This window comes from Bacteroides sp. 1001136B_160425_E2 (assembly GCF_015559655.1).
GTDB classification, from domain to species: domain Bacteria; phylum Bacteroidota; class Bacteroidia; order Bacteroidales; family Bacteroidaceae; genus Bacteroides; species Bacteroides luhongzhouii.
The window spans coordinates 372,190-421,663 of record NZ_JADMQH010000002.1 but is presented as its reverse complement, the minus strand read 5'-3'; the positions used below and the strand labels follow the sequence as shown (position 1 = coordinate 421,663).

The following is a 49,474-nucleotide window of genomic DNA, read 5'->3' as shown; positions in this document are numbered from 1 at the left end:
AAGTTCATGCAATATTGCACAGGCAAAGGTGCTATGAAAATATGACAGAGAAAACGGGTACTTTATCGGATGCTTACATATCATTAGATTCTTTCTTTTTCATTTTATAAGTTTTTGATACTACAAAAATAGTAAGTAAATCTGAGACTATATAGTCTAATTACAATTATTTTTAATCAATAAGCATACTATTAAAAAACAATATATCAACGATCTTCACAGACAGTTGATATATTTAGAATACATATCAGCATTTTGCTAATATGAGGGGGACAGATCAGGAATATACCGCTGTATTTTTCCCAACCTGCAAAATGTAGGGGGTTCATGTGTGTAGCATGAAGTTAGGGACCTACATATATCGTTATTATTATATGCTATTTATATAAATCCTCTCCATACAGAAATGGAGATTCAAAATCTTTCAATAGTGGATGCTTAGTATCTTTCTCGCTTAAGATAGCCTTACCTGTAGGAATTCTCCAACAAATGCCAAGTGATTCATCTAATATACTGATACCTCCATCATGTTGTGGAGCATAAAAGTTATCACATTTATATTGAAACACTGCCGTTTCACTCAATACAGCAAAACCATGAGCAAAACCACGAGGAATAAAGAATTGACGATGATTCTCCTCCGTCAATTCTACCGCTACATGCTGACCATAGGTAGGCGAACCTTTGCGGATATCAACAGCCACATCCAGCACTGCACCCTTTACGCAACGTACTAACTTACTTTGGCTGTAAGGCATAGTTTGAAAATGTAGTCCCCTCATCACTCCATACGAGGACACACTTTCATTATCTTGTACAAACTTAATGGGACGTACCTTTTCGTCAAACTCCCTTTGCGAGAACGATTCGAAGAAATATCCCCTGTCATCCTTAAAAAGACGCGGTTCAATGATTACCACCCCTTCAATATTTGTCTTAACAACTTCCATACAGATTATCTATTCTTATACATATCCTCGTAATAGCTCTCGTAAGCACCACTGGTGATATTATCCATCCACTCTTGATTATCCAGATACCACTGCACCGTCTTCTCAATACCCTCTTCAAACTGTAGACTAGGCTCCCACCCCAATTCATTCTTCAGTTTCGTAGAGTCAATAGCATAGCGTAAGTCATGTCCCATGCGGTCCATTACATAAGTAATCAGTTCCTCGCTGTGTCCTTCCGGATTACCCAGTAATCGGTCCACAGTCTTAATAATCACATGGATAATGTCTATGTTCTTCCACTCGTTAAAGCCACCGATGTTATACGTATCCGCTACCTTACCTTTATGGAAAATCACGTCTATGGCCCTTGCATGATCTACCACATAGAGCCAGTCGCGCACATTCTCTCCCTTACCATATACAGGTAACGGTTTGCGGTGGCGAATGTTGTTAATAAACAGCGGAATCAACTTTTCGGGAAACTGATAAGGTCCATAGTTGTTCGAACAGTTTGTCACAATAGTCGGCATACCATAAGTATCATGAAAAGCGCGTACAAAGTGATCACTACCCGCTTTCGAAGCCGAATAGGGGGAGTGTGGATTATACTTTGTTGTCTCTTTGAAGAACTCATCGCCATATACTTCGTGTGCAGATATATCCGAAGACTTGCCTTCCGGGTGCGTCAATTCCAATGCTCCATACACCTCATCAGTTGAAATATGATAGAAACGCTTACCCTCATAGCCTTCCGGAAGATACTCCCAAGTTAACCTGGCAGCTTGTAATAAAGAGAGAGTTCCAAGAACATTAGTACGAGCAAAAGTAAACGGATCTCTGATACTACGATCCACGTGACTTTCGGCAGCTAAATGAATAACCCCATCTATATGATACTGTTTAAAAATCTTCAGCATCATCTCAAAGTCACAAATATCCGCTTTTACAAAAGTGTAGTTTGGTTTATTCTCTACATCTTTTAAGTTAGCCAGATTTCCCGCATAAGTCAACTTGTCCAGATTGATAATATGGTAATCGGGATACTTGTTCACAAACAAACGTACCACATGGCTGCCTATAAATCCGGCTCCACCGGTAATGATAATATTTCTTTTATTCATAAATTACTCTTTCCTGTGCGTTCCACTTCCTCTACCACCTGCAACAAATACTGCCCATATTGATTCTTCAGCATCGGTTGGGCCAACTCACACATCTTGTCGGCATCAATCCAACCTTGTCTAAACGCTATACCTTCCAGACAAGCAACTTTCAGTCCTTGTCGTTTTTCAATCACCTCAATAAAGGTCGATGCTTCACTCAACGAGTCGTGTGTACCCGTATCCAACCAAGCAAAGCCACGTCCCAGTGTCTGTACTTTCAACTCACTATCCTCCAGAAATCGCTGGTTCACAGTGGTAATCTCCAATTCCCCACGAGCTGACGGTTTGATGTGCTTCGCTACATCTACCACCCTATTAGGATAGAAATAAAGCCCCACTACCGCATAGTTCGATTTTGGCAGTACAGGTTTTTCCTCAATGCTTAGGCAATTACCCTCGTCATCAAACTCCGCCACACCATAGCGTTCCGGATCACTTACCCAATAGCCAAACACAGTAGCTTTTTGCTCCTTTTCTGCCATGTACACCGCCTCTTTCAACATGGTACTGAAGCCATTCCCATGAAAGATATTATCACCTAATACCAAACAGACCGAATCACTGCCAATAAAATCCTCACCAATAATAAAAGCTTGCGCCAATCCATCAGGTGACGGCTGTTCTGCATATTCAAACCTCACGCCATAATCACTTCCATCACCCAGCAAGCGCTTAAATCCCGGCAAGTCATGTGGAGTAGAGATAATCAATATCTCACGAATACCCGCCAACATCAAAACCGAAATTGGATAATAAATCATCGGTTTATCAAAAATAGGAATCAGCTGTTTGCTAATGCCTTTGGTAATAGGATACAAACGTGTACCGCTACCACCAGCTAAAACAATACCTTTCATATCATTGTATAATCTATATCTCTTTACAAATATTCCATAAGAACAACACATTACCAATCAAGTACCTACGCCACATTCGCTTAGGTTCTTTTATCAATCGGTAGAGCCATTCCAACGAATGTTGTTGCCACCATAATGGAGCCCGTTCAGTAGTACCTGCGTAAAAGTCAAACACCGCCCCTACGGTACCCACATGACAATGAATATTCAATTTTTGCCAATTACTGTAAATCCATTTCTCCTGCTTGGGAGCCGTCATACCAATCCATAACAGATCTGGATTTGCCTCATTAATAGCCGCCACAATAGCCGCATTATCTTCCTGTGAAAATTCCGGTTTATAAGGAGGTGAATAAGTCACCACTTCCAAGTTCGGATAATCCACTGCTGCCCGTTGTTTAATCAATGCCAAAACATTCTCCGAGCTACCCATAAACATACATCGCCCTCCTTTCTCATTAAGGCGATTCATCTCAAGAACAAAAAGATCCCAACCTGCTATTCGTTCCCGCGGTTGGCTTTGCATCTTTAACCATTTACAAACTTTTACAATACTTGCTCCGTCAGGGATAAGTGCATCTCCCTTCATCAGTGCATTGGCAAAAAGTGGATCCTTTAGAGCAGTATTGTAAGAATGTGCATTAATTGTGTTTATTAGCAACTTTCCTTGAGGTAATAATTTTAGTTGCTCTGTGCTCTCCATGATAGAGAGTTCTTTTAGCTTAATCATATAACTACAATTACTTTATTATATATTTCTCATAAAGTTCTACTGTTCATCTTGCTATGTTACTCCACGGCAGTTCTTCCTGACATAGCCTTACATTTCAGTGAAAGCGGCTTCATCAATTCCCTTTTTATATCTAAGTTATTCAAGACTTATGCAATTTTGTGTACAGATTCTATTAAGGCTATATTTTTCGTACAATAGACATCCAATATGCTACTCCAAAGCATCATTACTTCTTTAGCAGTTGTTCATACAAACCTGCAATTTCATTATTTATAGTCTCAAGATTAAATGTAGTAGACGCTAGCAACTTGGACTCCTTTGCGATATCCTCTCTCAACAGTTTATTACTTATCAGCTTTTCCAGCTGATCTGCTAGACTTTTTATATCTCCAGGCTTAAATAACAATAAATTTTTCCCATCTTTTGCTATATCCGGTATTCCCCCTACAGGAGTTGTTATAACAGGCAGTCCATAAGCCCATGCATCTAAAACAGCCATAGGAAATCCTTCCGCATAGCTAGGGAGACAGAAGATTGTAGCTTCCTTGAAGACTTTATCCTTCTCATACCCATTTACCCATCCTAAAAATTCCGTTTGCTTATTTATACCAAGTTTTTCAGATAGCTTTCTTCCTTGCTCTATTTCACCATTACCAGCAAATACAATTAACCAGTCTGGATAAGTTTTGGCTACCAAAGCGAATGCCTTAATCATATCTGCATAACCTTTACGAATATTCAGTGTTCCTGCATAAAGTATTATATTTTTCTTTTCATACTTTTCTTTAAGAATTTCTGTAGTACATGGATTATAGATCACTTGTAATTTATCATTCAGCTGAAGTGCATTGTTTACATATTCTTTCCACATTTCCGATAAAACAATCACTCTATCAGCCCGATTAAACAAATAGTGATAAATCCATCTATACTTACTATTTACAGTTGTATCTGGTGAAAAAGCATGAAAATGAACAATTACTTTCTTTCTACAAATTTTAGCAAACGAAATAAATAAACATTTACGCAAAGCAGATGGTGGTTCACTAGTATGAATATGTACTAAATCATAGCTTGGAAGTACCCATAGGAATTGAACAAAGCTTTTTATAAAATACCACAATTTATATTTTCCATTTTTATCTATATGGGTTTCAATCCATTTACAATGATAATTATTCCACTGTTCTCCCTTTTCATGGGCCTTTACCACAGACGTAATGCCACCACGTGTCTTACGAGACGTAGCAACAACTAATACTTTTGCCATATAATTAACAATATTTTATATCAGGCTCTGCTCACCATAGCCTGATAATAAGGAAATGATAAAAAAGTATCTTTTGTATTAGAACTAAACTTTAGAAAAGGAGAAACTTTGGTACTATCATTCAGGAATAACCTGAAACCTAAAATTTATCTATTAAATAACACAGGTTTCATATTTGCATAACATTCTTTCATATTACACAACGAATGAGATACCGCTATAGAAGAGAATTGTACTTCATGGATTGCTTTCACCCATTCATCCACCGTTTCAACAACACAAAAAGGTTCTAACCTTTTTCTTGAATGATATGGATTACGAGTGATGATAAGTGGCTTTCGTAATCCTTCTGCATCGACAATAGTAGAAAGTCCAACACAATAATTCAGCTTATTCTGAAGAAGCGGACAAACTAATGCTTTGGCATTAGCCATTGCATTTATCATTTGTGGATAAACATCCCCTGAATTCTCCGTAATAACTACTTCTATATTAGGAATCTCTTTACATATCTCTGGTAACTTCTCAAAATTATTACCTGCATGACTTTTACAAGTAATAATTTTAAGCGGGGCACCTGTTCTTCTAAAAGCTTCAATCAGTATGTCAAAATCACGTTGTTCCTTTCCTGTTGAAACAAAAAAGCCATTGTCACTTTTAGTAACTCTATTGTAAAATTCCTCATCAGCCCCCCACCCTGGCATAGAACACCTATCACCTTTCACTAAATTCCGTTCAATGGTCTCTTTCATAGAAAGTTCAGAGAGGAAAAACAGATGCTTCACACCACTTAGCAAAAAACGATAAAAAAATGCCTTAAAACCTTTTGTCACCTTAGGAGTATGATGCAGATAAGCAAAAATTGGGGTACGGATAAACCCTAATACAGAAAAGCTTAACAGCAATGCATGCGCCTTCAAATTCAGATTAGGAATAAATACCAACTCCGGACGATACTTACACAATAGCTTCACATCGTTCCATAATTCAACCGCTTCCTTGGCCCAAATAACTTCATGACCTTCTTCTTCCATTTCGCAAGCCCCATAAAGCCAATGCGATGGATTCTTACCTTCCTTCCATAGCTGATAATTAACAGGAGCTCCAATATATAAGATTTTCATAATTAACGATTAAATAATTTACAGCTAATCAATGACCAGCACTTTTTGCGTAACTGATCCACAGAGATGGTTAAAACGAATAATGCTATAATAAATCCTGCAGTATAAAGTAGAAAAGTTGGAATACTTAATGTGGTCCACCATTCTTCAATAGTAGCATAATACCATTTAGAAACATTCCCTCCTTCATGAATAAGATATACGGGAAACATAGAGGCTGCAACAAAATTAATAAAAGGATGATGAGCAATATTAGTGCGTACAAAAGTTAGAAATAAAAATATAGCTCCTAGTACAATAAAAGGAGAAGCATACGAATTACTTAACTTTGCTATCCAATAATCATCAGGGAACAAAAAGTTTACCAACAGCAAACAACTTACCACAAGAATATATACTTTCCAAGGAGCTTTTACACTAACATTTTGATACGATTTTAATCCATAGCCAATAATATATAGGCAGACAAAATGAATCAAGCTATATCCGTATGGATCAAAATGTTTATTCAATATGAATCCATAACCCATATCTAGCAAAAGCACTATTCCAGAATACTTTAAGAGATCGCCTTTAGAACAACCATTCAAGAGTTTATTAAGCATAGGTGATACTAACATTAGCAGAATATAAATATCAACGAACCATCCACCACCAGATACCGGAGCGCTCAATGGTTTAACTATCCATTCCCACCAAACATGATGAATACCTAAACAAGTAGTATCTACTATCAAATGAAATAGTTTATAAAAAACAATTATCCACATTAAAGAGAGGAATGATTTCCATGATAAGCGGATACCATAATAACCAGATATAAGAATAAAAAGATTCACCCCAAAAATAAACGGTACATACCAGACGGTGGAGTGACTTCCCACATAGACAGGCGATATGCCATGAACGAAAACATGATAAATCACTATCATACTCATAGCAACAATACGAAGCAATTCAAGGTTTGAATCACGCTGTTTAACAATAGCCATTATTATTAATTAATTCTTATTTGCTAATTTCAATGCCTTCTCAAAAAAATCCAACGATTTTTTTCTGTATTTAGCCATAATTTCATCCACTTTCGAATAATCTATCTCTCGCTCAATCGCTAAGACATCTCCATTAAACTTTCTCTCTGAAAGCCCAAACATATTCAATAAACTATCTATGCGACTATGAGTAGAGTTACCCGCCTTAGGATTAACACGATAAAATGTCACAAATTTGCGATGAGTCAAAATAGAAAATACCGTACCATGAAAAGAGTCAGTACAAACATAAGCGGCATTACTCAACAGGTGTACAAAGTCCCAAGCGTTAATATCATAAGGCGCATAATCCCCTAACGTTTCATCTGCAGGGACATATTCATCCATATGACGCATTATTACAGTTTTTAAGCCGGTTTGCTTAGCTAATCTATATGCTTCTTTACGAATATCAGTACGCGGGCCCAAAAAATAACAAAAGATATATGGTTCTGGTGGAGTTTGTTTAGTAGAGTTCTTTGCAAAATCTAGCCATTGAGCACTTGTCAATAACATGGTCGGATCTGCAACAACCTCTGCTTTTTTACAAGAAATGGAATCTACTATCTCTTTTGCTTTTACTTCACGCACTGAAATCATATCCAAGCGCTCTAAATAATGTTTTGTCCCTGTACGTTGAATCGCAGGAATTTTAGATACACCATAACTGGCAGCATAAGAAAACTTGGGCACATTATCATCCACAAAATTCAAATTCCAATAGTTGCTATAGAAGCCAAATGGTCGCCACACCTGATCACTTCCTACAAATATTGCATCAAACTCTTTTGAACCTTCACACAAGGTCTTGTATCCTTTATATTCTCGGAAATAAGGTAGAAACTCTTTTTGCTTAAAAAAATTAGTTGCATTCCGACGAACTTGTTGATTGGGCAAATAATCTGGATATTTCCAACAATCACTCTTAAATCGTCTTTTATTCTCCAGTAATTCAAATCCTCCACTAAGCATTAATCCTGGTGCTATTTTGATCCAATCCCATATTGAACGTTGTTTTTTATACTTAATAAAAGTCAAATCATACCCAAACCCTTTCACGATTTGCAATGTAGCATAAGCTTGCAAACACGAACCATAATTGGTGTGATTAAGATCACTTACTATAACTCCACCTATTTTTCTCTTCCCCATAATAATTTATCTTTTTTATTCAATATCAAATTTTAGGAGCTTTCCCTTTTATTAATGGAATCAAAAACCACAAAAACTTATAGCATCCTATAAATTGCTGAATATTAGTATGTAAATAAGATATTAACCATTTTAATTGATTACCTCCATGAAGTTGCAAATCATATATAGGCACTTTCTTTCCTAACATTCTATTAAAACCAATAAAAGCAGAATTACGATATTTTTTTATTCTAGCCATCACTTGACTATCATTCACTGTTTTTGCTAGAATTTCGTCAAGCGCAATCACCCCCTCATCCTTAGCTTCCATTAACCAGTCGAGCATTCTATGATTACGTACTATTAACGAATTTATTCCTACCTTATCCTGTATATATGGTTCTACATGGATATCCCCAAAGCTTACATCCGCCAATTCTCCATAATGATCTATACACATTGTACACCGATGAGGTACAAAAATGCTCCTAAGTGGATGATAATAATTCTGAAATCTTTCCTCGTACTCTATACCCTCTCCTTTTACAACCATATTGCCCAAACAACCATTATCTCGGTAGGCAAAATACGTTAGTTTTTCTTTTTGTATTCCTCTTTTACGAAAAACATACTCTGTCAAATGAAAATTTCGACCAGATGAACAATAAATGGCAAAATATCCTGCAACTTTTTCACGGAATCGTTTGTCCACCTTCTCATATTTCCGGAATCCTTCTATATGGCAAGGTAAGCCAACAATTATATACCGAGTACCTTCTGCTTTTTTTATGTCACGAATAGCATGATTAAGAGAAACAGGTGCATATTTACTACTTTTTCCCATTAAAACTTCTTCACGAGTTCGGGCTATATATGAATTGACCAACAATGGAGTTTGTGCATTAAATGCTGTCACCACTGCTCCATCAATATATTCCTTCTCAAGAAGAAATATAAGGAATTGACTTACCATACCACCAGATGCACAATGATAACGTATTTCAAAATCACTACTATGACCTACAAAACATTTTAGATAATGTCCCATCAATTCGTCCGTAACTCCTTCAGTAAAACATTCTCGTGTCAATTGTTGCAGATTTACCCCTATGCCAGGACATACATCATAACAACGATGACATCCTTTATTATTCAGACACATTTTATTATCTACTATAGGACGGAAACATCCTTTCTTCACATCTATGTGAATAGCATGAGACGGACAAGCATCTTCACATACACCGCAGCCAGTACATAGATCATGTTTTACAGTATATCCAATATTAGGTTTATAAATCATCTCACTTAAATTTATATAATAGAATAAAGAATAAGCTTATATGATGTTTCATACAAAATATATAAAGGCTATTTCCTAATCCATATTTACGACTTACTGGATCTCTATAAAATTCTGATAATATTGGGTTACGTGTTTCCTTACTTAGATGCTTAACTTTCTGTAAAAATGGCTCCTTACTGTATGATATATATTTAAGAATTATTTTAAAAACCCGTAGCATTTGTGAGAAATAATGATTTTTATAATCGGAATATTCAAAATTTATTTCACAATATTCTCTTAATAATGTTAGCATTTTAAGTAACCGTTCATGTTTCTGTTCCGAATAATTTTGAGAGATAGACACTGGATTTATTAGATAATTATAGAATACATTAGGAATAATCCCTACACTCTGTACATAAGGTAAGAAATAAAGTAAAAAAACAAAATCTTCCGAAGCAACCATTCGTTCACTTGGATATCGTATTCCACTTTCCATGAAAAGACTTCGACGAAACAAAGCCATACAAGAACTCATTTCATAATTATAACTCTTTGGATTTTCATAGTCTTTTCCTATAATCCCCATTAAAAATCGATGTACTTCTTCACGTCCCCGAAAATACTCTTCGTGCACTTTGCTTTTAGATTCTAATTTTATCCCATCAATTGTTATTCGGCGATGCTGAAAACAGCACATGTCTAAATTCTTTTTTTTACATATTTGATATACAGTTTCGTATGTTTCTAAATCTACATAATCATCAGAATCACAAAAAGTAATATACTCTCCTGTAGCAAATTCGATTCCACTATTACGTGCCATACCGAGCCCCTCATTAGTCTTATGTATAACCTTTACACGAGTATCCTTTTGCGCATACAAATCACATATAGTAGGACACTTATCCGGACTACCATCATCTACTAGAATAATTTCAATATCCTTCAATGTCTGATTCAAAAGAGAATGTACACAACTGTCCAGATACTGTTCAACCTTATAAACTGGAACTATAATAGAAACTTTAGGATTCATAAAAAATTACACTATTATTAACAAGTTTTTGCCTACGCAATTTAATGCCTACAAAGCACACTGCAAATACAACGAAAGGGAAATAATAATTTGAATATACAGTTGCATTATACCACATAAAAACAAAACTTACCCCTCCCATAAAAAGCCCTAAAGCCGACCAATATTTTACCACTCCATCCTTCGCATTGTGATAAAAAGAATAGAAGCGTATGATAATAAGGACATAGAGCAAAAGAAAAAACACAAAACCCATCCATCCCAATTCCAACAGCACGTATGAGAAAGTAAAATAGAAATAATAGGTAGGAGAATATTTCTCTGCTAACGGTGTTTTAAATACTTGCGACTGCGTCAACGAACCAATACCATTACCCACCAAAACAGTTTTCATATCACTGGAAAGCAAATACGTACTCCGCTCAATACACGTATTACGATTAAAACTCAAGATACCCGATTTGCCCGATTGCAATCCATAGTCATTTTCCAAATAACCGCTCACTTTCTCACTGTCGAACGTAGCATTTACATAATCTTCATTATAATAGAAAGACAAAGTAAATTTCACCATTGGTATCAGCAAAAAGTAAGCTGCCGCCAATATAACAATCTGTTTGATGTCGAATCTCTTAAACAAAATATACCCCCCATACAAGCACATGGGAAGAAGCATATACAGCAATTTGATTTCAGCAAGTATTCCAGCTATGAAACAGAAAACAAAGATGAAAACAAAACGTTTTAAAGTTATCCTTTTCTGAAAGTAATCAGCTGTAGAAACAAAAGTAATAACAGCTAGATAGATGGAAAAATCGCCATTTCCACCAAATGTACCTCCCATGGAATCACCCGTTTGCCCCAAAGTAAACTCTACAACTACAAACAATACATTCCATTGAACAGACTTATCAAGCACTTTTTTAAACCAATCAACATCTGCTTGCTTGAAGAATATGATAATCATATAGGCAATCAAACCGTAGCGAGCAAACTGCCTCGCTCCCCATATTGTCGCCATGAGCGGTGTAAAGCTAATGATAGATGAAACAATACCCAAAAGCAAAATAATCCCGAAAACAGGTCCGATCCACGCCCCGATGCTAGATTTAATATTGGGCCAACCTCTTTGGGGTGCATGGAAAGCAAGTAACACACACAATAGAATATCTGGCACAAGAGCCACTAGTTGACTGTTCCAGACAAAACGAGAAATCAACGAACTATAGATGATCCACAGAATAGTAAAATGCAATATTTTTCTTCTATTCATGCTTAAGGAAACGTTTAATTTTAGTTATCCAATACCCTTTCTTCATTTTCATTTTATCCGCAAAACTCATCCAAGTAGCCGCATAGTGATGAATGGTTCGTGTATTATAGGTAAGCTCGCATTTATTAGAAAGATACTCAATGGGACAAAAATATTCCCAAGGGTAGATAGTAATGTTATTAAGTTGTAATGGAATGTCCGACAGCTGCAGGCCATGTTTTTTCAGCACATTGGTAGTAATAGGAACAATAGGGATTTGCTGTAAAGTGCCATCAGACAATACATAATGGTTGTTCTCATAATACTTCATAATTTCCCGAATAATAGGATTACCTGCCTCACAAGCAAATCCTAATCCTGGATTCACATTAATAGCAGCTTCCGGTGCATTAACATTCTTCTCAAAAGCCATCCACGCCCCTCTTTCAAGAATATCATAGATTGGCTTCACCATTTCTACATCAGTATCAAAATATACACCGCCATTTTCATAAAGGATCTTCAGCCGCGCATAATCACTCACATAGGCATATTTCTTCTTTTCGTAAGCTTCCTCAGTGAAAGGAATACCTTTTACATCGAATTTTTTTTCGTCCCATTGAATGATTTGATAATCGGGCATTAGCCTACGCCAACTATCTATATAACACTGGTAGTTAACAGGAATAGGATTACCACCAAACCAGCAATAATGTATTATCTTAGGAATCATGTTAGTTATTTTTTAGATGTCGAATCCAAGGATTTCCTTTATCCGATATTTTTTTTGCTGGTATACCTGCTATGGTTGTACCACGCTCTAAAAAGTCTTTATTCACTACAGCATTAGCACCAATAGCACATTCATCTGCGATATGGATTCTCCCAAAGAGTTTAGCACCGGGACCTATCCATACATTATCACCAATCGTTGGCACATCATCTGCCAAATCACCTTGCCGACCAATGTTTACACCTTGATGAATATCACAAAAAGCCCCTACTCTAACATTATCATTTACCACAATAAGACCAAAATGATTTATTTTAAGCCCAGGCCCAAAAACATTAATGGGAATATCCCAACCCATCTTTACACCATAATGACGATGGATCATATACCAGACTTTCTTCAGAATTTTATGATAAATACCTTTTTGATTAGCGTGATATTCTTCATATCTTAACGCTATGAGAAATTTCCAATGTTCTTCTCCCCAAAATGACGGGCAGCACTTTGTAATGCCGTATACTTGCCTATCCAAGTCTAAATAATGTTTGAGATCTTTTTTTGTCCTAATCACGTCACAACTCTCCTATTATACGTTTTTAATAATTACCTTCAATTTATCTTCCAGTTGCTCATAATACTCCCAGATTACGTTTTCAGCACCTGGTAACAAACAAGGTTGTGTAGCAAACTCCATATAAGAATCCTTGCTACTATTCAATTCGGAAATTAACTTCAATTGATTTTCTGGAATTTCCGCTTGCTTAATAAATACAATTGCTTTAGAATTAATCACATCTGGCTCCGGGTTGTTATTACACCCAAAGTAAATAGGCACAGTACCTGCCTGAAACGCCTCCATCAATTTCTCCGTACAATAATAAGGATCATTGCTATTTTCAGGAGTCAGGTTAAAACGATAATCACGAAGATAAGAAAGTTTATCATCCTTATGTATCATACGCAAAGTGTCATTGTTATGCATACCACGACCATCACAATCCACTCGGTCGATAGAACTTAGACGATCATATAAATGCTGACGCCCAGGGTCAGAATGACTACATAAAAAACAAGCAAACTTACGATTGTCATACGAATGATTCAAAGGGTTATTCATGTGCAATACCCTTTCTTTTATCTCTTTGTAAGTATCGGTTGGTTGAAAAGTATTCCATGTCATCCAAAAAGGAATACGTAAATATTGGTCATGTTCAAGATTATCAAATCCAATAGACAATTGGAAACGGTTGTCATTTAAAAATTGGTGTTCCCACCTCTTCATTTCCGGTTTATGCAAGTTTTCACGTGCTACAAAAATACGTAAATCACAATCATCAAAAACAGTCAACCAGTCAGGAGCAAAAATAGAATATAGCCCTATTTTAAGTTTTGGTTTACCAATGAGTAATCCCCTCTTCTCGATAAAGTTAACCAACCACAGGTCTGGACTATAGACCCTACTCCAATTATAAATTCTCACTTGGTGCCCCTTAGTAGCTTGCAATCCAACATGGCGGCGTTCAAGAATATTTTTCCAATAAATGTATTTTCTTTTTACACGATTCATTATTTTCCTATTTTTGTTACATCCCACCATCTATTTACAAATAAAACGATAGAAAGATATGATAATACAAAAGTTATTATAAGTATAAGACACCACTCATAGAACGAGTTTGAGTTATACTTTTGTTGAATACAAAGTAATATAGGCCAATGTGTACACATAGGGATAATGCTATACTTTCCAAAAGGCAGCATCCATTTCACTCTTATGCATTTACAAAACTCCACTACTACAATGCTACCGCTTATTGCTGCGAGATAAAATGTAATAGGATTTTGAGTTATCATATTTAAAGCTATATTTTGTGGTCTGAAAAACAAATAAAAACAAATGAACCATATAATAAATGCAGAAAAGCATCGGTAAAAATTGAATTTATCATCAATAAGCCATTTTTTCATATAATGTCCCATAGCATAAAAAGGTAAACTTGTTGCAGCTGCACCCAAATAAAAATAATTATGACCATGATAACCTACATACCATCCCCATAATCCAATGAATATTACAGCAACTATAGTTTGATAACGAGGGCGAACAAGCAAGAAATAAAAGATTACTTTGTCCATAATTAATACAAGTAAGAACCATAATGGTCCATTTACCTTAAAAGCTATAAGCCATTGCCCTTTTACTATATAATAGGTCGTAATACCCAAAATAAAAAAGATAAAAAACTGAAAGATAAGATTAAGGATCCCTCTCCCCAACTTAATTAATGAAGGCTTATTTAATAAATCACCCAAACCTAGGGGGGGGGGGTAAATATTCCAGACAACAAAAAGAAAAAAGGGACATAAAAAGAGCCTAAGACATTCCAATAAGTCGTCAACAACAAATCCTTGCTAAAATTAGTTGTACAAATGATATGAGAACTAATAATCAACACAATACCTATTGCCTTAGCAATATCAATGTGATCAATTCTATTCTTTGCCATATAATATCGTATTTACCCAATTTTGTATATATAGTCTTTCCATTCCTATTTTAGAAGAAAACGACAATTTTTTATTCATAAACTCCACATCAAGAATGGGTTTATTCACATCAATGCATTTTACTTGTTGAGTAATAACATCTTTAGATACAATAGATTCCAATAATCTTATATAGTTTTGATTAGAAGTAATTATCTTCTTTCCTGCAGCTAATGCCCATACAAATCGAGGTGTCAAAGCAGTCTGCATTGGTCGATCAATATCAAGAACACACTCACTCTCCGCCATAATCGTATTATAATCGTCTGCATTTATGGGGGTACTCATAAACAAATTATCATTATTATCCTCCAACTGTTCTTTAAAGAATGGTATCAATCTGAAGTAATAAGACCATCCTCTTTGTTTACACAGAGGAATTATAAAATTTCTTATAATGTACGCCCGTCCGTCGTGGTCAGTTCCAATACAACTTATTTTATATTTAAATTCTGGTTGGCATTGTGATTTTTGCATTTCACGAGGTATAAAAAATGGTAAGTATTCTGCTTTCTCATATTTATCAGCATCACTCATATCAAATGTATGAATAGAGTCATACAGATCTTGATGTCGATAATAATCAAACCAATTACTTGAATCCCAAACATACAAATGAATCTTAATATTCATATTTTGTTTCCGAAGATGCTTTAGTAAGTATGAGGAACAATCTTCACCATTAATAATGAAGCACTCATCATAACTATGACTTAGAGTTCCTTGCTTTATTTGCTCTTTCCAATATTTATCAATAGGTTTACTTATATACTCAAACCATATCTTACGAATAGTTTTGTGTCCTACCCAATGATAATACGGACTATCAAAATGCTTAGCAGGAATAAAATCCACTTCATTTCCTGCCAATACTTGCAACTCTTTTAAAATCAACTTATAAAGGTCCAAATAGGAAGGAGCTATAAATAATATTCTTTTCATATTATAACCAACGTTTATTTACATTTTCTCTTTCATCACGATGCCATCCACACTAACATATACATTTTTTTCCCTCTGTTGTTGCCAATCAACAGGTAAATGACAGAATCCCGGATTCCAATAATACTTAGAATCACTATAAATGTTTTTTTTGAAAAATAAAAAATGTAAATAAGGAAGCTCTAATCCATCATAACGATATACTTTGTTTTTATCAAAATCATATTCCCAACATTGACCTAAAGTCGGATTAGGGCTTGTGTAATATTCAACAAAAGATCTACGAGTAAAACGATTACAAAACAATCGGTTAATTAAAGCTAGATATTTGAAGTAATGTAAGCGAAATATCGGCTTAAAGATATAACGATACAGCCTACGTACCAGTCTCATCTCCGGATAAACCATATCACTCCATATACCTTCATCTATTGCATAATTCTTTGTATCTAATAGCAAAGACTGCCAATCTGGAATTTTCAAACATAACTTAGTAAATTTAGATTCCTTACGGATTACTGTAAAGTGACCGGCAATATGATAACTATGCGTAGTGAGCAAATCATATTTTTTAAGATTTCGGATATTTGTTATTATATTTAGATTACCAAAAATAAGATCATTATCACCAAAAGCCCAATAATCATATTCTCTTAAATCTTCAGCATGAATCAATCCATAGAAAACCTTCAAATCACATAACTTATAGGCTTGTGTCGGTCGAAAATTAACATGTAGCACTCGAGAGACATGCTTACAATATGCTTCAAAAGAGAGTGTTGTAAAAAGAGTGTTAGGATATACAGTCGCAGGCACTAAACAATCTGTAAAAAACAAAAAGTCTACTTGAGGATTCTTGCTACAGGAGTACAAATACAAATCCATCCATTCCGGCCATTTACCGAAATAAGGCACTATCATTGCTATTTTTGCTTGCATATAAATAAAACCAATTAAAATCGGAGTAATTTCCTAGCTATAGGAAAGCATCCTAAAGCAAGGGCTATATATCCCACTTTCCAACGAATGCTTTTTGAATTGAAAAATGCAGCTTTTTTATTGTACATCCACAATAGTTTCCACGCTTCAATATTACTAAGAGCCCTATGCATATAACCTTCAACAAACACACTAAGACGAGCATTTTCCAACTCCTTTTCAAAACCCATTGAAGGCAAATAGTTACAAAGTTGATTATAAAAGGCACAGCGTACTTGATAAGTTTTACGAGTATAATTATGAGTAATAGAAGTCTCATTCATCACATAGTGATAATAAGCCTTATTTACATAGGTTATCTTTATCTTTGGGTGCTGCAATAGCTGTACCCAAAAAAGAAGATCTTCACAATAGTCTATCCCTTTTGGAAAATGACATCCATACTGACTGTAACATGATCGTCGCACAAGTTTGTTCCAACAACTACCATGTAGCCGCTGAAACATAGCACGAAGTACCACTTCAGGACTAAAAGAAGGAGGTTCTTGCTTTCTATATACACTATTACCATTACGTTCCACGTAGTAATCACAAAATACCACATCTGCATTAGTTAATACAGCTTTTGCATAAAGATCCTGTAGCATCTCTGATTCCATCCAATCATCGGCATCTGCGTGGATTACATATATGCCACTTGCTGCTTCTATACCAGTTTGACGAGCAGCACTAACCCCTTCATTTTTTTTATGAATCACCTTAAAACGATGATCCTTATCCGCATATTCTTCACAAATAATACCTGATTCATCCGTGCTACCATCATTTATCAGCAAAACTTCAAAATGGCTCCACGTTTGTAATAACAAGCTATCTAAAAGGCAACGTATTTGGTGTTCTGCATTGTAAACAGGGACAACAACCGATATTATAGATTCGTTCACAGTCTTTTTATTTATTATAAGTTACAGTTACATAATAATAGCTCGTATTATTTTAAAAGGCTTAGTTTTTTCATTTGTCGTTTTACAATAACTCTAGTCTCATTATCTAAACCAATAGAATATAAAATAGTTAATGTACATATAACAGATAGTGAACAAACAACAAGGAAACGCAACCATCCGACTTGCATTTGCTGCTGAACTAGCCAAGGAATAATAGTTGCTAAGAAAATAAGCATCAAGTTTTTCAAAAACACCATCACTATATATCTCATAGCAGGAAAATCGTAGTATTTGTGTATAATATAAAGGTTTAATCCCATCGCTATGATTAAAGGAACAGCCGATACCCAATATACAGTTATTGGTCCAAACCCCATCTTTAAGAAAAAATAAGCTAACGGAAGAGTTAATAGATAAAGGGGGGCAACAAACAGATTTAATTCTTTAACACGTCCTATTGCCACAACACCTTGATCTACAAACTTATTAGAATAAGAAATAAAAGAGACAATCAATGAAATTCTTATAAATGAAGAGGTATAATCCGGTACTTCTGTCAACCATAGCGCAAGAACAAAATCAATCTCAAGTAATACAGGCGTAATAAAGACAGCAAGAAGAAACAAAGTATACTTACTCACATTGAAGATTAAACGATGAAATTTCTCCTTCTCACCAGCACCATACAGCTTTACCAATTGAGGTTCAGCAGCCATAACAAAACTGCTAACCAACTGATTTATAGTAAAAATGACAGTACTAGCTAACCCACGCGCAGCATTCATTATTGTATTAAAAAAAAGATTAATTAAAATAGACATACCTTGTCCATTGAGCACTGCAGACAAGTGACCTATTGTAGACCAACCGGAAAATTGTATCATCTCTCTAAAACTCGATTTATCTATGCGCAAAGAAAACGCACATTCTTGAAAATGCATAAAACAATACCACCGATAAACCACCATAACAATCAACCCAATAAGCATCTGTATTAATGCATAGATGATAAGTTTATCACCTGGTATAAATGTGAGTAATAACAACATAATGATACGACCAACAATATCGAAAATACTCATAAAAGCATAAATATTAAAATGTTCATGAGCAGTAACCGCAGCTGTAAAAGGAGTTTGCGTAATAGCCATCACTACACTAACAATAGAGCATTGAAAGACCCAATTTGCAGCCGATAGTCGTTCTTGATCAATATTAAGTTTATGATTAACAAAATAAAGTCCAATAGTTTCAAGAAGAATAAAGACGATTAAAGCTATGCCTAAATGAATCACAAAAGCAGTAGAAAATGTATCTTTCAGTTTTGAACAATCTCCTTCACCAATACGTAAAGCTAAAAATCGACGTGTTCCTCCTTGCAAGATACTATTCAGCACAGTAAAGAGTGACACAAATCCCCCCACTACATTATATACACCATAATCTGATGCACCTAACTTTTCAAGTACAATACGAGTGACAACGAATCCTAAAACCATTGTCACCATCATACGTATATACAAATACGCTGAATTTTTTACGATTTTTCTATTATTTTCGTCCATAAAATAATAAATACAACAGTGTTATACTATTGATTTCTTATTAAAAAGCTTATTTAGTAGTACATTAAATAAAGCCTTGACTTTAAAAAGAAAAGTTATTTCTTTTTTATAATAGGGTAATAACTCTATAAGCATATCATCATGCTTAAAAGTACCATTTAGCCACATTCTGCGCAAGTATACCTTTTTATTATGCTTATAAAATTCTATATCAAAAACCGCATTATACTCATCGATTACACCAAGTGCGTCTAAAGTCAACAAAGTTCTTATACATTTAAAACACGTGTTATCATTTCCATCCCGAGGAGGTTTATTAACACAAACATTCAAGTATTTCTTAGAAGGTTGATATAAACTTACTACTTTTGTCTTTTCAAATCGACTTTTCTCACCACCTGTAGAATAGAAACGAAGAGTATCGGTAGAAGCCATAGAAAGTAACAATAAATCATATTTGGCCACAGTAAAATCATGTCCCGCTATTTTTTTTAATGAGAACTCTTCATAAGAGTAACCAGACGAATAATAATAAGTTGATATAGCACCTTGAAGATGAAGCATACAAAAAAGAGCCATATAAGTATGATTCTCGATGTGAGAATAAGGCAAATACTTATTCATCACCAAATGCAAATTAGTCTCTATATCAATAAAGTCAAATCCATACTCCTGGGCAAAACTCTTTGCATGAAGATAACGTCCTTTAGTGAGATCTGAATGTTGCTTATTACCAGGAGAACTACCCGCATTAAAGTATGCTAACGTATTTATTTTTCGACACTGTGGGATATACGAACCAGTATGAGTAGCGACAGTATATAACGAATCGACTCCACATGAGATACCAGTAGCTATACGATTACCCCTATTTTGTATCACCTTAACTAAAGGTGCTTTTATACGTATACGATGCAAGAAATTATTAGCAGAAACAATCGCATCAATAAAATGATATTCCAAATTATAATACAACTGATCAGATATTGGTAATTCAGAAACAATATCATAACCACCTTTCATTGCAAAGTACAATAAACCACAAACAAAAGCATCGATCCTATCAGCAACCACATCCACTCCAAATGAACAATTTATTGTTGTTTCTATTGTTTCATTGTATCCACCAATATTAATTAAAGAAGTGACTCCCCTCCCAGAAAATTGAATACTATTTATATATATTTCTCTCATTACTACTAATTGTTTTTTAAATAAATGTTAAATGGAGCAGAATTAATAAGAGGATTCAAATCAATCGATCCTTTTTTATAACTTGATAGAGCAGCCATTATTTCATTCAAACTCATTCCCTCCTTAACAACATATGGCTGAGGACGATCTTGATCCATAGAAAGAAAAAAATCATGAAATTTAAAATGTCCTCCCATTAATTTACCTGAAAGTTCAATCCATAAATTGGGGATATCATAAGCTTCAGACATAATTAGCCCATGTAATGACGAAGAAGCTATATATTCACAACTACAAATTTGATCTAGTACTTCTAGCCAGTTTTTGTATCCTTCCATCTTTATCATAAGTACTTTAGGATCATTTTTAAATCCAACGAGAGCTGGATGATCGAAGTCGTCAAAATGAGGAATAATGCCTAATCTATACTTTTTTATAACATTAGGTCTATACCAATACTTCAATAAAAGAGCTGGATCGCCATAAACAGGTGCAACATCTACTCCATTATTTAGCAAATACTGGCGTGTCAGCGGCCCCCTTACAGCCAAAACTTTCAAAGGTTTAGCTGGTAATTCACTGTTACCATCAATAACACCAGCTCCCCATATAATAGTTTGTGAGTTGCACAGTTGGTCAATGGTTGATCCAATCATTAAATAATTTATAGAATTCCTTCTCATTGAAAGAGAAGAATTATAAAGATAAGAGATTTTACGCCTAAATATGCATTCTATAAAGAAATGATTAATATCATCACCCCAATTACGATGAACTAACCTACCATAGGAATAAAATAAACAAGCATTGACTAATATAGGATTATGAAATAGATCAATCCACAATGTTTTTAGTTTGGTTATTATCCGATTAAAAAAGGAATAGTTATATTTTTGCATACATTTTAGAATTCACTTAATCTCAATGGATTAAGCTTCTCTGATAATCTATTAATAACAATAGCTTATTTCAATTATTATTTAATATTATATCCAGCATCATTCATCACCCCTACACAATTGAGAAAGTTACGCACAATACGTTTTGTTCTCCCCCACGCTGTCATTTGTTCAAAAATGGGGAATTTATACTCTTTCCAATCAGTCATAAGAAGATATCTTTTGTATAATATTTTATAAGGATGTTGACAATCGCGAAACCAAGGTTTAATAGGACAAGCAAAATGAATAATACCTGGAGCTTTTCGGGCATCAATTAATTGAGGTAGATATTTATTAAAAATCTTGGGTTGTCGCCTAAAATAAAAAGTGGTCATATTCCACTTGATAGGTAAACTAGTTATCTTTCCTTTAAAATACATTGCTATCACGTCTTGCTCATTGTTTATCTTATCAGCAACAGTACGAACAAAATCAAAGATAGGACGTTGTAATTCCATAGTCCTCCACTGTAAAAGGTCACAAACCATAACCCCTGAATTTATATAAAGATCTTCTACCTGTAAATGTAGCCTAGGCTTATAAGTGACACAATCGGGAATATCCTCTGCTGCGGCCAAAACTTTGTTATGTAACTCTATCTCGTAAAGAGGTTTAATATCGTCATTAATTATCATATCCACATCTAAGAAAAGACATCGTTCAACTTCGAGAGGTAGCACATGAGGTATAAAAAGTTTAAGATACATAATAATATTCCACTGCCCTACAGGTAAGTCACTAATATCATTAGCTGCACAGTTCCTGATTATAAATGTATTACCATAATTACTACACAAAACAGAAAGTTTGCAAGCAGACTCTTTTAATATTCCTGTAGTCAATAAATATACTTGAAACGATTTGTCGCGATTAGTTTCAAAAAGTGAGCACAACATTACAGCTGTATGCTGTACATAATCTTCATCGCTAACGCAAACGATATAATATGGATTTACCATTATGAATTACTAATTTGTTATCGTACGATGTTTTGGTAAAAGACTTAATCATTTTCACTATATAAACTCAAAAAACAATTCATAGCTATAAACAGAAATGTTAGGTTAAAAAGATTTAGATATATTGAAACACGAGATCCCAAATATCTGTATAAGCGTTAAAAACTCCAGCAAAGAGTTTACTTAGGAGTTTAAGGAGATCTACTCTACAATTTAGCAGTACTTATCGTATGATTATATGTACCCATCATTATATATTTCTACTAAGATAGAATAAATCCTCACCTTTTTAGACGTTTATTCTTCCTTCACTCTATGTTCTCCATAACCGTAACCATAGCCATAACGCTTACCATAACCATAGTATTTGCCATACTTGCCATAGCCGTAATAATAGCCATACTTCTTCTTCTGAAGATCCAAACCATTAATTACTGTACAAAGATTAGGAAGTTTATTATTATCTGCCAGTTCATTAATCAAGGTAAACTCTGCTTTTCGAGTATAATCAGCACGACATACATAGACAGATAAGTCAGCAATACGACCTATAAGCAAAGTATCAGTCACCATACCAATTGGAGCTGTATCTAAAATCACATAATCAAATTCTTTTCTCAATATAGCAATAGCCTTATCCAAGCCATCTCGAGCCAATAATTCCGTAGGATTAGGTGGTACTGTTCCCCCCGGAACAATATATAAATTCTTACTTACATCTGAAGACTGAACAAAATCCATCAAATTCTTTTCTGGATTTGACAGATATTGAGTAATTCCCATCTCTTTTCTGGGAATATTAAAGATTTTATTCAAACCTGGCTTACGAATATCAAGCCCCACAATCACGACTTTTTTCCCCAACAAAGAAAGACTGATAGCTAGATTTGCTGATATAAACGATTTACCCTCACCACTAACTGTTGAAGTCACCAAAATTACTTTCTGACTATTTTCAAGCATAAACTGTAAATTAGTACGAATATTACGGAAAGTTTCGCTCATTAAAGTATTCTGATTCTCAAACACAGTAATAGAACCTGTCTTTTCATCAGTCAATGGTACATCACCCACAATAGGTAACCTTGTTAATTTCTCGACATCACCACGCCCCTCTATTTTAAACTTAGTCAAACCGAGCAAAAAAATAAAAACAACAGGTCCCCCCAATCCTACTGCTAAAGCAACCATATAAATCATTTTAGGTTTTGGAGAAATGGGGCCACCTTCAGCTGCAGGCTCATCAATAATCTTAGCATTATTTGCAGTAGCTGCTAAAGTTATAGCATTCTCTTCACGTTTCTGCAAAAGCATCAGATAAAGCCCAGCCTTAATTTCCTGCTGACGTGCAATACTTACATATTGACGTTCCTGTCCCGGAGCATCACTGATGCGACGAGAGAAACGCCCGGCTTCACGATCCAAATCAGCCTTCACGATAAGCAAACCTTGCAAAGTACCATCAATAGCTGCTTGTACATTCGCTTTCATGGCACGAATACTCGTATCCAGATTCACAATCATAGGATTATTCTCTGTAGAAGTACGGAGTAAACGCTTGCGTTCAAAAATCAATTCATTATAACGATCTATCTGAGTAGTCAAACCATTATCAGACAAACCAATATTAGCTGGTAATACCTCATACTCATTCGACGGATTACTAATGTATTTGGTAAGATCACGAATCAAATTGATTTGAGTTCCATTCTCTACACGCTTTCTTTCATATTCTGCATTCCCTTCAACAGCTAATTGGGCATCACTGCCAATATTAGTTAATCCAGCATTTCTTTTAAAAGCTTCCAATTTATCTTCTGTACTTCCGAGTTCTTCATTAATAATTTTAATACGTTCATTAATAAATTCTTTAGTTTTCTCTGCAACCTCATTTTTGTCATTATTCGTATTACGATTATACATTTCTATCAACTTATTGATAAAATCTTGGCCACGCTGTATATTCGTATTCATCAATGAAACAACAGCAACAGAAGTCGTCTTAGAAGTCGGCTCTATATTTATTGCCCACTGATACCCTTTTGCTACTCCAAATGGCCGGCTAACCATAGCACTGATATTTCGTACTATATTTTGTCCTTCCATCCTCCCGTTTGATAAAGAATCTTTCAATGCAAACCCAAATGTACCGACATCTGTAGGTAACACTGCTGGGAGTTTTTCAAAATGTTTATTATACTCATTTAAACCCACTTTCAAATTTACATCCAATCCACCTTCCTGCGTAAGCTTCATATCAATTATAGCCACATCCGGCAAATTATCCGCCTCCTGTGCTGTCAAATTTACAATTATTGGAGAGGTTTTATACAACTCTTTTTTAGGAAATTCGTCCTCATCATAATAAGTAATATATAGTTCCAGATTATTGACAACCTCTTTCAATATTGTTTTTGAGCGTAGCACTTCTATCTCATTATCAATACTCTGCGTAGAAGTAATCATTCCTCCCAACCCTAGGTTTTCTAAATCAGCCGAACCTGCACTTCCTCCTTTTTTATCATCTTTTATCATAATAGAAGCAGAAACCTGATACACAGGAGTCTGAAAATGCAAATACATCCAAGCACCAATAAAACAAGCTAAAACCGAAGCAACAAACCAAGGCCAATGAATTATATACTTAAAGAGAAGTTCCTGATAATTAACTTTCTCTTCGTCTAATTCACTCATATTATTGTCATACGAATTCTCTTTCATTACTAATTACTTATTTAATAAAATTACCAATATGTTTGCAAGTGAAACCAAGATAGAAGTAGCAGAAAGCCATAATCCCGTATTAGTTCCTATATCAGAATTCTTAGCCTTAGTCTTATTAGGTGTCACATAAATAATATCATTCTGCTGCAACTGATAATAAGGAGACAATACCGTTTCAGCCTTATTCAAGTCCATAGTAATAATTTCCTGCTTATTATCCTGTCCGGTTCGGATTAATTTCACATTATCGCGCATACCATAAATAGTCAAATCACCTGCCATCGCGAGAGCTTCCAGCAAATTAATCTTCTCGTTGGAGACTACAAAGCTACCTGGTTTGGCAACTTCCCCCAGCACTGAAATCCGATAATTAACAATACGTACAGTTACAAGCGGCGCTTCTTTCAAATAAACCTTCAACTTATCTATAATCAGGTTTTCTATTTCCAGTTTAGTCAATCCACCTACATGAATCTCGCCCAATACCGGAAAGTTTATATTCCCTTGATTATCTACCAAATATTGCTGTAGAGCAGATGATGCAGCTCCTTGTCCTACCGTCTTTCCCTCCGTTCCACTAGCAGTACCCGAATTTACCAGATTGAAAGGTGCAGCCAGTTCCGGAGTAGAACAAGATACGGCAATCGTCAACAAATCCTTGGGCATAACCTTCACACCTGTCTGACGAACAGTCTGTTCTGTATCATTCACAAAAGCCGTATCCTGCAAATAAGGCACTTTCTTATATGATTGGCAGGATACCAGCAAAAAAGCAAGTAACGCACCCAAAGTCAATCGTTTCAATTTTCTCATAACCACCTACTCATGTAAATTACAACTATTGATTTAATCTTTATTCAATTTCCAATTCCTCACCTAATAAGCCTCTTTATCCCCGCGGATTACATTATACACAGTTTTATACATGATATATAAATCCAAAAGAAACGTCCAATGCTCGATATACCAGATATCACGTTGCACACGTCCTTCCATCTGCCAAAGCTCCTTCGTTTCTCCACGGAAACCTGTCACTTGTGCCCAACCTGTAATACCAGGCTTTACAAAATGACGGACCATATATTTATTTATTAAATGAGAATATTCTTCTGTGTGCTTCAACATGTGCGGACGGGGACCCACTAAAGACATATCCCCTTTCAGGACATTAATAAATTGAGGAAGTTCATCCACATTCGTCTTACGAATCAGATCACCAATTCGGGTTTTACGAGGATCATGTTCTGTAGCCTGTAATGTATCACATTGAGCATTCACCCGCATCGAACGAAACTTATAGCACCAGAATTCACGACCATCCTCCCCGCTCCGTTTCTGTTTGAAAAAGACAGGTCCAGGCGAACTTATCTTTATAGCCAGTCCCACAATGATGTATATAATCGGAAAAAAAGTACAAAGGAACAGTAGCGAGCAAATAATATCAAAACCACGTTTCATCATACGATTTTCCAATAACTCAAGTGGCTCACGACGGATAGAAAGTACCGGGACATTACCTAACATTTCAAAATACATTCTCCGTTTCAGATAGTTCCGGACATTGGGAACGCTGAAAAAACGAATCAGATGATTCTCACAATAGTTGATAATCGGCACTATTTCAGCACTACGGGCGGAAGGAAGGCTGCAATAAAGCTGGTCCACCTTTCCCGCATTACGAGCCAAATAATCAACAGCTTCACACGGCTGCCCCAAATAAGCTATATTCATAGGATAGCGGTCTGACGGAAAATCTTCAAAATATCCCAATACACGATACCCGGATGTCGGATCATCCGTCATGGAATGGTAAAGTTCCTGCATATTTTCATGGCTACCCACCAACACTACCTTTCGAACATTTTTCCCACTTTTACGATAAAGCTCCAGAATAGATCGGAACGTCAGACGATAGGAAATGATCACGATAATGAGAACTACATAAAATATCCCCAACTGACGCAGATTGACACATTCAAAATGAAATATGTATGAAAGCCCAAAGACTATCAATACAAAAGGAATCATATTCCGTGCCACCCGAAGCATTATTTGTTCCGGGCGAACCACCGGACGATGAAGGATCACTCCTGAACGGATGTTGCAAACCAGATAACATAAAGTCATCAGAGCCATGTTCTGGAGAAGAGGCATTGAATACTCAAATGGAGACCGGTTTTCCCAAATCGAAGTAAACATCCATAACAGCAAGTTCAATAAGATGATGTCCCCTAGAAGGACAAAAGATTTTAGGACTTTATTGAAACGTTGGACTTCCTGCATTATTTTATTATCAACTGATTAAAATTCTTTCCCATCACCCGTGTTTCTCACGATAATCGATATACCGGTCGATCCATTCAATTACTTTGGCTCGAAATTCCTCTTTGGTATGACAGTCATAGAAGTAAGCCAAAAGACGGGTGAAATGACTTAAACGAACGTCTCTCCTTTTATAACCTTTGCATAGTAGACAGCTTTGCCCAAGCCTATTTCAGCGCACATGGGAGCTATCTTCACACCTGCTTTCTTAAACTGCTCGGCGATGAAAAGGCCGAGTGCTGCATGAGAGTACTTTTTCATTTTTGTAATTCTGTTAATTGTTAAAGTTATTAAATAATACATGATTCTATCTATAACTGTTCTGATATGTCAGAACAGTTGATTTAAAAGCTATTCCTACCTTCGCCCCGCGTTTTGAAAATTCAAGGCGATAATCAAATAATTAGATACGTTATGACAAACGATTTTAGAATGTCTTATTTCATGCCTCCCATTGCGCCCATTAAAGACGAACACGGACAATTAGTTACTCCTCCTACGCTTATTCCCAGCTGCGAAGTCTCCGTAGAGCAAGTTTTTCAAATGATTACCTGCAACGAGAATCTCAAAGTTCTGACCGAACAAGTACGCAACTCCGCAGATATACGGACGGCAAAAGCATCACTATTACCATACGTGACTCCCTGTGGTACGTTCTCGCGTCGCAGCAGCAAATGCCTCATAGATCCTTCCCTCCTAACAGTAGTAGATATAGACTATCTCACCTCCTATCAGGAAGCAGTGGAGATGCGTAAGACGTTGTTCAATGACCCTCTTCTCCACCCTGTGCTCACGTTTATCAGTCCTAGCGGACGGGGCGTAAAAGCCTTTATACCCTACAATCATTTACCCATGGCCGATAACGCAAACTGTATCACGGAAAAAATGAAGTTAGCAATGCTATACACTGTGATGATCTATGGTACAGGAACACCTCCTCCTTTCGGAGAAAAGAAAAAAGGCGTGGACTTTTCCGGTAAAGACATTGTGAGATCCTGTTTCCTTTGCCATGATCCGGGTGCATTATTTAGAACCACCAACGAATAACCATAAAACATAATTATAAATCATAAATCAAAATAATGACTGATATTGAATCTTTACGCCGCCTCACTGAAGCGGTTGAAACTGCAGGAGCGGATATTGCTCCTACCTATGCTGAATATGTACAACTGGCATTCGCCATCGCAACAGATTGCGGCGAAGCGGGACGTGAGTTTTTTCATCGTTTGTGCCGGGTGTCCGCCAAGTATCAACGTGAACATGCCGAACGGATATTCTCCAATACTCTCACTACCCAACATGGAGAAGTGCACCTGGGCACGGCTTTCCATCTTGCTGAGATGGCAGGTGTAATCCTCTGCAAAGAAGAAGTTATGAACAACCGTAAAAATACAGAAAATACGGAAAATACACCGTCCAAAGTTCTCACACACGCACACGTATATAATAAGGTGGAGAATGACGAACCGGACGAATCCGAAGAACTGCTGAACGGCAGTGACCCGAACCAGCCATTGCCCACTTTCCCCGAAGCGGACTGGCCGAAAATCCTCTTGCTCATCATGAGCTATGCCACCAGCCCTACCCAGCGTGATGTCATGCTGCTCGGAGCATTGACTGCCATAGGTGCCAGCATGGAACGATATGTGAGATGTCCATACGCCGGCAAACTCCAGTCTCCTTGCCTGCAAAGTTTCATCGTGGCTCCTTCTGCCTCGGGTAAGGGAATTCTTTCGCTTATCCGTCTGCTCGTCGAACCTATCCATGACGAGATCCGCCAGCAAGTAGCGGAAGAGGTAAAGGCTTACAAAAAAGAGAAAGCCGCCTACGACGTCATGGGAAAAGAGCGTAGCAAAGTGGAAGCTCCCCAAATGCCCAAAAACAGAATGTTTCTCATCTCGGGCAATAACACCGGAACAGGTATTTTGCAAAATATCATGGATGCCAACGGCACGGGACTTATCTGCGAAACGGAAGCAGATACTATTTCTGCTGCCATCGGCTCGGAATACGGACACTGGAGCGACACGCTCCGCAAAGCGTTCGACCATGACCGTTTGTCGTACAACCGGCGTACCGACCAGGAATACCGGGAAGTAAAGAAAAGCTATCTGTCCGTCTTGCTTTCCGGTACGCCCGCACAAGTGAAACCACTTATTCCCTCGACAGAGAACGGCTTGTTCTCGCGCCAACTGTTTTATTACATGCATGGTATATGGGCATGGATCAATCAGTTTGAAAGTGGCGAAGCCGATCTGGAAGCTATCTTCACAGACATAGGCCTGGAATGGAAAAAGCAACTCGACCTGATGAAAACACATGGAGTCCATACGCTCCGGCTCACCGATGAGCAAAAGCAAGAGTTCAACACTCTCTTTTCCGATTTGTTCTTCCGTTCGGGGCTTGCCAACGACAACGAAATGAGCAGTTCCATAGCCCGACTGGCTGTCAACACGTGCCGCATCATGGCGGAAGTAGCTATGATACGTGCACTGGAATGTGATCAACCTTACCAATTCAAGAATTCTTCTATCCATCTGCTTACTCCTGATAAGGAGATTACCACTGATAATATCAAAGACGGCATTATCACCCGTTGGGATGTAACGATCACCACTGAAGATTTTAAAGCGGTCCTGGAGCTTGTAACTCCGCTTTATCGTCATGCCACGCATATCTTGTCTTTTCTTCCTTCCACAGAAGTCAAACATAGAGCCAATGCCGACCGGGATGCACTTTTCGAAGCGATGGGCAACCAATTCACCCGTGCACAGTTGTCGGAGCAGGCTACAGTCATGAAAATCAAACCTAACACTGCTTTCGGCTGGTTGAACCGTCTGATAAAGAAAGGGTTGTTTACCAACGCAGACGATAAAGGCATTTATACGCGCACGCACGTGTGCGTGTGTTAGGGAAACGGGAGTAAAAGTGTATTTCTTGTATTTTAATAAAGCATCGCTTTAGCGTTCGTAAAGCATAGGTTTAGCAACCATAAAGCACCGCTTTATCCCACACAAACCGCTTCTATTCCTCTCGCCATTTCCCACTTTCATTTTTCAACTCTCAACTTCTTCAAGGTTCTCCCAAAGCGTCCACAATCACTCTCACCTCCAACGGTGTGAATGAGCGACGCTTTGATTCGTACCCTAAGTCGTACAGACGTTGCAGAAGTCCGGGACATAAAGAGATCCATTTCTTCATTTTTCGATAAGCAGCAATGTCGGTAAGTGTCGGAGAATAAAGTTGCGCCAGTTCCATGCGCCCATAGGCACGTATTTTGAATTCGGTCATAATGGATAAAATTTTGATTTACAGTTACAAAAATAACAAAATAGTACCACATAACCAACGCTTTTCCATTGAATAAACGACCATTACGACATATAATTGACAACAATCGTGCGCAATCGCAAACAATTGATTTATCGATGTTTCTGGGTAGTATCTTTGTATTGTCGGAAGGGAAAAGAATCCCCGGACAATATGTTTAACCCTTTAATTTATTGTTTTATGATTCGTTACAAAATTTATCAAAACCAACAGCAGAAAGGCCTGAATGCAGGCAAGTGGTTCGCCCGTGCGGTAAGCGACGAGACGTTTGATTTGGCCAAGCTTGCCGAACACATGTCGAAACACAATTCACCGTATTCCGGTGGTGTCATCAAAGGTGTACTTTCTGACATGGTAGACTGCATCAAAGAATTGCTGCTCGACGGCAAATGCGTGAAAATCGACGACCTTGCCATCTTTGGGGTAGGCATCCGAAGTAAGGCGGCTGAAACACTGGAAGATTTTTCGTTAGAGAAAAACATCACAGGTATGCGCCTGAAAGCTCGTGCCACCGGTAATTTGTCGACTACCAACCTGAAACTCGACAGTCAACTGAAGCAGCAAGCGGAGTATCAGAAACCAACTACCCCTGGTGGAGATTCCGATTCAGGCAATACTCCTGATCCGAATCCGGGCGGAAGCGGTGAAGCACCTGACCCGGCTGCCTAATCCTAGTTTCTTATCTTCTGTAAGTCCTTCATTTAGTGAAGGACTTATCTTATCTAAATCCAATTTTTAATCTTTAAAAAAACAATGTCATGAGTAATTCATCTTCTCCCCGCTCCGTATGGAGCTTCATTATCAAAGTGATTATCACCGTTGCCACCGCTATCGGAGGCTTGATCGGAGTACAAAGTTGTATGTAGCTCCATGCGCACCATCACGCTGATTATCATTCATTGCAGTGCCACGCCGGAAGGAAAATTCTTTTCGGCGGAGGCTTGCCGACAAGATCATATCCAACACCGTGGGTTCCGTGACATCGGTTACCATTTCTACATCACCCGCAATGGAGAAATTTGCCAAGGCCGTCCTCTGGAAAAGGTCGGGGCACACTGCCGTAACCATAACACCCATTCGATAGGTATTTGTTACGAAGGAGGGCTGGATATTGCCGGACGTCCCCAAGACACACGTACATTGGCGCAACGAGGTTCTTTGCTCGCTTTGCTCCGCGAATTGAGAAAAAGATTCCCCAAAGCATTGATTGTAGGCCATCATGATTTAAATCCGATGAAGGAATGTCCGTGTTTTAACTGTATCAAAGAATATGGAGAGTTGTAAGGATCATCTAAGTATATTGACCAGCAGACTGGCAATAGACACTAAGATAGAAAATCCCGAAACCCACATCGTAGTACTTGTGCCGATGTCCGCGCTCTGTGCTTTGGTTTTATTGGGAGTGACATACAGGATGTCATTCTGTTGCAACTGATAGTAAGGAGATAATAACAAATCCGCGTCGTTCAGATTGAGTGTAACAAACTGTTTATGCCCGTTCTTGTCTTCGCGGATTAGTTTCACATTATCACGAACACCATAAATGGTCAAATCTCCTGCCATGGCAAGGGCTTCGAGTACATTGATCTGCTCATTCACCACCGGATAAACACCCGGAGACGCCACTTCTCCCAAAACCGAAACTTTAAAGCCAGACATACGGACTACTACCGTAGGTCTTTCTTTCACGTAAGATTTCAGTCTCTCCGTTATCAGGTTTTCAGCTTCGCGGCTCGTTAATCCGTTTAAAGGAAGTTTACCCAAAACCGGATAATTGATATTTCCCTGGTCATCCAACAGAAAGGTACTGCCTTGCGCATTGAATGGCTGCGAAACAACCGGATCGGAAGTAGAAACAAGAATGGAAACCTCATCTCCCGGTATCAACCTGGCGTCCTGAACAGGGGCTACTTGCGTATTCGCCTGTTTCAAAATCTCCGCATCCTGCAAATAAGGTACTTTCTTATAGGATTGACAAGCCGAAAAGAAGAAGAAGAAAGAGAATATCAGTGCAAAAGCACAAGAAAACTTCATATTCATGTAAATTGTGGATAAATGATGAACGAGTACTAGTTTTTCTCGCAGATAGCCTCGACATAGCCAATAGGCATATTAACGCAAGCGCATCCCAGCATATTCAACCGGACGGCAATCTTGCTTTTACCATCTACATTGACCAGTTCACCAACCAGCCCGGTCAGAGGTCCTTTCACAACACGAACCTTCTCACCACGTGCCAAAGGGGAGCTGTTCATACAAATAGCTTCCTCTGAATAGTCGAGCATGAAACGAAAACGAGCCATCTGCTCATCTGGAATTACCGCTGGAGAACTCTCACCTCGCATCACCATATAACGGCTGACTGTAGAAAAACCCAGAACTTCTTTGCGTTCTTTCGGATTAACGTGAACAAACACCATCATTGGAAGAAGGACAGACTCCACCATCTTACGACGGTCACTCCACTGATGAATTTCTTGTTGGACAGGAACGAAATTCTCGATCCCCATTTTGTCTAAACGTTCGGCTACCTTCTTCTCGTGGTGCATTCGAACCAGAGCAACATACCAGCGTTTAGAGTGTGCTACGCCTTCCCCTGTCCCATCGCTAGGCCCAGCACTAAGTGATTTTGGTTTTGTTAAAATCATGTTTTTTTACCCCATGTTATTCCGTTACTTCTTAGGTAACGGACAATACATACACAAGGCACACATCTCAATAAAAAATGGAAATCACATATAGAAATAGGGCGTAAGAAGGAAACTGCCTAATACTCAACAGGAAAAATCCAGAGATTAGGCAATAAAAAGTATAGAGCATGAAAATAAAGTTATTTCATGTTCAGATAGTTTTTTCCCTATATTTTAGATAAAATGAAAAAAAATGGAAGAATATTTGCTTACTATCTATGTTTTTGTCTATCTTTGCGTCAAATTTAAGTTCCGTTACCTAAGAAGTAACACACATACACCAGTTCTGATTATCAGAACTTTACGCTCTTACCCCTGCCTACACAGCAGTTTCTAACGTAAGATAAATTCCCTTTATTTACCTCCGTACGTTCTTTAAGCCCAAAGCCTTTTAAATAGATTTGTGTGGTTTTAATAGATTTATGGCCCAATGATTCACTAATCATTTCAATTGGTACTCCCCGATACTTCGCTGTCGTTGCCCAGGAATGGCGAAGCGTGTAGGAAGTGACAGGAGATTGCAGACGTAAGGCTCTTGCCAAATCTTTCAAACGATTGTTGAATCGGCGGAGAGCTGACTGATACTCCCGGTAACCTCTTTCATCCTGACGTTTCCGATCGCCGCTAAGAATGTCAAACAGATAATCCGGACAATCGGGATGAGAATCTCCCCTGTTACGGAGCTGATTAATCATTTCCTTTGCAGTATCAAGTACTTCCACGCTCATCGGAGTTTTGGTTTTAATACGATTGTATCGCAACACATTCTGATTCAAGGCCGACTTCTCCAGATGGGCTAAATCGGCAAATGACATTCCACAAAACTGGAACATCAGGGCAGCAATAGCCTGCGTACGGCGTAAACGCTCCGACTTGGGATCTTCATACAAAAGCTTATGCAATTCGACAGCAGGCAAAGCCTTTTTCTGACGAACATCCACCCCGGTATAAACATCATGAAATAATCGTGGCACATAAGGCGCGCCACCCGCCTCCACTCCCCGATTGTAGATACTACGAAGCATACGCATATACGTAGAAATCGTGTTGGGCTTCAAGCCACACTCGTAAAGATACTGACTATAACGCCGTAAACTCTCACGGGTGATTTGTCTGAACGACACATTGAACGTGCCACAAAACTTACCGAAAGAAAAGAGAGCATTCTTGTAGACATGCGCCGTAGAATGGCGTCCCTCCTTTCGTAAACGGCCGATGTAGAATTCCGCACACCGGCTAAATCCTTTTTTGTTTCTCATTACATCATTAGTTATTTTATATATTATGCCATTTGGCAAACGGCAAAAGAACGAATCATTCTATAAAAAACATCCGGCTTTGCCCATCCTTACAATGGATCAAAGCCGGATGACTTAAACGATATGCGGGATACCACTATACGTATGTTTCCAGCAATTTCACATTTCCTCCTTCGGGAGTAATAGTGACATCTTGCGTGGTAGCAGGCAACAAGATAGATTCTCCTGCACTAACAGTCAGTTCATTACCTTCATTGTCTCTCATCTTGCAGGATCCTTCCATACAGATAAAGATCACGAATGAATCGAGTTCTGAATAGTCGCAACTGATTTCTTCAGTCATGTCATACAGAGAAGTCGTGAAGTAGGTGCAGGCAACCAGTTCTACCGGTTCGTCCTTCAGCGGTTCGTATTTAGTGCGATAGTCATCCAACACTTCGTAGTTGATGGCTTCACGGGCTAAATCGGTGTGAAGTTCGCGGGTTTTACCATTCGCATCTTTACGGTTGAAATCGTAGATACGATAAGTTATATCAGAGGTTTGCTGAATCTCGGCGATGAAAGAGCCTGCCCCGATGCTGTGTACACGTCCGGCAGGAAGGAAGAACACATCACCCGGATGGATCTCATATTCCTGCAATACGTCGGTAATCGTATTGTTCAACACGCGTTCTTTATATTCTTTCGGGGTAATCTGTTCAGAGAATCCTGAACGCAACTTAGCTCCTTTGTCGGCATCTACCACATACCACATCTCGGTTTTTCCCATCGAATTATGGCGTTTCTTCGCCAATTCATCTGTTGGGTGTACCTGGATTGACAAATCCTGTTTGGCGTCGATGAACTTAATGAGCAGCGGAAATTTGTTGCCGAAACGGGCATAATTCGCTTCACCAACCAGTTCCTCACGATACTTTCTTACCATATCGGCCAAAGTTAAACCTTTATCCGGACCATTAGCCACTACGGATTCATTGTCCTCAACGCCGGAAATCTCCCAGCTTTCTCCTACTCCTTTCAAGTCTGAGTTCAAATGCTTGAACGGAATAATTTTGTCGCCCCCCCAAAGCGTCTGCTTCAGAATAGGTTCGAATTTTAATGGATACATTTTTGTTTTTCTTGTTATAAACTTAGATTAAATTCGCTCGGATTGTTACAATCCGGGAACAAACATACAAAAAATAGTTCAGTTTTTAAGAAAAGGAGGATGAAAATTCATTTAAGAAATAATCTTTTGCTTTTATATCCGAAGAAGATGAAGTAATAAAGCTAAACTTTCCTAAAGCATCTACTATATTTAGTCGGAATAATTTGTGAGAAAGAAAGAATTTCCCTTTATTTGCAGGAAATTTTAATAATACCAGACATGAATAACACATTCCCAACAGAAGGGAATCTATCAGGGCTCAGCCGGAAAGATTTCCAAAAGGATATAAATGATAAGAAAACCGATTTATTTATCCTCAAAAACGCAAAGGGAATGGAAGTAGCTGTAACAAATTACGGATGCGCCATTCTTTCTATTATGGTACCGGACAAAAACGGTAAGTATGCCAATGTAATCCTCGGACACGACAGCATCGACCACGTCATCAACAGCCCGGAACCTTTCCTAAGCACTACTATCGGACGCTACGGCAACCGCATCGCCAAAGGAAAATTCACTCTGTTCGGCGAAGAACATGAACTCACTATCAACAACGGGCCTAACTCCCTGCATGGAGGACCTACCGGTTTCCACGCTCGTGTATGGGACGCTATACAACTTGACGAGAGCACAGTGCAATTCAACTATATTTCTGCTGATGGAGAAGAAGGATTCCCCGGCAACCTGGAAGTAGAAATGACCTACCGCCTGGAAAACGAAGTAAATGCACTGACTATCGAATACCGCGCAACAACCGACAAAGCCACAGTCGTTAATCTGACTAACCACGGTTTCTTCAATCTCGCCGGTATCTCCACTCCTACTCCTACCGTCAACGACCACATCGTTACTATCAACGCTGATTTCTATACGCCTATCGATGAAGTTTCTATCCCAACGGGCGAAATTGCCAAAGTAGAGGGGACTCCGATGGATTTCCGCACTCCGCATACCGTAGGCGAACGTATCAATGACAAATTCCAACAACTGATTTTCGGTGCCGGCTACGACCATTGCTATGTACTGAACAAGATAGAAAACGGCTCACTCGACCTGGCTGCTACTTGCAAAGACCCGAAAAGCGGTCGTATCATGGAAGTGTATACTACCGAAGCCGGCGTGCAACTCTATACGGGCAACTGGCTGAACGGATTTGAAGGCGCACACGGAGCTACATTCCCAGCAAGAAGCGCTATCTGCTTTGAAGCGCAGTGTTTCCCGGATACTCCGAACAAACCGCATTTCCCATCGGCTACTTTGCTGCCGGGTGATGAATATCAACAGATCACTGTCTACAAGTTTACTGTGGAAGAATAATAATCTCAAAAATAACTAACCTAATTTTATAAACTAACATTTTTTTTGAACCATGACACAAGAAAAAAAGAACGGTAAAATCATTGCAATCATTACGATGATTTTCCTTTTCGGTATGATTTCATTTGTTACCAACCTCGCTGCTCCTATGGGTATCGTGTTGAAAAACCAGTTCGACGTATCAAACGCATTAGGTATGCTGGGAAACTTCGGAAACTTTATTGCTTATGCAGTAATGGGTATTCCGAGCGGTATCCTGTTACAACGCGTAGGCTATAAGAAAACAGCACTTATCGCAGTAGCTATCGGTTTCATTGGCGTAGGTATCCAATTCTTATCCGGTCATTCAAGCCCGGAAATGGCATTTGCCGTTTATTTGATTGGTGCGTTCGTAGCTGGTTTCTCTATGTGTTTGCTTAACACTGTTGTAAACCCGATGTTGAACAAACTGGGTGGCGAAGGTAACAAAGGTAACCAACTTATCCAGGTAGGTGGATCTTTCAACTCTGTAATGGCTACCATTACTCCGATGTTTGTAGGTATCCTGATCGCCGGATCTATCGAAAAAGCGACTATTTCTCAAATATTCCCTGTGATGTACACTGCTATGGCTGTGTTCGCTTTCGCATTCTTCGTTCTTTTGTTTGTACAAATCCCCGAACCCAATGCCAATGCTGCAACAGAACCTATCGGTAAATTGATGAAGGGTGCTTTAAAGTTCCGTCATTTCATCTTGGGAGCTATTGCAATCTTTGTATATGTAGGTATTGAAGTAGGTGTACCGGGTACGTTGAATCTATTCCTGACAGACCCAATAGAAAAAGGAGGAGCAGGTATCGCTTCTACGATTTCAGGTTTCGTGGCAGGAACTTATTGGTTCTTAATGTTGATCGGTCGTCTGGCCGGCGCATCACTCGGTGCTAAAATCTCCAGTAAAGCGATGCTTACGTTTACATCTGCGCTGGGTTTGATTTTAGTATTCCTCGCTATCTTCTCTTCTACAGGAACATTGGTTAACCTGCCTGTACTTCAACAGAGTGCTACCGGAGGTTTGTCATTCGGTTTTGCAGAAGTACCTATCAACGCTATGTATTTGGTATTAGTAGGTCTTTGTACTTCTATCATGTGGGGTGGTATCTTCAACCTTGCAGTAGAGGGATTAGGAAAATATTTGGCTGCTGCTTCCGGTCTGTTTATGGTATTGGTTTGTGGTGGAGGTATCCTACCTGTTATTCAAGGTTGGGTGGCTGACATCGCTGGTTTCATGCCTAGCTACTGGGTTATCATTGCCGCACTTGCTTACCTGCTGTTCTACGGCCTGGTAGGTTGCAAAAATGTGAACAAGGATATTCCTGTGGAATAATTTAATAGAATAGAATTCAATTTATTCACCTTTAAAATATAAATATCATGGATACAGAATACGTAAGAAGTCGCTTCATTAAACACTTTGACGGAACTACTGGATTTTTATATGCTTCTCCGGGCCGTATCAATCTGATCGGTGAACACACTGACTACAATGGTGGATTCGTATTTCCGGGAGCCGTAGACAAAGGCATGATTGCTGAAATCAAACCGAACGGTACTGACAAGGTGAGAGCTTACTCTATCGACTTGAAAGACTATGTAGAATTTGGTCTGAACGAAGAGGACGCTCCACGTGCCAGCTGGGCAAGATATATTTTCGGTGTATGCCGTGAAATGATTAAACGCGGTGTTAACGTGAAGGGATTCAATACTGCTTTTGCAGGTGATGTGCCTCTGGGTGCAGGTATGTCTTCTTCTGCAGCTTTGGAAAGTACTTATGCTTTCGCATTGAATGAACTGTTCGGTGAAAACAAAATAGATAAATTCGAATTGGCTAAAGTGGGCCAGGCAACAGAACATAACTACTGCGGTGTTAACTGTGGTATCATGGACCAGTTTGCTTCCGTATTCGGTAAAGCCGGCAGCTTGATCCGTTTGGATTGCCGTTCACTGGAATATCAGTATTTCCCATTCCATCCGGAAGGCTATCGTCTGGTTCTGATGGATTCAGTGGTTAAACATGAATTGGCTTCTTCGGCTTACAACAAGCGTCGACAAAGCTGTGAAGCTGCTGTTGCCGCTATCCAGAAAAAACATCCGCACGTAGAATTCTTGCGTGACTGTACAATGGCTATGCTGGAAGAAGCGAAAGCTGATATCAGCGCTGAAGACTATATGCGTGCAGAATATGTAATCGAAGAAATCCAACGTGTACTCGATGTTTGCGAGGCATTGGAAAAGGATGATTACGAAACTGTTGGCCAAAAGATGTACGAAACTCACCATGGCATGAGCAAGCTGTACGAAGTAAGCTGCGAAGAACTCGACTTCCTGAATGACTGCGCTAAGGAATACGGTGTAACCGGTTCACGCGTAATGGGTGGTGGCTTCGGTGGTTGTACTATCAACCTTGTTAAGGATGAGTTGTATGATAACTTCGTTGAAAAAACAAAAGCTGCTTTCAAAGCTAAATTCGGCAGAAGCCCGAAAGTGTATGACGTAGTAATCGGTGACGGTTCTCGTAGACTGGAATAAGAATTTATTCGTTATTAAATAAGTAAGAAGGGCGGCTTCCGTGATGGGAGCCGTCCTTTCTTTTTACAATTAACTAAAATCTATTGATCTGATAATATCTAATTAATTCTACTTATTTCCCCGTACCCGAATTCATTTGCACAATTTTCCATCCGCATCTGATATTTAGAATACGAAACCAGATCAAAAAGCACTTATTAACCCACTCTATTATATGGAAAATAATAAAACACACCATTTATGCTGCACAACATATAAGAGTGTATTTGATACACCAAACAAAAGTGTTACTTTTACACCCAAAATAAGATAAATATCTCATTTTCATTAAAAATAAAACCATGAAAAAACATTTTCTACTTGCAGGATTTGCCGCGCTGATGCTGGTTGCATGCAATAACAAGCCGGTTTCCGAGCTGACTTTGTCCGGTCTTGATCCGGTAAAATTTCAAACAGAAGTGAACAATGCCAAAACTGCTCTTTACACCTTAAAGAACAAGGCAGGCATGGAAGTATGCGTCACTAACTTCGGAGGACGTATCGTGTCTGTCATGGTACCCGACAAGAACGGTAAGATGCAGGATGTAGTTTTAGGTTTTGACAGCATTGCTGACTATATTAATGTACCCAGCGACTTTGGTGCTTCTATCGGACGCTATGCGAACCGTATCAACCAGGGACGTTTCGCATTGGACGGTGACACGATCCAACTGCCGCAAAACAATTTCGGCCACTGCCTGCACGGAGGTCCGAAAGGTTGGCAATACAAAGTTTATGAAGCTAATCTGATTGATCCGACAACGCTGGAACTGACACTTGTCTCACCGGACGGAGACGAAAATTTCCCCGGTAATGTAACAGCTAAAGTGACTTACAAACTGACTGAAGACAACGCTATCGATATCAAATATAGCGCAACTACCGATAAAAAGACGATCATCAATATGACCAACCACTCTTACTTCAACCTGGCTGGTGATCCGTCAAAAGCTTCAACCGACAATATATTGTATGTGAACGCAGACTATTATACTCCGGTAGACAGTACCTTTATGACGACAGGCGAAATCGCTCCGGTAAAAGACACTCCGATGGACTTTACGACTCCAAAAGCTGTAGGCAAAGAGATCGACAACTACGATTTCGTTCAGCTGAAGAACGGAAAAGGATATGACCACAACTGGGTACTCAACACAAAGGGAGATCTTTCTCAAGTTGCCGCAAAACTCACCTCACCTGAAAGTGGTATCACTCTGGAAGTATATACCAATGAACCGGGGGTACAGGTTTACACAGGAAACTTCCTCGATGGAACCGTAACCGGAAAGAAAGGCATCGTTTACAACCAACGTGCTTCTGTCTGCCTGGAAACACAACACTATCCTGACAGCCCTAACAAGGCAGACTGGCCTTCTGTTGTACTGGAACCGGGACAAACTTATAATAGCGAATGTATTTTCAAATTCTCTGTAGAGAAATAATATTAACTTATAAATCATTTTTATTGTGGAAACATTAGATTGGCTGGTAATCGGAGTCTTTTTCCTGGCTCTGATCGGTATTATTGTTTGGGTAGTCAGACAAAAACAAAATGACTCGGCAGACTATTTCTTAGGCGGACGCGACGCAACATGGCTCGCGATCGGTGCCTCTATTTTTGCATCAAACATCGGTTCGGAACACTTGATCGGACTGGCAGGAGCCGGCGCATCCAGTGGTATGGCTATGGCACACTGGGAAATTCAGGGATGGATGATCTTGATTCTGGGATGGGTATTTGTACCCTTCTACACACGAAGCATGGTATATACAATGCCGGAATTTCTGGAACGCCGCTATAATCCTCAATCACGTACAATCCTGTCGGTCATCTCTTTGGTTAGTTATGTCTTGACCAAAGTAGCCGTAACCGTATATGCCGGTGGCCTCGTATTCCAACAGGTATTCGGTATCAAAGAACTTTGGGGAATTGATTTCTTCTGGATTGCAGCCATCGGTCTGGTAGTGTTAACGGCACTTTATACTATCTTCGGTGGTATGAAATCAGTTCTTTACACTTCTGTTCTTCAAACCCCTATCCTACTGCTAGGATCATTAATAATTCTGGTACTCGGCTTCAAAGAATTAGGCGGATGGGACGAAATGATGAGAGTCTGTGGGGCTGTTACCGTAAATGATTACGGTGATACAATGACTAACCTGATCCGTAGCAATGATGACGCAAACTTCCCTTGGCTGGGTGCTTTGATCGGTTCGGCTATTATCGGTTTCTGGTACTGGTGTACCGACCAATTCATCGTTCAACGTGTACTTTCAGGTAAAAATGAAATGGAAGCTCGTCGTGGTACTATTTTCGGTGCTTATCTGAAACTGTTACCCGTATTCCTTTTCTTGATTCCTGGTATGATCGCATTTGCATTACACCAGAAATATATCGGTACTGGTGGCGAAGGTTTCTTGCCGTTGCTGGCTAACGGAACAGCAAATGCCGATGCCGCTTTCCCGACATTAGTAGCCAAATTACTTCCTGCCGGTGTGAAAGGTCTGGTAGTATGTGGCATTCTTGCTGCTTTAATGAGTTCTCTCGCATCCCTGTTTAACTCGTCAGCGATGTTGTTTACTATTGACTTTTACAAACGTTTCAGACCGGAAACCCCGGAGAAGAAACTGGTGGGGATCGGTCAGGTTGCCACAGTTGTAATCGTTATTTTAGGTATTTTATGGATTCCTATCATGCGAAGTGTAGGTGATGTACTTTACACTTACTTGCAGGATGTTCAGTCTGTATTGGCGCCTGGTATCGCGGCAGCCTTTTTACTGGGTATTTGTTGGAAACGTACTTCCGCACAAGGTGGTATGTGGGGATTAATCTCCGGTATGGTCATTGGTTTAACTCGTCTGGGGGCTAAGGTGTATTATAGCAATGCAGGTGAAGTAGCGGATTCTACCTTTAAATATCTGTTCTATGACATGAACTGGTTGTTCTTCTGCGGATGGATGTTCCTGTTCTGTATTATTGTAGTAATTGTAGTCAGTCTGGCAACAAAAGCACCTACTGCAGAAAAGATTCAGGGACTAGTATTCGGAACAGCTACCAAAGAGCAAAAAGCTGCTACACGTACAAGCTGGAATCACTGGGATATTATTCATACTGTAATTATCCTGGCTATTACAGCTGCTTTCTACTGGTATTTCTGGTAAAAAGGAACTTCACCCTCTCTCCTAAGGAGAGGGAGCCTGAAGGCTTGCTTACGAAGGCTGTTTATTACAAAAAAATACAATCTAATGGATAAAGATAATTCACAAGAGTCAATGATAAGCTCGAACTCCCTTTCCTTTGGAAAGGACCGGGGAGAGGCTTATTACAGCTCGAATCCCACCTTCTATGTCGGTATCGACTGCATCATCTTTGGTTTCTACGAAGGGGAAATCAGCCTATTATTATTGAAGAGAAACTTCGAGCCGGCAATGGGTGAATGGTCACTGATGGGAGGATTTGTGCAAAACAATGAAAGTGTGGACGATGCCGCCAAACGTGTATTGCATGAGCTTACCGGACTGGAAAACGTTTATATGGAACAGGTAGGAGCTTTTGGAGCTATCGACCGCGATCCGGGCGAACGGGTTATCTCTGTGGCTTACTATGCATTGATTAACATCAATGAGTATGACCGGAAACTGGTTCAGAAGCACAATGCTTACTGGGTGAATATGAACGAACTTCCCCCGCTTATCTTCGACCACCCTGAAATGGTAGAAAAAGCACGGGAACTGATGAAACAGAAAGCATCCGTAGAACCTATCGGATTCAATCTGCTTCCGAAACTCTTTACGTTGTCTCAACTGCAAAGTCTATATGAAGCGATTTACGACGAACCGATGGATAAACGGAACTTCCGTAAAAGAGTGGCTGAAATGGATTATATAGAAAAGACTGATAAAATTGATAAACTGGGTTCCAAACGGGGGGCTGCCTTGTATAAGTTCAACGGCAAGGCTTACCGCAAAGACCCGAAATTTAAAATCTAATCATTATGCTGGAAGAACTAAAAGAAAAAGTATTTCATGCCAATCTCGAATTGGTAAAGCATGGATTAGTCATCTTTACCTGGGGTAATGTTTCTGCTATCGACCGTGAAAGCGGACTGGTAGTAATCAAACCCAGTGGCGTAAGTTATGATGACATGAAAGCAGAAGATATGGTAGTAGTGGATCTGGATGGCAAGGTCGTTGAAGGACGGCTGAAGCCATCCTCGGATACTCCTACTCACGTAGTGCTTTACAAAGCATTTCCGGAGATTGGCGGAGTGGTACACACTCACTCTACTTATGCGACTGCCTGGGCACAGGCGGGATGCGACATTCCGAACATCGGAACGACTCACGCGGATTATTTCCATGATGCCATTCCCTGCACGGCAGATATGACGGAAGCCGAAGTGAAAGGCGCTTACGAACTGGAAACCGGTAATGTGATAGTGAAACGTTTTGAAGGATTGAATCCTGTACACACACCGGGAGTGTTGGTGAAGAATCACGGTCCTTTCTCTTGGGGGAAAGACGCGCACGATGCTGTACACAACGCTGTGGTAATGGAACAGGTAGCCAAAATGGCAAGTATCGCTTATGCGGTAAACCCGAATTTAACAATGAACCCATTGCTGGTAGAAAAACATTTCAGTCGCAAGCATGGTCCGAATGCTTATTATGGACAGTAACAACTAAAAAAATAGATATTAAAAATTAAAGCAATAACATTATGAATAACGTATTTGATCAATATGAAGTATGGTTCGTAACAGGAGCTCAGCTTCTGTACGGAGGTGACGCAGTAATCGCAGTAGACGCACACTCTAATGAAATGGTAAACGGACTGAATGAATCCGGTAAACTCCCTGTTAAGGTGGTATATAAGGGTACTGCCAACTCTTCTAAAGAAGTGGAAACTGTTTTCAAAGCAGCCAATAACGATGAAAAATGTGTCGGCGTAATCACTTGGATGCATACTTTCTCTCCTGCTAAGATGTGGATTCATGGCTTGCAACAGTTGAAGAAGCCGTTGTTGCACCTGCACACACAGTTCAACAAGGAAATTCCTTGGGATACAATGGACATGGACTTCATGAACCTGAACCAGTCAGCTCACGGTGACCGCGAATTCGGACACATCTGTACTCGTATGCGTATCCGTCGTAAAGTAGTGGTAGGTTACTGGAAAGAGGAAGACACTTTGCACAAGATCGCTGTCTGGATGCGTGTTTGTGCCGGTTGGGCAGATTCACAGGATATGCTGATTATCCGTTTCGGTGACCAGATGAACAACGTAGCTGTAACCGACGGTGATAAGGTAGAAGCAGAACAACGTATGGGCTACCACGTAGATTATTGCCCGGTAAGCGAATTGATGGAATACCACAAAGAAATCAAGAATGAAGATGTAGATGCACTGGTAGCTACTTACTTCAAAGAATACGACCACGATGCTTCTTTGGAAGACAAATCGACCGAAGCTTATCAAAAAGTATGGAATGCCGCTAAAGCTGAACTTGCCATGCGTGCTATCCTGAAAGCTAAAGGCGCTAAAGGATTTACGACCAACTTCGACGATTTGGGCGACATCGAATACAATGGTTTCGATCAGATCCCGGGGCTTGCTTCACAACGTCTGATGGCGGAAGGTTATGGATTCGGTGCTGAAGGTGACTGGAAATCGGCTGCTCTTTACCGTACGGTATGGGTAATGAATCAGGGACTCCCCAAAGGTTGTTCATTCCTGGAAGACTATACACTGAACTTCGACGGCGCCAACAGCTCTATCCTGCAATCACACATGTTGGAAATCTGTCCGCTTATCGCTGCCAACAAACCTCGCCTGGAAGTACACTTCCTTGGTATAGGTATCCGCAAGAGCCAAACAGCAAGATTGGTATTTACTTCAAAAACAGGCGCAGGATGCACTGCTACAATAGTAGATATGGGTAACCGCTTCCGTCTGATTGTGAACGATGTGGAATGCATCGAACCGAAACCGCTGCCCAAGTTGCCGGTTGCCTCTGCTCTCTGGATTCCGATGCCTAACCTCGAAGTGGGTGCAGGTGCATGGATTCTGGCTGGTGGAACTCACCACTCTTGCTTCTCTTACGACCTGACAGCAGAATATTGGGAAGATTATGCTGAAATCGCAGGTATCGAAATGGTACATATCAACAAGGATACTACGATCAGCTGCTTCAAGAAAGAACTGCGTATGAACGAAGTTTATTACATGTTGAATAAAGCGCTTTGCTAAACCTTAAAGATTGATTTCAACATGAAATTAGACGCAAAATCAACCATCGAAGCTGGCAAAGCCATTCTTGGTATAGAACTGGGGTCAACACGGATAAAAGCTGTGTTGATTGACCAGGAAAACAAGCCCATTGCTCAAGGCAGCCACACTTGGGAAAACCAGTTAGTTGACGGACTCTGGACTTATAGCATTGAAGCTATCTGGTCGGGACTGCAAGACTGCTACGCTGACCTTCGCACGAACGTAAAGAACTTATACGGCATAGAGATTGAAACGCTGGCTGCTATCGGTGTCAGCGCCATGATGCATGGTTATATGCCGTTCAACAAAAAAGAAGAAATTCTCGTGCCTTTCCGCACTTGGAGAAATACGAATACAGGTCGGGCAGCTGCTGCTTTATCAGAACTGTTTGTCTACAACATTCCTCTGCGATGGAGCATTTCCCATTTGTACCAGGCTATCCTGGACAATGAAGCGCATGTGAATGACATTGGTTTCCTGACTACTCTGGCAGGTTATGTACATTGGCAGATAACCGGCAAAAAGGTATTGGGTATCGGCGACGCATCGGGTATGCTCCCTATCGATCCGACAACCAACAACTACTCGGCTGAAATGGTGGCTAAATTCGATAAACTGATTGCTCCGAAAGAATACAGCTGGAAACTGGAGGATATTCTGCCTAAAGTATTGTCGGCAGGTGAAAATGCCGGTGTCCTCACTCCGGAAGGAAGTAAAAAGCTCGACGCATCGGGTCATTTGAAGGCAGGAATACCAGTTTGTCCACCGGAAGGAGACGCAGGTACCGGAATGGTTGCAACCAACGCAGTCAAACAACGCACCGGAAATGTATCGGCAGGTACTTCTTCATTCTCTATGATTGTATTGGAGAAAGATTTGTCGAAGCCATACGAAATGATTGACATGGTGACCACTCCTGACGGAAGTTTGGTAGCGATGGTGCATTGCAACAACTGTACTTCTGATCTCAACGCATGGGTTAACCTGTTCAAAGAATATCAGGAACTTCTGGGCATACCTGTAGATATGGATGAAATCTATAGCAAACTCTACAATATTGCGCTCACCGGTGATACCGACTGCGGAGGTTTGCTTTCATACAATTATATTTCAGGCGAGCCTGTAACAGGATTTGCTGACGGAAGACCGTTGTTTGTACGTTCGGCAAATGACAAGTTCAACCTGGCAAACTTTATGAGGTCTCACTTGTATGCTTCAGTAGGAGTGCTCAAGATTGGCAATGACATCCTGTTCAACGAAGAAAAAATCAAAGTGGACAGAATCACAGGTCATGGAGGATTATTCAGAACAAAAGGAGTAGGTCAAAGAATACTTGCTGCAGCTATCAACTCACCTATTTCTGTGATGGAAACAGCCGGTGAAGGTGGTGCCTGGGGTATTGCCCTGTTAGGTTCTTACCTCGTGAACAATGAAAAGAAACAATCTCTTGCCGATTTTCTGGATGAAAGCGTATTTGTCGGTGACGCGGGTATCGAGGTATCACCTACCCCCGAAGATGTAGCCGGTTTCAATACATACATCGAAAACTATAAGGCAGGATTGCCTATCGAAGAAGCAGCAGTCAAATTTAAATAATTGACAATCGGCAATCCATTGTTGTTCATCAAAAATTGCCGATAAATCGCTGTTTATCAATAATCAATCCTAACTAAGTATTAACATTAATGATCTCCACCCCTCTCCTCTTTTGGAGAGGGAGATGGGGAGACTATTATTATGAAAACCACCTCGTTCATACTTGCACTTGTCCTGTCCAGCTCACTGGTCAAAGCTCAAAACACTCCACAGGTATCTTACTTCCCCTTACAGAATGTGAAACTATTGGATAGTCCGTTTCTGCAAGCCCAACAGACTGATTTACATTACATACTTGCATTAGACCCCGACCGTCTGCTCGCTCCTTTTCTCCGCGAAGCCGGGTTACAGCCTAAAGCCCCCAGCTACACCAATTGGGAAAATACCGGATTGGACGGACATATCGGCGGACATTATTTATCCGCGCTTTCCATGATGTATGCCGCCACCGGAGATACCGCAGTCTATAATCGCCTCCACTACATGCTGAATGAGTTGAAACGGGCACAACAAACTGTCGGCACAGGATTCATCGGTGGAACTCCGGGAAGCCTCCAACTTTGGAAAGATATAAAAGTAGGAAAGATCCGTGCCGGAGGTTTCGACCTTAACGGCAAATGGGTGCCTCTATACAATATACATAAGACTTACGCCGGATTGCGGGATGCATATCTCTATGCAGGAAGCGACCTTGCACGCCAAATGCTTATTGCTTTTACAGACTGGATGATTGACATCACTTCCGGTTTGAGCGACGGACAAATGCAGGATATGCTTCGCAGCGAACATGGCGGATTAAACGAGACTTTCGCTGATGTGGCCGAAATCACAGGCGACAAAAAATATCTGGAACTGGCACGCCGTTTCTCTCACAAGCTTATCTTAGACCCGCTTATCAAAGAGGAAGATAAGTTGACGGGGATGCACGCCAACACACAGATTCCGAAAGTGATCGGCTACAAGCGAATTGCCGAACTCTCACAAGATGACAAGAATTGGAATCATGCTGCAGAATGGGATCATGCCGCCCGTTTTTTCTGGAACACGGTAGTCAATCACCGTTCTGTCTGCATCGGAGGAAATAGCGTCCGCGAACATTTTCATCCGTCGGATAACTTCACGTCCATGCTAAACGACGTTCAAGGACCGGAGACCTGTAATACTTACAACATGCTCCGTCTTACTAAAATGCTTTATCAGAATTCTCACAATCCCCATCATACGAACGAACCTGACCCCAACTACGTAAACTATTACGAACGTGCGCTTTACAATCATATCCTAGCGTCACAAGAGCCGGATAAAGGTGGATTTGTCTACTTCACTCCTATGCGTCCGGGACACTATCGTGTGTACTCACAACCGGAAACATCAATGTGGTGCTGTGTAGGTTCAGGCCTGGAGAATCATACCAAATACGGTGAATTTATCTATGCGCATCAGAAAGACACACTTTATGTCAATCTCTTCATCCCTTCACAACTGACCTGGAAAGAGCAAGGCATTACTTTGACACAGGAAACCCGTTTCCCCGATGACGGCAAGGTAACTTTACGAATAGATGAAGCGCCTAAGAAAAAACGTACTTTAATGATACGTA

Annotated in this window: 47 protein-coding genes (1 of these 47 cut by a window edge); 15 read left to right on the top strand and 32 right to left on the bottom strand. The window is 39.3% G+C overall.

Going from position 1 to position 49,474, the window contains the following annotated elements:
• Positions 1–377 precede the first annotated feature (377 nt).
• The 27 genes from rfbC to I2I04_RS03415 all read right to left on the bottom strand — a co-directional run bounded on the left by rfbC (position 378) and on the right by I2I04_RS03415 (position 27,918).
• A complete protein-coding gene (rfbC, locus tag I2I04_RS03545; protein ID WP_195654310.1) occupies positions 378–950 on the bottom strand; it encodes a dTDP-4-dehydrorhamnose 3,5-epimerase in 573 nt (190 codons plus the stop codon).
• Between the two features lie 5 nt (positions 951–955).
• On the bottom strand, positions 956–2,074 hold the full coding sequence (locus I2I04_RS03540) for a dTDP-glucose 4,6-dehydratase (RefSeq protein WP_074637047.1): 1,119 nt from the start codon (positions 2,072–2,074) through the stop codon (positions 956–958).
• On the bottom strand, positions 2,071–2,973 hold the full coding sequence (gene rfbA, locus I2I04_RS03535; RefSeq protein ID WP_143257435.1) for a glucose-1-phosphate thymidylyltransferase RfbA: 903 nt from the start codon (positions 2,971–2,973) through the stop codon (positions 2,071–2,073). Before rfbA ends, I2I04_RS03540 begins: the two co-directional genes overlap by 4 nt.
• 13 nt (positions 2,974–2,986) lie before the next feature.
• Positions 2,987–3,703, bottom strand: a complete 717-nt coding sequence (locus I2I04_RS03530; RefSeq protein ID WP_195654309.1) for a WecB/TagA/CpsF family glycosyltransferase — start codon at positions 3,701–3,703, stop codon at positions 2,987–2,989.
• Positions 3,704–3,932: 229 nt separating this feature from the next.
• Positions 3,933–4,976 carry a glycosyltransferase family 4 protein gene (locus I2I04_RS03525; RefSeq protein WP_195654308.1) on the bottom strand — a complete coding sequence of 348 codons (1,044 nt, stop codon included), beginning with the start codon at positions 4,974–4,976 and terminating at the stop codon, positions 3,933–3,935.
• A 146-nt stretch (positions 4,977–5,122) separates the two neighbouring features.
• A complete protein-coding gene (locus I2I04_RS03520) occupies positions 5,123–6,100 on the bottom strand; it encodes a hypothetical protein (protein WP_195654307.1) in 978 nt (325 codons plus the stop codon).
• A gap of 2 nt (positions 6,101–6,102) precedes the next feature.
• Complete coding sequence (locus I2I04_RS03515; RefSeq protein ID WP_195654306.1) at positions 6,103–7,092, bottom strand: acyltransferase family protein; 990 nt, start codon at positions 7,090–7,092, stop codon at positions 6,103–6,105.
• 9 nt (positions 7,093–7,101) lie between these two features.
• Positions 7,102–8,283, bottom strand: coding sequence for a polysaccharide pyruvyl transferase family protein (locus I2I04_RS03510; protein ID WP_195654305.1), 1,182 nt, complete (start codon positions 8,281–8,283; stop codon positions 7,102–7,104).
• Positions 8,284–8,308: 25 nt separating this feature from the next.
• Complete coding sequence (locus I2I04_RS03505; protein ID WP_195654304.1) at positions 8,309–9,568, bottom strand: Coenzyme F420 hydrogenase/dehydrogenase, beta subunit C-terminal domain; 1,260 nt, start codon at positions 9,566–9,568, stop codon at positions 8,309–8,311.
• Between the two features lies 1 nt (position 9,569).
• The gene (locus tag I2I04_RS03500; RefSeq protein ID WP_195654303.1) at positions 9,570–10,592 is read right to left on the bottom strand and encodes a glycosyltransferase family 2 protein; all 1,023 of its coding nucleotides are present in this window, start codon (positions 10,590–10,592) and stop codon (positions 9,570–9,572) included.
• Positions 10,582–11,865, bottom strand: coding sequence for a hypothetical protein (locus I2I04_RS03495; protein ID WP_195654302.1), 1,284 nt, complete (start codon positions 11,863–11,865; stop codon positions 10,582–10,584). Before I2I04_RS03495 ends, I2I04_RS03500 begins: the two co-directional genes overlap by 11 nt.
• The gene (locus I2I04_RS03490) at positions 11,858–12,577 is read right to left on the bottom strand and encodes a glycosyltransferase family 32 protein (protein WP_195654301.1); all 720 of its coding nucleotides are present in this window, start codon (positions 12,575–12,577) and stop codon (positions 11,858–11,860) included. Before I2I04_RS03490 ends, I2I04_RS03495 begins: the two co-directional genes overlap by 8 nt.
• A 1-nt stretch (position 12,578) precedes the next feature.
• Positions 12,579–13,109 carry a serine O-acetyltransferase gene (locus I2I04_RS03485; protein WP_229126910.1) on the bottom strand — a complete coding sequence of 177 codons (531 nt, stop codon included), beginning with the start codon at positions 13,107–13,109 and terminating at the stop codon, positions 12,579–12,581.
• 54 nt (positions 13,110–13,163) lie between these two features.
• Positions 13,164–14,144 carry a glycosyltransferase family 10 domain-containing protein gene (locus I2I04_RS03480; protein ID WP_195654299.1) on the bottom strand — a complete coding sequence of 327 codons (981 nt, stop codon included), beginning with the start codon at positions 14,142–14,144 and terminating at the stop codon, positions 13,164–13,166.
• Positions 14,144–14,854 carry an acyltransferase family protein gene (locus I2I04_RS03475; RefSeq protein WP_410489757.1) on the bottom strand — a complete coding sequence of 237 codons (711 nt, stop codon included), beginning with the start codon at positions 14,852–14,854 and terminating at the stop codon, positions 14,144–14,146. Before I2I04_RS03475 ends, I2I04_RS03480 begins: the two co-directional genes overlap by 1 nt.
• A 38-nt stretch (positions 14,855–14,892) precedes the next feature.
• Complete coding sequence (locus I2I04_RS03470; protein WP_195654297.1) at positions 14,893–15,084, bottom strand: acyltransferase family protein; 192 nt, start codon at positions 15,082–15,084, stop codon at positions 14,893–14,895.
• Positions 15,071–16,066 carry a hypothetical protein gene (locus tag I2I04_RS03465; protein ID WP_195654296.1) on the bottom strand — a complete coding sequence of 332 codons (996 nt, stop codon included), beginning with the start codon at positions 16,064–16,066 and terminating at the stop codon, positions 15,071–15,073. The genes I2I04_RS03470 and I2I04_RS03465 overlap by 14 nt, the downstream gene beginning before the upstream one ends.
• Before the next feature lie 18 nt (positions 16,067–16,084).
• Positions 16,085–17,005 carry a DUF6625 family protein gene (locus I2I04_RS03460; protein ID WP_195654295.1) on the bottom strand — a complete coding sequence of 307 codons (921 nt, stop codon included), beginning with the start codon at positions 17,003–17,005 and terminating at the stop codon, positions 16,085–16,087.
• Between the two features lie 14 nt (positions 17,006–17,019).
• Positions 17,020–17,949: a glycosyltransferase family 2 protein gene (locus I2I04_RS03455; RefSeq protein ID WP_195654294.1), complete on the bottom strand. Its 930-nt coding sequence runs from the start codon at positions 17,947–17,949 to the stop codon at positions 17,020–17,022.
• Between the two features lie 47 nt (positions 17,950–17,996).
• A complete protein-coding gene (locus I2I04_RS03450; protein WP_195654293.1) occupies positions 17,997–19,517 on the bottom strand; it encodes an oligosaccharide flippase family protein in 1,521 nt (506 codons plus the stop codon).
• 21 nt (positions 19,518–19,538) lie between these two features.
• Positions 19,539–20,711 (bottom strand): hypothetical protein, encoded by a 1,173-nt coding sequence (locus tag I2I04_RS03445; RefSeq protein WP_195654292.1) that lies wholly within the window; start codon positions 20,709–20,711, stop codon positions 19,539–19,541.
• A 5-nt stretch (positions 20,712–20,716) separates the two neighbouring features.
• The gene (locus I2I04_RS03440) at positions 20,717–21,610 is read right to left on the bottom strand and encodes a polysaccharide pyruvyl transferase family protein (protein WP_195654291.1); all 894 of its coding nucleotides are present in this window, start codon (positions 21,608–21,610) and stop codon (positions 20,717–20,719) included.
• A gap of 77 nt (positions 21,611–21,687) precedes the next feature.
• On the bottom strand, positions 21,688–22,611 hold the full coding sequence (locus I2I04_RS03435) for a glycosyltransferase family 8 protein (RefSeq protein ID WP_195654290.1): 924 nt from the start codon (positions 22,609–22,611) through the stop codon (positions 21,688–21,690).
• 297 nt (positions 22,612–22,908) lie between these two features.
• Positions 22,909–25,332, bottom strand: a complete 2,424-nt coding sequence (locus I2I04_RS03430; protein WP_195654289.1) for a GumC family protein — start codon at positions 25,330–25,332, stop codon at positions 22,909–22,911.
• A gap of 6 nt (positions 25,333–25,338) precedes the next feature.
• Positions 25,339–26,154 carry a polysaccharide biosynthesis/export family protein gene (locus I2I04_RS03425; protein ID WP_410489755.1) on the bottom strand — a complete coding sequence of 272 codons (816 nt, stop codon included), beginning with the start codon at positions 26,152–26,154 and terminating at the stop codon, positions 25,339–25,341.
• Between the two features lie 57 nt (positions 26,155–26,211).
• Positions 26,212–27,618, bottom strand: a complete 1,407-nt coding sequence (locus tag I2I04_RS03420; RefSeq protein ID WP_143257403.1) for an undecaprenyl-phosphate glucose phosphotransferase — start codon at positions 27,616–27,618, stop codon at positions 26,212–26,214.
• A 150-nt stretch (positions 27,619–27,768) separates the two neighbouring features.
• Positions 27,769–27,918, bottom strand: coding sequence for a hypothetical protein (locus tag I2I04_RS03415; RefSeq protein ID WP_195470836.1), 150 nt, complete (start codon positions 27,916–27,918; stop codon positions 27,769–27,771).
• Positions 27,919–28,071: 153 nt separating this feature from the next.
• Here I2I04_RS03415 and I2I04_RS03410 point away from each other — a divergent pair, with 153 nt between their 5' ends.
• Entirely contained in the window at positions 28,072–28,704 is a 633-nt protein-coding gene (locus I2I04_RS03410) for a BT4734/BF3469 family protein (protein WP_143257402.1), read from the top strand.
• A 35-nt stretch (positions 28,705–28,739) separates the two neighbouring features.
• Positions 28,740–30,572 carry a DUF3987 domain-containing protein gene (locus I2I04_RS03405; RefSeq protein WP_195654287.1) on the top strand — a complete coding sequence of 611 codons (1,833 nt, stop codon included), beginning with the start codon at positions 28,740–28,742 and terminating at the stop codon, positions 30,570–30,572.
• 160 nt (positions 30,573–30,732) lie between these two features.
• Here I2I04_RS03405 and I2I04_RS03400 read toward each other — a convergent pair whose 3' ends face one another.
• Entirely contained in the window at positions 30,733–30,951 is a 219-nt protein-coding gene (locus I2I04_RS03400; RefSeq protein ID WP_004313208.1) for a DUF4248 domain-containing protein, read from the bottom strand.
• 219 nt (positions 30,952–31,170) lie between these two features.
• Here I2I04_RS03400 and I2I04_RS03395 point away from each other — a divergent pair, with 219 nt between their 5' ends.
• From I2I04_RS03395 to I2I04_RS03385, 3 genes are all read left to right on the top strand, one after another.
• Entirely contained in the window at positions 31,171–31,659 is a 489-nt protein-coding gene (locus I2I04_RS03395; protein WP_074637223.1) for a DNA-binding protein, read from the top strand.
• An 89-nt stretch (positions 31,660–31,748) separates the two neighbouring features.
• On the top strand, positions 31,749–31,856 hold the full coding sequence (locus I2I04_RS03390; protein ID WP_004297473.1) for a smalltalk protein: 108 nt from the start codon (positions 31,749–31,751) through the stop codon (positions 31,854–31,856).
• Positions 31,857–31,860: 4 nt separating this feature from the next.
• Positions 31,861–32,274 carry an N-acetylmuramoyl-L-alanine amidase gene (locus I2I04_RS03385; protein WP_195470834.1) on the top strand — a complete coding sequence of 138 codons (414 nt, stop codon included), beginning with the start codon at positions 31,861–31,863 and terminating at the stop codon, positions 32,272–32,274.
• Positions 32,275–32,277: 3 nt separating this feature from the next.
• Here I2I04_RS03385 and I2I04_RS03380 read toward each other — a convergent pair whose 3' ends face one another.
• From I2I04_RS03380 to I2I04_RS03365, 4 genes are all read right to left on the bottom strand, one after another.
• Positions 32,278–33,030: a polysaccharide biosynthesis/export family protein gene (locus I2I04_RS03380; protein ID WP_195654286.1), complete on the bottom strand. Its 753-nt coding sequence runs from the start codon at positions 33,028–33,030 to the stop codon at positions 32,278–32,280.
• A 29-nt stretch (positions 33,031–33,059) separates the two neighbouring features.
• Positions 33,060–33,638 (bottom strand): UpxY family transcription antiterminator, encoded by a 579-nt coding sequence (locus tag I2I04_RS03375; protein WP_143257627.1) that lies wholly within the window; start codon positions 33,636–33,638, stop codon positions 33,060–33,062.
• Between the two features lie 335 nt (positions 33,639–33,973).
• A complete protein-coding gene (locus tag I2I04_RS03370) occupies positions 33,974–34,939 on the bottom strand; it encodes a tyrosine-type DNA invertase cluster 3b (RefSeq protein WP_195470833.1) in 966 nt (321 codons plus the stop codon).
• A 136-nt stretch (positions 34,940–35,075) separates the two neighbouring features.
• Complete coding sequence (locus I2I04_RS03365) at positions 35,076–36,047, bottom strand: type I phosphomannose isomerase catalytic subunit (RefSeq protein WP_143257397.1); 972 nt, start codon at positions 36,045–36,047, stop codon at positions 35,076–35,078.
• 258 nt (positions 36,048–36,305) lie between these two features.
• Between I2I04_RS03365 and I2I04_RS03360 the strand changes: the two genes are divergently transcribed.
• The 10 genes from I2I04_RS03360 to I2I04_RS03315 all read left to right on the top strand — a co-directional run.
• Positions 36,306–37,403: an aldose epimerase family protein gene (locus tag I2I04_RS03360; protein ID WP_143257396.1), complete on the top strand. Its 1,098-nt coding sequence runs from the start codon at positions 36,306–36,308 to the stop codon at positions 37,401–37,403.
• A gap of 52 nt (positions 37,404–37,455) precedes the next feature.
• On the top strand, positions 37,456–38,766 hold the full coding sequence (locus I2I04_RS03355) for an MFS transporter (RefSeq protein WP_143257395.1): 1,311 nt from the start codon (positions 37,456–37,458) through the stop codon (positions 38,764–38,766).
• Between the two features lie 47 nt (positions 38,767–38,813).
• Positions 38,814–39,968 carry a galactokinase gene (galK, locus tag I2I04_RS03350; RefSeq protein WP_143257394.1) on the top strand — a complete coding sequence of 385 codons (1,155 nt, stop codon included), beginning with the start codon at positions 38,814–38,816 and terminating at the stop codon, positions 39,966–39,968.
• A gap of 341 nt (positions 39,969–40,309) precedes the next feature.
• Positions 40,310–41,449 carry an aldose epimerase family protein gene (locus I2I04_RS03345; RefSeq protein WP_143257393.1) on the top strand — a complete coding sequence of 380 codons (1,140 nt, stop codon included), beginning with the start codon at positions 40,310–40,312 and terminating at the stop codon, positions 41,447–41,449.
• Between the two features lie 25 nt (positions 41,450–41,474).
• On the top strand, positions 41,475–43,169 hold the full coding sequence (locus tag I2I04_RS03340; RefSeq protein WP_143257392.1) for a sodium:solute symporter: 1,695 nt from the start codon (positions 41,475–41,477) through the stop codon (positions 43,167–43,169).
• A gap of 111 nt (positions 43,170–43,280) precedes the next feature.
• Complete coding sequence (locus I2I04_RS03335; protein WP_195654315.1) at positions 43,281–43,997, top strand: NUDIX hydrolase; 717 nt, start codon at positions 43,281–43,283, stop codon at positions 43,995–43,997.
• Positions 43,998–44,002: 5 nt separating this feature from the next.
• Positions 44,003–44,686 (top strand): L-ribulose-5-phosphate 4-epimerase, encoded by a 684-nt coding sequence (locus I2I04_RS03330; RefSeq protein ID WP_004309172.1) that lies wholly within the window; start codon positions 44,003–44,005, stop codon positions 44,684–44,686.
• Positions 44,687–44,727: 41 nt separating this feature from the next.
• Positions 44,728–46,257, top strand: a complete 1,530-nt coding sequence (gene araA / locus I2I04_RS03325; protein ID WP_143257391.1) for an L-arabinose isomerase — start codon at positions 44,728–44,730, stop codon at positions 46,255–46,257.
• Positions 46,258–46,278: 21 nt separating this feature from the next.
• Positions 46,279–47,874: a xylulokinase gene (locus I2I04_RS03320; protein ID WP_195654285.1), complete on the top strand. Its 1,596-nt coding sequence runs from the start codon at positions 46,279–46,281 to the stop codon at positions 47,872–47,874.
• Positions 47,875–48,015: 141 nt separating this feature from the next.
• A protein-coding gene (locus I2I04_RS03315) for a glycoside hydrolase family 127 protein (RefSeq protein ID WP_195654284.1) crosses the window boundary here: on the top strand, positions 48,016–49,474 show its 5' portion. 944 nt of this gene lie beyond the right edge of the window; the window shows 1,459 of its 2,403 coding nt (coding positions 1–1,459); it begins with the start codon at positions 48,016–48,018; the stop codon falls past the right edge of the window.

Bases quoted from the DNA above. Each gene is read 5' to 3' on its own strand.
- rfbC (WP_195654310.1), bottom strand. From the start codon at position 950: ATGGAAGTTGTTAAGACAAATATTGAAGGGGTGGTAATCATTGAACCG.
- I2I04_RS03540 (WP_074637047.1), bottom strand. From the start codon at position 2,074: ATGAATAAAAGAAATATTATCATTACCGGTGGAGCCGGATTTATAGGC.
- rfbA (WP_143257435.1), bottom strand. From the start codon at position 2,973: ATGAAAGGTATTGTTTTAGCTGGTGGTAGCGGTACACGTTTGTATCCT.
- I2I04_RS03530 (WP_195654309.1), bottom strand. From the start codon at position 3,703: ATGATTAAGCTAAAAGAACTCTCTATCATGGAGAGCACAGAGCAACTA.
- I2I04_RS03525 (WP_195654308.1), bottom strand. From the start codon at position 4,976: ATGGCAAAAGTATTAGTTGTTGCTACGTCTCGTAAGACACGTGGTGGC.
- I2I04_RS03520 (WP_195654307.1), bottom strand. From the start codon at position 6,100: ATGAAAATCTTATATATTGGAGCTCCTGTTAATTATCAGCTATGGAAG.
- I2I04_RS03515 (WP_195654306.1), bottom strand. From the start codon at position 7,092: ATGGCTATTGTTAAACAGCGTGATTCAAACCTTGAATTGCTTCGTATT.
- I2I04_RS03510 (WP_195654305.1), bottom strand. From the start codon at position 8,283: ATGGGGAAGAGAAAAATAGGTGGAGTTATAGTAAGTGATCTTAATCAC.
- I2I04_RS03505 (WP_195654304.1), bottom strand. From the start codon at position 9,568: ATGATTTATAAACCTAATATTGGATATACTGTAAAACATGATCTATGT.
- I2I04_RS03500 (WP_195654303.1), bottom strand. From the start codon at position 10,592: ATGAATCCTAAAGTTTCTATTATAGTTCCAGTTTATAAGGTTGAACAG.
- I2I04_RS03495 (WP_195654302.1), bottom strand. From the start codon at position 11,865: ATGAATAGAAGAAAAATATTGCATTTTACTATTCTGTGGATCATCTAT.
- I2I04_RS03490 (WP_195654301.1), bottom strand. From the start codon at position 12,577: ATGATTCCTAAGATAATACATTATTGCTGGTTTGGTGGTAATCCTATT.
- I2I04_RS03480 (WP_195654299.1), bottom strand. From the start codon at position 14,144: ATGAATCGTGTAAAAAGAAAATACATTTATTGGAAAAATATTCTTGAA.
- I2I04_RS03470 (WP_195654297.1), bottom strand. From the start codon at position 15,084: ATGGCAAAGAATAGAATTGATCACATTGATATTGCTAAGGCAATAGGT.
- I2I04_RS03465 (WP_195654296.1), bottom strand. From the start codon at position 16,066: ATGAAAAGAATATTATTTATAGCTCCTTCCTATTTGGACCTTTATAAG.
- I2I04_RS03460 (WP_195654295.1), bottom strand. From the start codon at position 17,005: ATGCAAGCAAAAATAGCAATGATAGTGCCTTATTTCGGTAAATGGCCG.
- I2I04_RS03450 (WP_195654293.1), bottom strand. From the start codon at position 19,517: ATGGACGAAAATAATAGAAAAATCGTAAAAAATTCAGCGTATTTGTAT.
- I2I04_RS03445 (WP_195654292.1), bottom strand. From the start codon at position 20,711: ATGAGAGAAATATATATAAATAGTATTCAATTTTCTGGGAGGGGAGTC.
- I2I04_RS03440 (WP_195654291.1), bottom strand. From the start codon at position 21,610: ATGCAAAAATATAACTATTCCTTTTTTAATCGGATAATAACCAAACTA.
- I2I04_RS03435 (WP_195654290.1), bottom strand. From the start codon at position 22,611: ATGGTAAATCCATATTATATCGTTTGCGTTAGCGATGAAGATTATGTA.
- I2I04_RS03430 (WP_195654289.1), bottom strand. From the start codon at position 25,332: ATGAAAGAGAATTCGTATGACAATAATATGAGTGAATTAGACGAAGAG.
- I2I04_RS03420 (WP_143257403.1), bottom strand. From the start codon at position 27,618: ATGCAGGAAGTCCAACGTTTCAATAAAGTCCTAAAATCTTTTGTCCTT.
- I2I04_RS03415 (WP_195470836.1), bottom strand. From the start codon at position 27,918: ATGAAAAAGTACTCTCATGCAGCACTCGGCCTTTTCATCGCCGAGCAG.
- I2I04_RS03410 (WP_143257402.1), top strand. From the start codon at position 28,072: ATGACAAACGATTTTAGAATGTCTTATTTCATGCCTCCCATTGCGCCC.
- I2I04_RS03405 (WP_195654287.1), top strand. From the start codon at position 28,740: ATGACTGATATTGAATCTTTACGCCGCCTCACTGAAGCGGTTGAAACT.
- I2I04_RS03400 (WP_004313208.1), bottom strand. From the start codon at position 30,951: ATGACCGAATTCAAAATACGTGCCTATGGGCGCATGGAACTGGCGCAA.
- I2I04_RS03395 (WP_074637223.1), top strand. From the start codon at position 31,171: ATGATTCGTTACAAAATTTATCAAAACCAACAGCAGAAAGGCCTGAAT.
- I2I04_RS03390 (WP_004297473.1), top strand. From the start codon at position 31,749: ATGAGTAATTCATCTTCTCCCCGCTCCGTATGGAGCTTCATTATCAAA.
- I2I04_RS03385 (WP_195470834.1), top strand. From the start codon at position 31,861: ATGCGCACCATCACGCTGATTATCATTCATTGCAGTGCCACGCCGGAA.
- I2I04_RS03380 (WP_195654286.1), bottom strand. From the start codon at position 33,030: ATGAATATGAAGTTTTCTTGTGCTTTTGCACTGATATTCTCTTTCTTC.
- I2I04_RS03375 (WP_143257627.1), bottom strand. From the start codon at position 33,638: ATGATTTTAACAAAACCAAAATCACTTAGTGCTGGGCCTAGCGATGGG.
- I2I04_RS03370 (WP_195470833.1), bottom strand. From the start codon at position 34,939: ATGAGAAACAAAAAAGGATTTAGCCGGTGTGCGGAATTCTACATCGGC.
- I2I04_RS03365 (WP_143257397.1), bottom strand. From the start codon at position 36,047: ATGTATCCATTAAAATTCGAACCTATTCTGAAGCAGACGCTTTGGGGG.
- I2I04_RS03360 (WP_143257396.1), top strand. From the start codon at position 36,306: ATGAATAACACATTCCCAACAGAAGGGAATCTATCAGGGCTCAGCCGG.
- I2I04_RS03355 (WP_143257395.1), top strand. From the start codon at position 37,456: ATGACACAAGAAAAAAAGAACGGTAAAATCATTGCAATCATTACGATG.
- galK (WP_143257394.1), top strand. From the start codon at position 38,814: ATGGATACAGAATACGTAAGAAGTCGCTTCATTAAACACTTTGACGGA.
- I2I04_RS03345 (WP_143257393.1), top strand. From the start codon at position 40,310: ATGAAAAAACATTTTCTACTTGCAGGATTTGCCGCGCTGATGCTGGTT.
- I2I04_RS03335 (WP_195654315.1), top strand. From the start codon at position 43,281: ATGATAAGCTCGAACTCCCTTTCCTTTGGAAAGGACCGGGGAGAGGCT.
- I2I04_RS03330 (WP_004309172.1), top strand. From the start codon at position 44,003: ATGCTGGAAGAACTAAAAGAAAAAGTATTTCATGCCAATCTCGAATTG.
- araA (WP_143257391.1), top strand. From the start codon at position 44,728: ATGAATAACGTATTTGATCAATATGAAGTATGGTTCGTAACAGGAGCT.
- I2I04_RS03320 (WP_195654285.1), top strand. From the start codon at position 46,279: ATGAAATTAGACGCAAAATCAACCATCGAAGCTGGCAAAGCCATTCTT.